General features: G+C 40.7%; 31 protein-coding genes and 2 pseudogenes. 24 read left to right on the forward strand and 9 right to left on the reverse strand.

Translation table 11 applies throughout. The annotated features are described in order from the left end of the window. From FXW07_RS00360 to FXW07_RS00395, 9 genes are all read left to right on the forward strand, one after another. The coding region (locus FXW07_RS00360) for a transposase (RefSeq protein WP_229393234.1) at positions 1-783 on the forward strand (783 nt) is incomplete at its 5' end. Positions 784-829: 46 nt separating this feature from the next. Further along, positions 830-955 (forward strand): hypothetical protein, encoded by a 126-nt coding sequence (locus tag FXW07_RS19145; protein ID WP_255678506.1) that lies wholly within the window; start codon positions 830-832, stop codon positions 953-955. Positions 956-1,239: 284 nt separating this feature from the next. Next, positions 1,240-1,650: a hypothetical protein gene (locus FXW07_RS00365; protein ID WP_229393236.1), complete on the forward strand. Its 411-nt coding sequence runs from the start codon at positions 1,240-1,242 to the stop codon at positions 1,648-1,650. 657 nt (positions 1,651-2,307) lie between these two features. Then, complete coding sequence (locus tag FXW07_RS00370) at positions 2,308-4,173, forward strand: DNA topoisomerase VI subunit B (protein ID WP_229393238.1); 1,866 nt, start codon at positions 2,308-2,310, stop codon at positions 4,171-4,173. Between the two features lie 2 nt (positions 4,174-4,175). Beyond that, entirely contained in the window at positions 4,176-5,285 is a 1,110-nt protein-coding gene (locus FXW07_RS00375) for a DNA topoisomerase IV subunit A (protein WP_048120869.1), read from the forward strand. A gap of 834 nt (positions 5,286-6,119) precedes the next feature. Beyond that, entirely contained in the window at positions 6,120-8,021 is a 1,902-nt protein-coding gene (gene gyrB / locus FXW07_RS00380; protein ID WP_229393240.1) for a DNA topoisomerase (ATP-hydrolyzing) subunit B, read from the forward strand. 11 nt (positions 8,022-8,032) lie between these two features. After that, complete coding sequence (gyrA, locus tag FXW07_RS00385) at positions 8,033-10,888, forward strand: DNA gyrase subunit A (RefSeq protein ID WP_255678507.1); 2,856 nt, start codon at positions 8,033-8,035, stop codon at positions 10,886-10,888. A gap of 672 nt (positions 10,889-11,560) precedes the next feature. Then, a complete protein-coding gene (locus FXW07_RS00390) occupies positions 11,561-11,875 on the forward strand; it encodes a protease inhibitor I42 family protein (protein ID WP_229393241.1) in 315 nt (104 codons plus the stop codon). A 482-nt stretch (positions 11,876-12,357) separates the two neighbouring features. Next, positions 12,358-15,321: an ATP-binding protein gene (locus FXW07_RS00395; RefSeq protein ID WP_229393242.1), complete on the forward strand. Its 2,964-nt coding sequence runs from the start codon at positions 12,358-12,360 to the stop codon at positions 15,319-15,321. A gap of 67 nt (positions 15,322-15,388) precedes the next feature. Here FXW07_RS00395 and FXW07_RS00400 read toward each other — a convergent pair whose 3' ends face one another. From FXW07_RS00400 to FXW07_RS00420, 6 genes are all read right to left on the reverse strand, one after another. Then, a complete protein-coding gene (locus FXW07_RS00400) occupies positions 15,389-15,619 on the reverse strand; it encodes a hypothetical protein (protein WP_346655611.1) in 231 nt (76 codons plus the stop codon). Positions 15,620-15,854: 235 nt separating this feature from the next. Then, positions 15,855-17,072, reverse strand: a complete 1,218-nt coding sequence (locus FXW07_RS00405) for a homocitrate synthase family protein (RefSeq protein ID WP_229393243.1) — start codon at positions 17,070-17,072, stop codon at positions 15,855-15,857. A 666-nt stretch (positions 17,073-17,738) separates the two neighbouring features. Further along, positions 17,739-17,864: a hypothetical protein gene (locus tag FXW07_RS19150; RefSeq protein WP_255678508.1), complete on the reverse strand. Its 126-nt coding sequence runs from the start codon at positions 17,862-17,864 to the stop codon at positions 17,739-17,741. 74 nt (positions 17,865-17,938) lie between these two features. Next, positions 17,939-18,766 carry an NAD(+)/NADH kinase gene (locus tag FXW07_RS00410; protein WP_229393244.1) on the reverse strand — a complete coding sequence of 276 codons (828 nt, stop codon included), beginning with the start codon at positions 18,764-18,766 and terminating at the stop codon, positions 17,939-17,941. A gap of 1 nt (position 18,767) precedes the next feature. Beyond that, positions 18,768-19,574 carry a bifunctional fructose-bisphosphatase/inositol-phosphate phosphatase gene (locus FXW07_RS00415; protein ID WP_048156053.1) on the reverse strand — a complete coding sequence of 269 codons (807 nt, stop codon included), beginning with the start codon at positions 19,572-19,574 and terminating at the stop codon, positions 18,768-18,770. 230 nt (positions 19,575-19,804) lie between these two features. Then, complete coding sequence (locus FXW07_RS00420) at positions 19,805-20,821, reverse strand: type II glyceraldehyde-3-phosphate dehydrogenase (protein WP_229393245.1); 1,017 nt, start codon at positions 20,819-20,821, stop codon at positions 19,805-19,807. A gap of 826 nt (positions 20,822-21,647) precedes the next feature. Here FXW07_RS00420 and FXW07_RS00425 point away from each other — a divergent pair. From FXW07_RS00425 to FXW07_RS00475, 11 genes and pseudogenes are all read left to right on the forward strand, one after another. Beyond that, positions 21,648-22,185 (forward strand): annotated as a pseudogene (locus FXW07_RS00425) (transposase). 432 nt (positions 22,186-22,617) lie between these two features. Next, a complete protein-coding gene (atpD, locus tag FXW07_RS00430; protein ID WP_346655612.1) occupies positions 22,618-24,027 on the forward strand; it encodes a F0F1 ATP synthase subunit beta in 1,410 nt (469 codons plus the stop codon). Continuing rightward, positions 24,024-24,533 carry a F0F1 ATP synthase subunit epsilon gene (locus tag FXW07_RS00435; protein WP_229393247.1) on the forward strand — a complete coding sequence of 170 codons (510 nt, stop codon included), beginning with the start codon at positions 24,024-24,026 and terminating at the stop codon, positions 24,531-24,533. Before atpD ends, FXW07_RS00435 begins: the two co-directional genes overlap by 4 nt. Beyond that, entirely contained in the window at positions 24,526-24,864 is a 339-nt protein-coding gene (locus FXW07_RS00440) for an AtpZ/AtpI family protein (RefSeq protein WP_229393249.1), read from the forward strand. The genes FXW07_RS00435 and FXW07_RS00440 overlap by 8 nt, the downstream gene beginning before the upstream one ends. Further along, the gene (locus FXW07_RS00445; protein ID WP_229393250.1) at positions 24,857-25,171 is read left to right on the forward strand and encodes an ATP synthase subunit I; all 315 of its coding nucleotides are present in this window, start codon (positions 24,857-24,859) and stop codon (positions 25,169-25,171) included. The genes FXW07_RS00440 and FXW07_RS00445 overlap by 8 nt, the downstream gene beginning before the upstream one ends. Next, on the forward strand, positions 25,161-25,850 hold the full coding sequence (locus FXW07_RS00450; RefSeq protein WP_229393252.1) for a F0F1 ATP synthase subunit A: 690 nt from the start codon (positions 25,161-25,163) through the stop codon (positions 25,848-25,850). The genes FXW07_RS00445 and FXW07_RS00450 overlap by 11 nt, the downstream gene beginning before the upstream one ends. Positions 25,851-25,886: 36 nt before the next feature. Then, a complete protein-coding gene (locus tag FXW07_RS00455; protein ID WP_197078757.1) occupies positions 25,887-26,162 on the forward strand; it encodes a F0F1 ATP synthase subunit C in 276 nt (91 codons plus the stop codon). A 19-nt stretch (positions 26,163-26,181) separates the two neighbouring features. After that, complete coding sequence (locus FXW07_RS00460) at positions 26,182-27,258, forward strand: F0F1 ATP synthase subunit B (RefSeq protein ID WP_229393254.1); 1,077 nt, start codon at positions 26,182-26,184, stop codon at positions 27,256-27,258. Positions 27,259-27,365: 107 nt separating this feature from the next. After that, positions 27,366-28,994 (forward strand): alternate F1F0 ATPase, F1 subunit alpha, encoded by a 1,629-nt coding sequence (locus tag FXW07_RS00465; RefSeq protein ID WP_229393256.1) that lies wholly within the window; start codon positions 27,366-27,368, stop codon positions 28,992-28,994. Continuing rightward, positions 28,991-29,896, forward strand: a complete 906-nt coding sequence (locus FXW07_RS00470; protein ID WP_229393258.1) for a F0F1 ATP synthase subunit gamma — start codon at positions 28,991-28,993, stop codon at positions 29,894-29,896. Before FXW07_RS00465 ends, FXW07_RS00470 begins: the two co-directional genes overlap by 4 nt. A 270-nt stretch (positions 29,897-30,166) precedes the next feature. Next, entirely contained in the window at positions 30,167-31,246 is a 1,080-nt protein-coding gene (locus FXW07_RS00475; protein ID WP_229393259.1) for a hypothetical protein, read from the forward strand. 887 nt (positions 31,247-32,133) lie between these two features. Here the strand turns inward: FXW07_RS00475 and FXW07_RS00480 are convergent. Continuing rightward, entirely contained in the window at positions 32,134-32,472 is a 339-nt protein-coding gene (locus FXW07_RS00480) for a hypothetical protein (RefSeq protein ID WP_229393260.1), read from the reverse strand. 234 nt (positions 32,473-32,706) lie between these two features. Between FXW07_RS00480 and FXW07_RS00485 the strand changes: the two are divergent. Together FXW07_RS00485 and FXW07_RS00490 are read left to right on the forward strand one after the other, a co-directional pair. Next, positions 32,707-33,067: pseudogene (locus FXW07_RS00485) on the forward strand (IS1 family transposase); the annotation flags it as partial. Positions 33,068-33,614: 547 nt separating this feature from the next. Beyond that, positions 33,615-34,733, forward strand: a complete 1,119-nt coding sequence (locus tag FXW07_RS00490) for a hypothetical protein (protein ID WP_229393261.1) — start codon at positions 33,615-33,617, stop codon at positions 34,731-34,733. 377 nt (positions 34,734-35,110) lie between these two features. Here the strand turns inward: FXW07_RS00490 and FXW07_RS00495 are convergent, their stop codons facing one another. Together FXW07_RS00495 and glgP are read right to left on the reverse strand one after the other, a co-directional pair. Beyond that, positions 35,111-36,511 carry a tripartite tricarboxylate transporter permease gene (locus tag FXW07_RS00495; RefSeq protein WP_229393262.1) on the reverse strand — a complete coding sequence of 467 codons (1,401 nt, stop codon included), beginning with the start codon at positions 36,509-36,511 and terminating at the stop codon, positions 35,111-35,113. A 543-nt stretch (positions 36,512-37,054) separates the two neighbouring features. Continuing rightward, positions 37,055-38,731 (reverse strand): alpha-glucan family phosphorylase, encoded by a 1,677-nt coding sequence (gene glgP / locus FXW07_RS00500; protein WP_229393263.1) that lies wholly within the window; start codon positions 38,729-38,731, stop codon positions 37,055-37,057. 520 nt (positions 38,732-39,251) lie between these two features. Here glgP and FXW07_RS00505 point away from each other — a divergent pair. Both FXW07_RS00505 and FXW07_RS00510 read left to right on the forward strand, forming a co-directional pair. Continuing rightward, positions 39,252-40,241, forward strand: coding sequence for a GAF domain-containing protein (locus FXW07_RS00505; protein ID WP_048156015.1), 990 nt, complete (start codon positions 39,252-39,254; stop codon positions 40,239-40,241). A 520-nt stretch (positions 40,242-40,761) separates the two neighbouring features. Continuing rightward, the coding region (locus FXW07_RS00510; protein ID WP_229393264.1) for a PAS domain-containing protein at positions 40,762-41,389 on the forward strand (628 nt) is incomplete at its 3' end.

The raw sequence follows: 41,389 nt of genomic DNA on the forward strand, positions 1-41,389 counted from the left end.
CTTCAAGAAAAAGAAGTTGTATTAGCCTTTGATTATACAGATGAAGATTTTTATGGTGACCCTCAAGGTTTCTGGATACATGGATGGACTGGAGAACATGGAATATCTGGGAAATTCAAATTCTTGACATGTTCAATTGTCAGTTCAGATATTCCACAAAAAATTCCCCTTATTTCAGTTCCGGTTAGGATGGGGCACAATATGGCATATACTGTGACATGGTGCCTTACAGTCATTGAACCAATTGTAAAATCGATTTCTCTAATTTTGTTTGATAGGGGATTCTACAGCAAAGAACTCATGCTGACACTTTCCAATTCAAAGTATCCATATCTGATTTTTGTCCCAAAAAACCCCAAAATTAGAAAAGAACTTGCTCAAATGGAAGAAGCTGAAAAGAAAACAATGCAATACAAATTCAAGCTCAACATAAATAAAACGGTTCTGAAAGGTGAAACCACTCTGGCATTGCTGAAACAAATATTCGATAAACAAAGCGACAAATCATATGATTGGGCATTCGCCACTAATCAGTCTACAATTGATCTTGACCATATTATTGCATCATATAAAAGAAGATGGAGAATTGAGACTGGTTTTAGAATTCAGGATGAGGCACGTATCAAATCCAAATCAACAGATGTAAATGTTCGATTTTTCTACTTCGCTTATGAACAGGTATTGCAACTGCTATGGATTATCCTGTATAAAGAAGAGGAGAGTTTCAAGGTATTCATGATAGACATGTATGAAGAATGCTTGAAAAGGTACAAAAATGTGTAAATAAGCGGCCACCTCCATTGAACCAGTGACGTGGAGGTGTAGGTCAATGGATCAACAGGGAGCCATTGATAGTGACCCCGCAACAAAATATGGGAACAATTCTACTTTTATCATTAATATTAGCTTGTCGTATGCAAAAGCCAGATATTATTCGGAGATACTGATGTCTTAAGTATATCAAATCCATAAACGTACATCATCAATGATGCAATACCAGGACGAACTTTATAGAAGTTTGCCTTTTTATATTTAGAATTGTTTTCTCTCGCTCTTCAAATCTAAGATAATAAGATTCACGATTTAAACTACAAAACCAACAGCCTTAAACTCGTAACTTTCAAAACTTAAATTTCAACTATGATATCTATTGTACTTTATTTTGTATCATAAATATGTAATTCTTAATTAATTTGAGGTAAGATGATTACAAAAATTTAATTTAAAATGTGATATTTTGTGAAAGTACAAAAATTCAAATCTGAAGAGATTTTTGGTTTAGTGTTAGGCGCTGTACTTAGTTTTATTATGTTCAGGTTGTCTTTTAAGACGAGCGATGTATTACATTTTTCTAATCAAATAGTTATTTGGGTTAATATAGGTCTTACCATTTTCTTCATAATACTGGGGCATTATATAGTCTCAAGAAAAGTAATTGACGAAAAAAAGAGAATTGAAGACATAATAGGGCTTAAAAGTAATTTACTGGGTTTTTTCCTATGGCTTATTGTAATAATAATTGCAACCTTGTTGAACATAGAAATTAATAAGACTGCGATTATATCAGGAGGTTACATTACAATACTTTTGATCACTCTTTACATGGAAAAGAGGGAGGTTAAAACACAGAACCTTATGCAGATAAATTAATGAGAGCTATGTAGCCAATGGAATAATGGTGCATAATTGCAGATCTGCCCTCATTCTTGTTCCTAGATCTGCCCTCATTCTTGTTCTTATAACAATTAGGACTTACGCGGTTGAAACGAGAAATCGATAGCGTTAAACCTTTAACGGTCTAAAAAGAATCTCTGACTACACTGTCTATTGTGGTTGATTTTATATTTCAAGTGCGTAAATCTTAAACAATGAAATATGATAAGTCAATGCTCTTTGAGAATCGGGATTTTACAAAACAGATGAATCAAAACTTTGAATTTCTTGATACTAAAACAATTAGCATTAGATAACAGTAAACGCTAAAATCGTAAAACACTGGAAAAGTAAAATACTAAAATCGCAAACAATAGTACTGTGATTCCGAAGTAGATTCATAAAACGTGACCTTTGAATAGCTCCGACGATCACATATTTTTTTCAGGAAATAAGGAATTGATTTTGGAATCGAATCACTAGAAAAGTAAAATGCAAAAATAGTAAAGCACTAGAACAGTAAAGCGCTAAAACCCTAAAATCTTAACAATCGCATTACTTTTAAGGCAAAAATTCCTACTTTAGATATATGTGTAAAAGAATATTTAAAGTAGTATAAAGTTACATTGATTTTTCAACCTGAGGTAAATTTTCATGGAATTCACCATTGCAGAAGAACTTGCCAAAAATCAAAAGTCAATAAGCGTTGCAGAATTTTTTGAAAAAAACCGACAGATCCTGGGTTTTGATTCGGCTCCTCGAAGCCTCATAACAACCGTAAAAGAAGCTGTTGACAATGCCCTTGATGCCTGTGAAGAAGCAGGAATTCTGCCCGATATTCTTGTCCAGATTGAAAGAACCGGACAGGACTACGTAACTGTTATTATAGAAGATAACGGGCCAGGAATTGTAAAAGAGCAAATTCCCAAAGTTTTTGCAAAGCTTCTCTATGGTTCCAGGTTCCATGCTCTCAAGCAAAGCAGGGGACAGCAGGGAATAGGAATTTCCGCAGCCGTGCTCTATTCCCAGATGACTGCGGGCAGGCAGACGAAAATCCTCTCCAAAACCGGCTCCGGTAACCCTGCACATTATTACGAACTTATGATCAATACCAGCACGAATGAGCCTGATATCCTGAAAGACGAGATAAAAGACTGGTTCCGTCCGCACGGGACTCAGATCGAGCTGGAAATGAAGGCTGCCTACGTAAAAGGAAGAAGACAGTCAATTTCCGAGTACCTCAAAGCTACTGCAATCGTGAATCCCCATGCAAGAATTACCCTTATAGAACCTGACGGCAATGAAGAAGTTTTTGAAAGAGCCACGGATAAGATGCCCGAGCCAGCCGAAGAAATCCTGCCTCATCCTGAAGGTATAGAGCTTGGCACTCTAATGAAGATGCTCCATTATACTGAGCGCCAGAAACTTGCTCCATTTCTTCGCTACTCTTTTTGCAAAATTGGGCTGTTGACTGCCGAGGAAATCTGCAAAGCTTCAGGGCTTGACCCTGAGATCGACCCTCATGCCCTTGGCCGCCACGAGGCAAGAAAGCTAATCGAGGCTTTTGAGAAGGTAAAGATCATGGCTCCTCCCACAGACTGCCTTTCCCCAATAGGAGAAGAGCTGATTTACAGGGGGCTTGAAAAAGAAACGAATGTGGATTTTATTGCCACAAGCACCCGAAAACCCGCAGTATATTCAGGAAATCCTTTTGTGGTGGAAGTGGGGCTCGCTTACGGAGGAAACCTTCCGAAAGAAGAAAAGATCAGCATAATGCGTTTTGCTAACCGTGTGCCTTTGCTTTACCAGCAGGGAGGCTGTGTGACAACACATGCCGTAGAAGACATTAAATGGAAACAGTATGGCTTAAACCAGCCCGGAGGAGGAGTTCCTGTAGGGCCGGCTATCCTCCTTATCCATATTGCTTCTATTAACGTGCCTTTCACTTCAGAATCAAAAGATGCTATTGCTGACATTCCTGTGATTAAGGACGAGATTGACCTCGCGATCAAAGATGTTGCAAGAAAGCTCAAGCACTACATGAGTAAGCAGAGCAACCTCAAGAAGCGCCGGGAAAAAGAGATTATTATTACAAAGGTCCTCCCTAAAATGGCTGTAAAAGTTGCGAATATCCTGGAAAAAGATGTCCCTGACATTAATCCAGTTGTTGCAAAGATTATGGGAAACCTGCTGGTACACAGAAAAGTGAAGAAAAATGAGGATGGGACTGCAGACGTTATAATAAAGGTCAAGAATTTCGGAACCTCTACATACTCTTTCAGGGTTCATGAAATGCTTCCCTGGACAATACTCGGAGCAAAGCCCGAACCAAAGGTTGTGACTCTGGGCAATGATTACGATTATGTATGGGATATCTCCGCAGCAACTGGTTCTTCAAAGGTTCTAAGCTACAGGATAGAATCTGCAATCGACAAAGAACTCGGGAAATTTCCGGACCTTGTTGTGGAAGGGCTTGAAGAAGAGCTTGTAACCGGGGCAAAAGCCTTTAAGGGGGCGTAAAAATGGCCAGAGAAATAAGTAATAAAAAAGCTCAGCGAGACATCCTGGCAAAAGAAAAGCTGTTTGGGCTTGCAGAGAAGATTTACAACCAGTTTGAAGATGAGGTTGTCCCAAGCATCAGCCTTCCAAGCCGGACAAAGTCAAATCTGGAATATTCCGACGAGAGCGATGTCTGGGTCTACGGAGACCGGGAAAGCGAGAGAAGTGCAAAAACCGTAAAAGGGGCATTCCAGCTCCTGAAAACTACTTACGCCACCGAGTTCCTTATAAACGAGCACCTTGCCCAGAACCGCGGTTCAACGCTTCGAGAACTTTACTATATCTCGGAAGGCTGGGAAGCTGCGAAATTCAAAGAACAGGCTGAGAGCGACCGTCTGATCGAAGACCTTGAACTTCTCACAAGCCTTCAGAGAGAGTATTTCCATATGCGCCCTGAAGAAGACGGAGCTACCATGTTCGGGCCTATTGAAATTACAGAGCAGACAAATCGCGGAGAACGGAATATTCACTGCCAGAAGGACGTGGGGGAAGGAGGGTACCAGATTCCCTTCAATGTGGAAAATATTGAATTCAAAGCTCATGATGCAAGCATGATTATTGCCATAGAAACCGGTGGTATGTACGCACGTCTAATGGAAAATGGGTTTGATGAAGCCTACAATGCGATCCTTGTCCACCTCAAAGGCCAGCCTGCCCGTTCAACCCGAAGGATTATCAAGCGCATGAACGAGGAATTAGGGATCCCCGTAGCCGTTTTTACGGACGGCGACCCATGGTCTTACAGGATCTATGCCTCTGTTGCCTACGGGGCTATAAAAAGTGCTCATCTCTCGGAATTTATGGCAACCCCCGCAGCCAAGTTTCTTGGCCTCCAGCCCTCGGATATAGTTGAATACGAACTCTCGACCGACAAGCTTACCGATCAGGATATAAATGCACTGCGGAGCGAACTTTCCGACCCGCGTTTCGAATCAGACTACTGGAAAGAACAAATCCAGCTCCAGCTCGATATAGGGAAAAAGGCCGAACAGCAGGCTTTTGCAGGAAAAGGCCTTGATTTCGTAACCGAGGTATACCTGCCCAATAGGCTCAAAGATATGGGTATGCTGTAACGCAAGCCTTTTTAAAAAAGGCTTGACCGAAAACCCCAAGAACCATTTGAGTCTGATAACCTTATCCCCTAACCCTATCGGCGTGATAAACCGGCGCAACGGTTTGTGATAAACCGGCGCAATGGTTTTGATCCAACAGGCGCAATGGTTTTGATCCAACAGGCGCAACGGTTTTGAGTTAATGGTTGAGGCTAATACTTACCGGTTAAGTTTATATAGAAACATTATAAATTAACGTGAAAAGATATTGTTTTTAAAAACTGCAAGCAAACCCGATCGGGGATGGTACCTCAGGATATCCAGGCAGTGCATCATGATAACTAAAAAGTATTCCGAACTGTTATTTAATTTGGAAATTGCTTTTTGAATTTGGAAAGATACCCTGGAGCTGTATATGCAAAAAAATCTGCTGATTAACAGTGTAAATGCCGCGACTCTTGCTCTAAATCCTTTTGAGACGAGAATTTTTGCGAGCTAAACAGCAAATATTAATTTAAACTAAAGACGTATTAAAAAATTAGTATGAAAAGCGCATATTTGGGCATAAAATTATGCTAAAAATTAGCTGTTTTGAGAGGATTAATACTGAAAAATCTTGTCCAATTTTCAGGGAATCTAAAGGCTTAAAATGTATGAGCGCATATTGAATTTGGTTCGTGGTAGAAAAGATATAATTGATATATAAAAAGCAGTAAATAAAAGCTGTAGTCTTATTGGATTGATACGAGTTCTAAGATCTATTTTGACAAAAGTTTCCCCGCGAATTTTTAAAAAAAGATATAATGTTACGTGATTTAGATAACTCTACTAGATTTTTATGGAGAATCAACTAAGATGAGTGATAAACAGGTTTACGATGCTTCGCACATCCAGGTGCTGGAAGGCCTGGAGGCTGTCCGGAAGCGTCCCAGCATGTATATAGGGAGCACGGATAGTCGCGGGCTCCACCACCTAGTCTATGAGGTAGTAGACAATAGTATTGATGAAGCTCTTGCAGGCTTCTGTACCAGGGTAAATGTTACAATCAACCCGGACGGGAGTGTGACAGTCCTGGATAATGGAAGAGGTATACCTATCGACCTCCATCCATTTCACAAAAAATCAGCTCTTGAAGTTGTAATGACTGTTCTGCATGCAGGAGGGAAGTTCGACAAGAACACCTATAAGGTTTCAGGGGGACTGCATGGAGTAGGGGTTTCTGTTGTAAATGCACTTTCGGAATGGCTGGAAGTTGAAGTATCAAGAGAAGGCAAAAAGTATTTCCAGCGCTATTCTCGTGGAAAGCCTGAGGCTGACGTTCAGGAAATCGGAACTTCAGAAACTACAGGCACAAAAACTACTTTTAAACCCGATGAGAAAATTTTTGAAACACTTGATTTCGATTACGAGATCCTTTCAAACCGTTTAAGAGAACTGGCTTTCCTGAACCGTGGCCTTACTATCAGCCTCAAGGATTTAAGAACCCCAGAAGGGCAGGCTGAGATTTTCACCTACGAAGGGGGAATAGTGGAGTTCGTGAAGTATCTGAACAATAAGAAACAATCTCTTCACGACCCGATTTATTTTGAGCGGCAAAGGGACGACATGGTAGTAGAAATTGCAATGCAGTACACAAGCAGCTATACAGAAAACGTGTACTCCTTTGCAAACAACATCAATACCCACGAAGGCGGAACTCACATAATCGGTTTCAAGACCGCACTGACAAGGGTTGCAAATGACTATATTAAAGCTAACAAGCTTTCCAAAGAAGACATAAAGCTCACAGGCGATGATGTAAGGGAAGGACTGACTGCAATCATCAGTGTCAAACTAATGGAACCCCAGTTTGAGGGGCAGACCAAGACAAAGCTTGGAAATAGTGATGTCAAAGGAATTGTGGACTCCCTTGTAACTGACGGGCTTGCGGAATACTTCGAGGAAAATCCCAAGGTTGCAAATGTTATTCTTGAAAAAGCCCTTCTTGCCCAGAAAGCCAGAGAAGCTGCAAAAAAAGCAAGAGAACTGACCCGGAGAAAAAATGCTCTCGAAGTAAGCACTCTTCCCGGAAAACTTGCGGACTGCTCGGAAAAGAATCCTGCAGCCTGTGAGATTTACATTGTGGAAGGTAATTCGGCAGGCGGTTCGGCAAAACAGGGTAGAGACAGGAGTTTTCAGGCTATTTTACCCCTAAGAGGCAAGATCCTGAACGTGGAAAAATCCAGACTTGCAAAGATCCTGAAAAACGAGGAGATCATTTCCCTAATCACTGCCATTGGAACAGGAGTCAGCGAGGACTTCAACCTGGAAAGTGCCCGCTACCATAAGGTCATTATCATGACTGATGCTGATGTGGATGGAGAACACATCAGGACTCTTCTTCTCACACTGTTCTTCCGCTATATGAGGCCTCTTATTGACGAGGGATACGTATACATTGCCCAGCCTCCACTCTACCGCATAAAGAAAGGCAAAGCTGAGTACTACATACACTCTGACAGGGAACTGGAAGCAAAGAAGAAAGAACTCGGGGAAAAAGGACTTGGAATCCAGCGTTATAAAGGGCTTGGAGAAATGAACCCCGAGCAGCTATGGGAAACCACCATGAAACCTGAGAGCCGGACTCTTTTACAGGTGACCCTGGAAGATGCGATTCGGGCCGATGAGATATTCAGAATCCTCATGGGAGATGAGGTTGAGCCACGCCGGAACTTCATAGAAGCGCATGCAAAAGAGGTCGTAAACCTGGACATCTGAGGTGGCTAAAAATGGCAAAATATGAAGACGAGAATAAATCTGAAGATGAATTGAAAAAATCTTATCAGTCTACCCTTATCCCCGAAGATAAAGATGGAGAGCCGGAAAATGAGGAAGGTTCGACCGCCCTTACACAAGAAGATCCAGGCAAAAAACTGGAATTAAACGTATCCGACCCTGCTTCAGATGATCCAGAAGACGAAGGTCTGGAGCCAGAAAGGAGTGGGGTTACTACCATCCTCATCGAAAATGAGATGAAACGCTCTTACATTAACTATGCAATGAGTGTAATCGTCGGAAGGGCACTTCCCGATGCCAGAGACGGCCTAAAGCCAGTTCACCGCAGGGTCCTTTTTGCCATGAAAGAGGCAGGGATTACGCACGACAAACCTTACAAGAAGTCAGCCCGTGTGGTAGGAGACGTGCTCGGTAAATATCACCCTCATGGAGATACTGCGGTCTACGACACTATTGTGCGTATGGTCCAGGATTTCTCTCTTCGTTACCCTTTAATTGATGGGCAGGGAAATTTCGGGTCAATAGATGGGGACGCGGCTGCTGCCATGCGTTACACTGAAGTCCGTATGGACAAAATCGCAGAAGAGATGCTGGTAGACATCGACAAGGAAACAGTCCCCTTCATGCCAAATTACGACGGGTCAATAGAAGAGCCCGAAGTCCTCCCTGCAAAACTTCCGAACCTTCTTGTCAATGGGTCCACAGGTATTGCAGTAGGAATGGCAACAAACATGGCCCCTCATAACATCGGAGAGGTCATTGACGGCATTTTCATGCTTATTGAAAATCCTGACGTCACAATTCCTGAGCTCATGACTGTAATCAAAGGGCCGGATTTTCCTACAAGTGCTCATATTCTTGGGACAGCAGGCATTAAATCGGCTTATATGACCGGAAGGGGTTCTTTAAAGATTAGGGCCGTTGCCGAGATTCAGGAGTTAAAAAAAGACAGACAGCAAATTATCGTAACCGAACTTCCTTATCAGGTAAACAAAGCCAGGATGATTGAAAATATTGCCCAGCTAGTTCGGGAAAAGGTAATCATGGGAATTTCCGATCTTCGCGACGAGTCTGACAGGGAAGGAATCAGGGTAGTTATCGAGCTTTCTCGAGGCACGAATCCAAAGGTTGTTTTAAACCAGCTTTATAAGCATACTCAAATGGAGACTACTTTCGGGGTAATCAATCTGGCTCTTGTTGACGGAAAACCAAAAGAGCTGAACCTGAAGGAGCTTCTTGAGATCTATCTTGAATACAGGGTGGAAATTATCCAGAAGCGTACCCTTTATGACCTCAAGAAGAGCGAGGAGAGAGCTCATATCCTTGACGGGCTCAAGATCGCCCTGGATAATATCGATGAGGTTGTCGCTCTGATTAAGGGCTCGGCAAACGCTGATGAAGCAAAGCAGGGTTTAATGGAGAATTTTGCCCTTGACGAGGTCCAGTCAAAAGCTATCCTTGATATGCGCCTGCAGCGCCTGACAGGACTTGAAACCCAGAAGGTGCTTGAGGAGCTTGAAGGGCTTGTAAAGCTGATAGGTGAACTCAGAAAAATCCTTGAGAGCGATGAGCTCAAGTACGAAATTATCAGGAATGAACTTCTGGAGCTCAAGGATAAGTATGGGGATGCTCGCAGGACAAAGATCGTGCAGGCTGCTTCTGAAGTTAGAGAAGAGGATCTGATTCATGAAGAGGAAGTTGTTGTCACGATTACCAATGGAGGCTACATAAAGCGCATCCCACTCAAGACTTACACTATGCAGCGCCGCGGAGGCAGGGGTATAATCGGTATGGAAATGAAAGAAGAAGACTTCGTGGAAAATCTCTTCATTTCCTCAACCCATAACTATATCCTTTTCTTCACAAACCTTGGCAGGCTCTACTGGGAAAAAGTATATGAGATTCCTGAAGGCTCCAGGCAGTCCAGAGGCAAAGCCATAGTAAACCTCCTGGAGCTTAAGGAAGGCGAAACAATCAATGCAATGATCCCGGTCAAGGAATTTGACAAAAACCACTACCTGCTTATGGCAACAAGGGCAGGTACTATTAAAAAGACTCCTCTCTCGGAATTCAAGAACCCGAGGAAAGCAGGCATAATTGCAGTCACCCTTGACGAAGATGACGAGCTTGTAAGAGTCCTCCTTACCAATGGCAAAAAAGAAGTCCTGATGGTTTCAAAGAAAGGCAAAGCTATCCGCTTCTATGAAGAAGATGTCCGCCCTATGGGCCGAACTGCAAGAGGTGTCCGGGGTATGACTCTTGAAGGCCTGGACGATGAGGTTGTCAGCCTGGACCTTGTTGACGAAACAACAACCCTCCTGACGGTGACCGAAAACGGCTTTGGCAAGAGAACCGAGTACTCCCAGTACCCTGCGCACCGCCGCGGTGGAAAAGGCGTGATAACAATCATTACTAACGAGAGGAATGGTCCTGTTTCAAGAGTCCGGTCCGTAGCCGATGACGATGAACTTATCTTCACCAGTGCCGATGGCATCATTATCCGCATTCCTGCTAAAGATATCTCGATCCAGGGCAGAAACACCCAGGGTGTAAGAATTATGAATCTAAAACCCGGCGACACAGTCGCAGGTATAGCCAGGATCCAGAACGGTAAAGCCGAAAAGAACCTTAAACTCACAGCCTTTAATGATAAAGAAGCCGCAGAAGCAACTGGAGCAGGAGAGGAAGCCGAAGCTCCGGAAGGCGAAGTTGAAGGTCTCGATGAGTTTGAAGAATTGGAAGACCTTGAAGCTGCCGACGAAGCTGAAGAAACCGGGGTAACCGAAGAGGATGAAGTAGAAGAGGATGAAGCAGAAGAGGATGAAGCAGAAGAAATTGAAAAAGAGTGAATAACGAATACGGGTGAAGAAAAATAATTCTTCACTCAAACTGCTGCCGGAGTCAAGATTTTTTAGGGATTTCTTTCCGGCAGCGGGCTTTTTTCCGGAGGGGAGCCGGGCAATGGACTTATTTTTCGGGGCGGGTTTTTTGAATCGATTTTTTTGAGGGATTGAGTACCGGAAGGTGTGTTTACATTATCTTCAGAACCTTATGCTGCGAATCTAAAAGTTTACTTATATAGATCTCGCTGGCGTTTTATAAGTGTTCATAACTAAACTTCTAAGCTGCAATTTAGTGATTAAAAAGAGTAAATGTTTTCTGATTGCCGGTTAATGTTACGATTTTTTGTTGTTCAGGGACTATTTAAGTTTTGTTGATTCTTAAAAACAGGTTCTGTAAGAGCTGAGTCAATAGAAAGTCCATAGAACGAACAGAGATAAATGGAGAAAAATCCTGTAAGATACATATTAATTATCATTTATACTGGATTTATGTATATTTGTTGTGATGAAATAAAAAATTTTTCTTATATATTAATATATAATGTTAAAAAGTTGTATATACTTAAACTACATTTTAGCTTATAACTCAACCATTTTAGATAAATTGTGTAAAGTATTTTCACACACAATATTACCTGAAAAATGGTGAGGGAGTTGATATAAAGGAGGAATTAAAGAATGCAAGAATTAGAAGTATTACCCCCAATAAATGCGACAGTTGGAGAAATATTCGAAATTTCAATACCCTCGAATCCTTCTTCGACCGGCTATAACTGCTTACTGTCAGAGATGCCAAGTTGTGTTTACTTTGTAGAGTCAACGTACGTACCTGATGAGCCCACTATACCGGGAAAAGGTGGAACCAGCAATTTCAAGTTTGTTGCAGTCGAAAGCGGGAGCGGCCCAATTATTTTCCATAGTGTAAAGTTCTCTCAGCCGCTGGATATATTGGAACCTACTCCTATGCAACAAAGGTTTGTTATAGTAGAGTAATGAAATGGCATTATTTTGCCATCAACTTTCCATTTTTTTGTTATAGCTGTTCATCTGTTTTACTCTAAGTTTCAGTCAAAGTTACTACTCCTCAACCTGTTTTTTTGCGGATTTTTTATCAAGGGCCAATTATTTCTGACAAAAATCAATGAGATTCCACAGGAGTAAAAACGTTTATGAAAATTTCCGGCGGCGGGCTTTTTTCCGGAGGGGAGCCGAGCAGTGGACTTATTTTCGGGGCTGGTTTTTTTAATCGCTTTTTTTGAGTGAACCACGCCGGTAAGTACAATTTTGAAGAATTTCTGAATTCAGGGCCGGTTAGAATAATTTAGAGGAATCTTAAAACGGGGTACCATACGACTGCGAAGCAGGCGGCGAAGACCGAAAAGAAGTGTGATTATTGACTAACACATTAAATTAAAAACAAAAGATTGATCAGGTCATACGTTAAAAGGATTCACAAGCAGTAAAGGAGCAAATAAATGTCCGAAGATGCAATTGCGAGATTAAAGCGAACAACTCTGTTTGAAAATCTGTATGAAAAAGAAAATTCATTAGAAGATCACGAAATTTCAGAAAATATAATTTCAGTTGTTTGTGAGATCGCTCCTTTATTAGAAAGAATTCCTGAAAACATGCCTGAATTCACTTTACATAACGCCAACCATAGTGCAAAAGTAGTCGAACTGATGGGCAAAATAATACCTTCAGATACTCTTGATCACTTGAATATTATAGAACTCTCGATACTCATTTACGCCGCATATCTTCACGATATAGGGATGACAGCTTCAAGAGACAAAAGAGAAGAAATTATTGCCAATAGCTCCGAATTTGCTAAACTTCGTATTTTCAATGAAGAACTAAGCCTTAAATTTGATGAAGCAAAAAGAGACGGAGATCATCGCACAGCGACATTTATTGAAGATAAACTATTCACGGAATTTCTCCGTAAAAATCATGTAAAACGTTCTCACGAATTTATTGAAAGAAAGTATGGATTAAAAGAAACGCCCATATCATGGAAAAGGATTCCCTATTATAAATTAGTGCAAGCAGTTTGTGATAGTCACGGTTTGCCTGTGAAAAATCTTTACGACACAAAATGTTGGCGCCGTAATACTCTGGTTGGGGATCAGAGTGTTAATGTGCAATATTTATCTGTCATACTCCGATTGGCTGATATTTTGGATCTTGATTCAGAACGTACACCTAGATGTTTGCTTGATTTTATTAACCCAAAGGATGAAACAAGCATCAAGGAATGGAAAAAACATCTTTCAATTATTGGATGTAAAATATCTCCAAAAGAAATCAATATAGAAGCAGAATGTGAACATCCTATCTATGAACGTGCACTTCGAGAATTTGTCGACATGATCGAAACTGAATTCAAAGAAAGTATCCTTTTAACATCATACTATAAAGATGACTTGGCAAAAATATATAGGCTAGATCTTCCAACAACAGTTACAAAAGAGAATATTCAATCTAATGGAAAATATATATACTCGGATTTTCATTTTAAACTTGATTTTCATAGAGTCATTGATCTTTTGATGGGGGATAGATTATATGGAGACCCTATTTTAACTCTCCGTGAACTTTTGCAGAATTCCGTTGATGCAGTACGTTACCGCGAATCATTGGAAAAGAAAGAGGGAAATTTCTTTTTACCATCCATAAAAATGACGTTGAAAGACGATGAGCTTATTATTGAAGATAATGGAATCGGAATGAATGAGTATATTTTCGAGAATTACTTTTTGCAAATTGGGAAAAGTTACTACAATAGTTCAGAATGCCGTACAAGCGAAGTAGAAATTGATCCAGTCAGTGAGTTTGGAATAGGTATTCTCTCTATTTTTATGGTAGCTTCCAGTTTTAGAGTAGAAAGTTGGAGAAAGCCACTTGATCCATTACATCCACATGATCCAATAAATGTTGAAATTCCCACTGCTTATGATTACTTTGTTCAAAGACCTTCCTCTCGTGTTGAGATTGGAACTAAAATAACTTTATCTCTAAAATCTAATCATCCTTTTTCTTCGATATCTTTAGTTGAGAAAATATCAGAGATTGCTCCTTTTATAGAGTATCCAATAGTCATTGAGACAAGCGAGAAAACAGTGACATATGAGCCTTATTTACCAGGTGAGAAAATATATGACGCAAATAATTTAAATGAAAATTTTGAAGTTACGTTTGATGAAGAAAAAGAAGGCATTCAAGGAAAATTGCTAATTTATAAATCTAGATTTCCTCGTTTAACTTATAATGTTTTTGCCCAAAGGGGATTTTCAATCCCTTGTGATAAACTTTTACCTAAAAGGTTCTTTCTTTATATTCAAGCATCAATAAACCTTTCAGACCAGTACAAGGTATCATTGTCTCCAAATAGGTCAGATGTAGTAGAAGATGAAAAATATAAAAAATTAATTGATAGAATTCAATCTAAAATTATGGAAGGGTTTGAGATATATTTGAAGACACTTAGATATTCAAGTCCACTTAATGTATATATTAAATGTGTTAATGAATTGTTGGAAAATGATATTTTAATATTAGACAAAAGATCTCCATCTCCAGGATTTATTTATCAAGAAGAAAGAATTGAAGAAACTATAACAGATCTTTTTCTTAGTTACGCTCCTATACTAACTATTTCAGATGATGGACATAGAGTGTACAAAACGATGAAAGAATTGGATAACATAACATTAGCAATTATTGGTACTAATGACTTGTCAGATAAAATATCTGACGCTAAAATATTGGAAGAAACTAAGCGACTTATTGGCGCAAAAACAGTTCTTCTAATGCAAGAAGAAGAAGGTATGCGACAGCGAAGTAATTTTTTAGAGAAAATTTTAGGAAACCCTTCAGATTTTTTTATTACGTCAATACCCGGAGTAGTAATTGAAACGTTTCAGAATAGAGAACTCGGTGAAAATCTGCCTTATATACCATATAGAAGATTCATACAGAGAATACATAATTATTCAACAGAAAAAATACCACTTTTTGTGCATTTACCAGGTCTTTATGAAGCAGATGATACAGAAATAATATATAACATTTATCACCCACTACTCGCAAAACTGTTAATTGATGGAAAGCCAAAAGATGAAGCTTCTTCAAAGGCAATATTCATATTAACCAGACATATTGAAGAATGTTTATCCCACTTATACGGTACTTTATACCCATCGTTTTTTAGACATAACTATAGACTACAGAAGAGTGTAAATATTAATTATATGTTAATTGGAGTTATTAAGTATTACCCTGAAATATTTCAGGAATTTTATGAAGCAGTTGAAAAATATTGGGAAGAAGCAAAAGATTTAGGAGTTATTTCTCGTGAAGAAGATTTTATTGGCTTTTCATTAGATGATCTGCCTTGGTTCTGGAACTGCGAATTAAGCGACTTTAACTTTGAATAAGATTTTTTCGAAAGAAGTGAAACTCCAATAAAATATTCAAAATGTTTATATTTTAGAAATTTTTCACTCAAACTAGTTCTCCTCCAATCTCCATATCGAAAACGAACCTGTAAACCGTTTTGAAATAAGCCCAGTATTTGACATACTGATCTCTCTCATCGCTCAGCGTAACAGTTACCGAACCGTTTTCTTCCGAAACGCTGTAAACAGGATAATCGATTTCCTGAGGAACGGCTGTGCTATAGAGTTTTCCGGTTCTTTCAATATACGCGGAGGCGTCGGGAACGGCACTGGTCACGCTAATTTTTCGATATAATTTTTTTTGGTCCCGGACCAGTAGCTCACTTTCATAATCCTGTAATGGGTGGAATTATAAGGATGTATGAAGGGAAACTTTCAAGTACGGTTCCTGGGGAAGAAAGGAGGAATCCTCCCGACTTACCCGAAAAATAAATGAAAATCAATAAATAAATGAAAATCAAAAAATAAATGATGAAAAAAGCAAATGAATCTATGTGAAAGATTCAGAGTTTTCAAATAGAAAACTTTTCCTCTCCCTTTTCTGTTGTTTCTTTTTCCTGCCTGACCTGAGTAATCAGCCTTTCGAGTTGGTCCCGTGAGATGCTTTTATGCTTTTCTTCGGTGCAGACCTTGACTTTCTCGATCAGAGCGCAAAGTTCCTCCCGCTCAAGGCATAAGCCTATGCTGTTAATAATGCCTTTTAGGGCTTTTGTGCCGGTGTGCTTTCCTACGACAAGGTTGCGCTTCCCGCCGACCATTTCCGGGAGGAAGAGTTCGTAGGTGCGCGGCTCTTCAAGGATCGCGGCAACGTGGATTCCGGACTCGTGGGTAAAGGCATTTTGCCCGACAACGGCTTTATTTATCGAGGGTGTAATGCCTGAATATTCCGAGACCATTTTAGAAAGGTTGGTCAGCTTTGTGGTGTCATAGCGGTCAATACCGTACTGAACTCTGAGGGCGACCATCACTTCTTCAAGGGAAGCGTTTCCTGCTCTTTCGCCGATTGCATTAACTGTGGTATGGAGTTGTTTTGCACCAGCTTCGGCGGCTGCAAGGGTATTTGCGGTTGCCATTCCGAGGTCGTCATGACAGTGGATACAGATCGAGGTATTAACTTCCTTGAAAATTTCGCTAACAAGATAGTGTGTCGTTGTAGGGTTAAGGATACCAATCGTATCTGCAAGGCTTACGTATTGCACTTTATACTCTTTTTCTACTTCCTTAAAAGCCTGTTTTAAGCGGTCGATAGGGGTACGGCTAGCGTCTTCGGCTGCAAAACGTACTTTTAACCCGTGATCGGTAGCGTATTCAATGGTTTCCTTGGCACAGCCAAGCATTTCCTCAAGGCTTCGATGATACTTGTATTTGAGGTGCATGTCCGACATTGCAATAAAAATACTTACAATATCGACATCACATTCAAGTGCAGCATCCACGTCCCCTTTTACTGCTCTTGAGAGACAGCATATCCTTGAATTAAAGCCCTGATTTGCAATTTCCTTAACGGTTTCCTTTTCGTTTGCGGAAACTACCGGAAATCCGGCTTCTATAACCTCTACACCAATAGAATCAAGCTCAGTGGCCATTGCCAGCTTCTGTTCCTTTGTGAACACAACTCCTGGAGTCTGTTCCCCATCGCGCAGGGTCACGTCACAGATTTCGATATCAAGGGGGCGATATTCGATAAAATCCATAAGTTTGTTTCTAGAATACTGCTCGCTCTCTGGCATTACTACTACTTCCTGTGATTTTTAATTATTATGAGGAATATTTTTAATTACTGTGAGGAATATTTTTAATTATTTTTAATGACATATAGATGATTTATCTGAGAAATAACTCAAAGGCTGAATAAAGAGGTACTGGGACTCAAACGTCCCTAAAAGTCAGAAAATCCTGTATCTCGTAAAAATTAAGCATAGCTTTACCTGCATATGTATAAATGTTTTCCTTGGAGGAATAGAATTTCCGGCAACGGCTTCTCGAAAAACAGGACAAAAACGAGCTCAAGTTTGGCAAATTATAGTCATACCTGTAATTGTTGCAACAAAAAACTTCATTGTACCTCATTGGGCAGTTGCATTATTTAGCCTCGGGACTATAGCTTATATCAGTAGATTTTTAGTTAAAAGTCGCATGGAAAAATTGAGAGATTTACAGGCCAGAGAAAAGTACTCAACCTGATAGGAAAACTTAAACTATAAGTAAAGGTTTTCCTCTGGGAATATGTAAAGACTTTTCTGGCTCTTCGTTGTTTTGTGTGGATATCCTTATAATATTCTCATAAAAACCAATGCGGTCTTGAATTGGAAATCATCTTACTATAAGGAATGATGAAGAGCTATTTTACTAAATCAAGGCTCTCTCAATTTAACAAGTAAAGGTTTTCTCAGGTCTTAAGTAAAGACCTGCTCTTTGAGTAATAAGTAAAAAGGCTCGTTCTCAATCAAAGGCTTGCTCTCAATCAAAGGCTTGCTCTCAATCAAAAGCTCGCTCTCAAGTAAAGGCTCGCTCGCAATCAAAAGCTGCTCTCAAGTAACTTGTTCTCAAGTAAAGGCTTGTTCTCAAGTAAAGGGTCTTAAGTAAAGGCTTGCTCTCAGGTAAGTTTTCTCTGGACCCTTTCATAAAAACAGGTATCTGAAATCCTTACAAAGCGTGCAGGAAATCTGGACTTCTTAAGTTTGACGACATCATCGGGCTTGATCCTGTAGGACTTCTGCCCGTCAATTGCAATAACAGCCTCTTTTTTTGGAGCCGACAACCTTATAGTGATTTCGCTGTCTGACGGGATAACCCAGGGCCTTGAGGAGAGTTTAAAAGGAGCTACAGGGACAACCACAATAGCGTTTACCCTCGGACTTATAATAGGGCCGCCTGCGCTCATCGCATAGGCAGTAGAGCCTGTAGGGGTTGCAAAAACCACACCATCCGCGCGCATAGAGTCAAGAAGGCAATCTCCGACATAAACCTCAAACTGAATGATCTTCGCAGGCTTTGCAGACATTATTGCAATCTCATTCGTTGCAGTCTCAAGCATTTCCCCATTAAGAAAAACATCGACTCGCATTCTGTCGCTGTAAGAAAAACCGTAAAGCACTTCCTCTATAGTTTCAAGAGCATGTTCTGGCTCAACATCTACAAGAAAACCAAGCGTGCCCATATTGATTCCGAGTATAGGAAGAGGGTCTTTCATTTTGGCAATATTCCGGAGGACTGTACCGTCCCCTCCTACGCTGATAATGAGTTCCACTCCTTCTTCCCTCATTCTTTCAATCGGAGTACCTTCTATTCCGAGTACCTCAGCCGTAGGAGTGGCGACAAAAATTTGAACCTTTGAGCTGAAATGGGCAAGAATCTCCCTTACCTTTTCAATTACTTCAGGCCTGTCGCAGCGAGCAGATATCCCTATTTTCTTTATCGCCAACTTATCCTCCGAAGAGTAATTCTAAAAGCTTCTCATGCACGTGTCCGTTGGACGCAATCATTTCCACTCTTGAAGTGACATTATCAGGAAGTCTTAAAGAGTTTCCGTATCCGTCTGTAACAAGCCCGCCCGCTTCGGCCAGAATCAACTGCCCTGCGGCCACGTCAGTCACACGCAAAGCATTTCGGACGTCAACAAAAGCATCAAGCCTGCCTGAGGCTACATAACACAACTCGAGAGCTACACTCCCGAATAACCTCACCCTTCTAACGCTACTGTATATCTTTCGGGTCCTTTCTATATTTTGCCGGTAGCCATAAACACTGACGCACAATTTCATCAGATCCGAGTTAACGGAAGCTTTTATTTTTTTTCCGTTAAGGTAAGCCCCTTTTCCAGCTTCTGCGTAGTATTCCTCGCGTAATGCAAGGTTACTCACATACCCGAACCTGAGGTCTGAAAGGTCATGAGATGAAACGGCTAGAGAAACACTATAAAATGGAATTCCTACTGCGGAATTGTATGTCCCATCAAGCGGGTCTAGAACAACAGAAAACTCAGGCGAATCCCCTAAAATAAGTTCGCCAAGCTCTTCACTGATAATTCTCATGGATCTGCCGTCTTCTTTAAGGACTTCAACGATAGCGTCCTCTGCTGCAAGGTCTATTTTAGTAGTCGGAGTACCATCGGCTCCCATACAAACAAAACTGCCTGCAGCATCAGTACCTGCAAGATCACAGATAGAATCTGATGCGGCTTTAAAAGCCTCTCGAGATAATTTCAAAAATCCTGAATTTGTTGAATTCATGTCTTAGCCATTTTTTCCAATTAAAAGTTCCAAATCTTATTTTCTTCATCCAAAAGATAAGGATTTCGAATTTTCGGTCTTTGAGGTAGTAAGAGATACAATGCAAAATATATAATTTATGTATGGAATTTCTGGGTCCCAGAAATCCAGTTCCAGATATTCAGGTTGAATATCCGAAAATAGTCAAAGCCGGAGTCTATATAAACTTAGATTCCGGCACCTTATTTTTATTACTCTTTATTCAGGCCAATAGCCTTATTTGTCTTTTCAATTGACTTTGCACCGTCGCTTTCAAGTTCCATCATAGCCCTTATAGCGTCCACATTTTCCGGAACTACAATAGATTCTTGATGGACAGCTTGGAAGAAATAAATCTCCTTATCTCCTACAGTTATTGATTCAGGCCAGATGCAGTTCTCCCACATATCGTTTCTGGGGCGCTTCATATCCCTGGCAAATTCCATAATTTCTGCTGTAGACGACATACCCAGTCCCACGAAGCGGATTCTTGGCTGGGAACCAAAGATGTTTTTAACATCATCTACAGTGCAGTCCTTTTCGACTTCCATATTCACGGTGTGCACGTGCATCAGGGTTGTTGGGATCTTCAGGGCTGCACTTGTAATATTAATCTGTGGAAGCACACTTTTTACATCAGGCCCGTGGTGGGACGGAAGCTTGATTGGGTCGGGTACGATTGCATTAATTGGCCCTTTCTTTACATCATTAGGATCGGTTGCCCTCCTTGCAAGAATTACCCTGGCTTTTTTTACCCCCAGTTCTTTGTCTATCGGGTAAATAGCCCTGCAAAGAGCTGTAGTATTGCATGAGACTACCCTGACCAGGTCGCGGCCCACAGCCTGCTCATAATTGCAAATCGCGTTAAATGAGAAACCTGCAAGTGAATGATCTTCGCCGCCCTGCCAGATTGCCTTTACCCCGGCCTTTTCATACATAGGCTTATTTCCTTCACCGATTCCTCCGGGCGTACAGTCTACAACCAGGTCAGCCTTTTCGACCATTTCTTCAATTGTGCCGGCTGCAGGCATCCCGGCTTTCTCAAAAGCTCCGAGATTTGCAGCTGGGGCATATATGTCATATCCTAGCTGGTGGGCCACTGCAGCCTCATAGTTCGGCTTTGTTTTGGAAATTCCGACAACTTCCATATCGTCCTGAGCTCTTACGGCGTCTGCAACTCTCTTTCCTATGGTCCCGTAGCCATTTACTGCTATTTTTGCTTTAACCATTTCATCCAATCCTGTTTAATCCTATTTTTTTCTAATGCTCTAAATGTAATTTAACTCATTTATTTTTATATTATTAATGTGTAAAAGTTAATACCAGCCAAATATAAAATCAACAGTTGGTCAGAAATTTCGGTCTCCAAAAAAAAATTTTTCCCATAGTTCCGTAACCATTTACTGAGATTTTTGCTTTACCATTTTGTTTAATTCCATTTAATCCTATTCTACCCGAATTGATATATAGCCTAAATCACCGAAAATTTAAATTTAGCCGGATATCGTAATTCTGGACAGGGGATTACATAAGTCTGGAGTGCAGGCATAAATTTAAAGTGTATCCCGAGATTATAACTTTTTCTATAATCTTGGGTAGTTTGTCGAAAACTCTCCTACACATAATCCAAGATATTGCTTTAGCAGGCTTTCTTCAAATGTCTTGACTTAAGCCTGTATCTGGTATCCTGGAACACAGAGTTATAGGTAAAGTCAGATAAATGCTTTTCCCGAGATATCTTATCAATTAAAGAAACCATAAGACAGATTCCTAAATTCGAGAGCTTACAGACCCTTTTCCGATATGCTATACCTGAAAACCGAGTAGGAAAGGAAAACGATGATAAAGGCAGAAAAACGGATATAAATGTAGAAAATGGCAAATAAATGCAAAATAACGGAGTTAAAGGCAGAAAAATGGGGGAAATACAGAAAAAAGGAGATAAAGATAAAATGGCTCTTTTTTAATTAATATATGAAAGTTATTATACTGATTTTGTTATATAAACAAGTATCATATTATTTAGTACAGATAACTGCAGGAGTTTGATATCCCATTTCTAAAAAAGTGTTTGAAATACTTTTAAATGTCAAAGAACCTTGGCAAATAACCAATACTTAATTTGATTTAACATCTGAAAAACTTAATATTTGGCTTGATTTTAAACGTGTTTCCAAATTTCCCTGCCCTAAGTGTGAAACCAGACTGCTCAGCTTATGATACTAAGGAAAAAGTGTTACGGCACAGTAACTACTTTCAATATTCTGCATATTTACACTGTAGAATTCCAGGAATAAGTTGTAGTAATTGTGGAGTTCTCCAAATAAAAGTTCCATGGGCTCGCGAAAAATGATATTTTTGGGCAACTCATAACAGATTAAAGGCAATAATTGAGGTTGCTAAAACCGTTAAAAGTCATAGGAATGGAATTCTAAACTACTTTGATTCCAGGGTCACTAACGGAGTTGTGGAAGGTATTAATAGTATTGTACAGTTGGTAAAAAGACATGCAAGAGGGTATAGAAACACTAAGTATTTTGTTACTATGATTTATCCAAAATCAGGAAAGTTAAATTTCAAACTACCCCTATGAAATGATGAAGAGCCAAAAACATCAATCTAATAAAGAGTGACCATCTTAGATTTCGCGAGAAATATAAAAAAGATATTAGAGTCAAATTAATATATTGAAATGATATATTTCTTTATGGAAAAGGGGAAACAAAGTAATAAAGAATTCGCTGGTAAAATGGGGTTTATAAGGCACTGTAAAGACACTATGAAGACACTGTAAAGACGCTATGAAGACACTGTAAAGACACTATGAAGACACTGTAATGATTTCATTACAAAAACAATAATTGAAAATCGATTCAATTCCATGTTTTCTTTAGCGTTTCCTGATCACTGTGGACTTTGTGAATGAGGCAGTCGGAGTTTTCACTACATTCTTAGTTCTTATGACCCAGGTCTCAGGAAAAGGGAACTCCAAAACTGAATCTGATGCAAGCTTGGGGGAGCTGTTATATTGGCAGATAGAAGGCTCTTGAATCTCGGTACTGTCATCTCGGTGCGCGGCAGCATTGTAGATGTATTGTTCGAGAAGCACCTGCCACCTGTGTATACAATGCTACGTGCAGGAAAGGAAAGCCAGATTGCCATAGAGGTTTTGACCCAGCTTGACGCTCATCGTGTCCGCGGAATTGCTCTGACTCCTACCGAAGGACTTGCTCGAGGCATGGCAGCGGAAGATACGGGTGGGCCTTTGAAGGCGCCTGTTGGTAGGCAAATTCTTTCGCGAATGTTCGATGTGTTTGGAAATACCATAGACCGCAGGCAACCTCTGTCTGATATCCAGTGGCGCTCAATCCATCAAGCCCCACCACCGCTGATGCGTCGATCCACTACGTCTGAAATCTTCGAGACTGGAATCAAAGCTATAGATGTGCTGGTACCGCTTGAACGCGGAGGTAAAGCAGGTCTGTTCGGAGGAGCGGGCGTTGGCAAGACAGTGCTGCTAACCGAAATGATTCACAACGTAGTCAAACAACACCAGGGAGTGAGCATATTTTGCGGAATCGGCGAGCGTTGTCGAGAAGGGGAAGAACTTTATCGTGATATGAAAGACGCGGGTGTGCTTCCGAATACGGTTATGGTATTCGGCCAGATGAACGAGCCACCAGGCGCCCGTTTTCGGGTAGGGCATACGGCGCTGACAATGGCAGAGTACTTCAGGGACGACGAACACCGGGATGTGCTGCTGCTTATAGATAATATTTTCAGGTTTATTCAGGCCGGTTCCGAAGTATCCGGTTTGATGGGGCAGATGCCTTCACGCCTGGGATATCAGCCGACATTGGGAACTGAATTATCCGAGTTAGAAGAGCGCATATCTACCACCGATGCCGGAGCTATAATGTCGATTCAGGCGGTTTATGTTCCTGCTGACGATTTCACTGACCCTTCGGCTGTGCATACATTTTCACATCTCTCGGCATCAATTGTCCTTTCTCGCAAGAGGGCAAGCGAGGGGCTTTATCCGGCTATTGACCCTTTGCAGTCAAACTCCAAAATGGCCACACCTGGCATTATTGGTGAAAGGCATTATCGCCTGGCCCAGGAAATCAGGCAGACGCTTGCGCAATACTCAGAACTCAAGGATATTATCTCAATGCTTGGCCTGGAGCAGCTATCGTCTGAGGACCGCAATGTGGTAGCCCGCGCTCGCCGCCTGGAACGTTTCCTGACTCAGCCGTTTTTCACCACTGAACAGTTCACAGGTATTAAAGGCAAATCCGTCAGTCTTTCAGATGCGCTCGACGGCTGCGAACGTATCTTGCGTGATGAATTCAAAGAATACCCTGAAGGCGACCTTTACATGATCGGAACAATTGACGAAGCAATATCCAGAAAATCAAGCCGGGAAAAATCATGAATTCAGAACTCATGAATTCAGAACTCATGAATTCAGAACTCATGAACGCAGGACTCTTGAATTCAAGACTCATGAATTCAGAACTCATGAACGCAGGACTCTTGAATTCAAGACTCATGAATCTTACGATTCTTCTGCCTTTCCAGGTCTTTGCCGAAAAAAAAGGCGTATCACGCATAGTCGCAGAAGGCCGCAAGGGCTCATTTGGGCTCTTGCCACACCGACTCGATTGTGTTGCGGCTCTGGAGCCTGGAATTCTGACATACGAAACCGAATCCGAGGGCGAGGTTTATGTGGCAGTCGATGAAGGCGTACTCATTAAGACCGGTCAGGATGTACTTGTCTCTGTACGTGATGCCATTTTCGGGACAGACTTAAGCCAATTACAAGAGGCTGTAGAGAAAGAGTTTTTGACCTTAGATGAAAACGAGCAAAAAATTCGTTCGGTAATGGTAAAATTGGAAACCGGGCTTATACGCCGCTTAGCGGAGTTTCGGAATGTCTGACAAACTATCAGAGAAACCTTTGGAGGACGAATCACCTCTGGCCCGTCAGGTTGGGACAAAAGCTGAACGCAAACTCAGGGCACAACGTCATGTGGACAGGACTATCTGGCTTGGTTTAGGCATGATGGGACTCATAGGCTGGTCGGTAGCAATTCCAACTTTAATTGGGGCTGCAATCGGGCTCTGGTTAGATAAACACTATCCAGAAAGCTTTTCCTGGACACTCACAATGCTGATCATCGGCCTTTTTATCGGCTGCTTGAATGCATGGCACTGGGTAGCCAAAGAGCGCCAGAAAATGCAGGAGGAACAGGAGGATTACAATGAATGAAATATTGCATCTTTTCTTGTCTCTGATAGCTGGTTTTCTGCTTGGAGCTGTTTTCTTCGGCGGGCTCTGGTGGACGGTTCGGAAAGGACTTTCATCCAGAAAGCCTGCGTTCTGGTTCCTCGGCAGCCTGTTGATACGGACCAGCATTGTCATAGCTGGACTCTACTTTGTCTCGGATAGCCATTGGGAGAGATTACTAACATGCCTGTTTGGGTTTTTTGTTATGCGCCATATAATAGTCAGGCTTACCAGACTGCCAGATGAAGATTCAAACCAATTGACAAAGGAGGCCAGTAATGCGACTTAGCCCTGATGAGCTGATTTTCTGGCAGTACGGCTTTATCAAACTCAATGCCACGATTGTATACACCTGGGGACTTATGCTGGTAATGGTAATTGGTTCAAAAATCATTACCAGTAAACTCTCTACTGGTCTGGAACGTTCACGCTGGCAAAATATTCTGGAAATTATTGTCACAGGCATCCTGGAACAAATTGAGGACGTTGGCCTGGATCATCCGAGGAAATATCTAGGCTTTTTGGGCACGGTCTTCCTGTTAATCGCTGTAGCCAATCTCTGCATCATAATCCCAGGCTATGAACCGCCAACAGGATCTCTCTCTACTACGGCTGCTCTTGCGTTATGTGTGTTTGTAGCCGTGCCACTTTTCGGCATCGAAGAACAGGGAGTTGGTAACTACCTTAAGACGTACACAGAGCCGACAATAATCATGCTGCCATTTAATATTATAAGTGAAATCTCACGCACGTTAGCTCTTGCAATCCGTCTGTTCGGCAACATTATGAGCGGCTCGATGATCGTTGCCATTTTGCTTACCATCACACCGTTCATCTTTCCGGATCTCATGATAGCACTTGGTCTGCTCGTTGGCATGGTGCAGGCCTATATATTCAGTATCCTGGCTACGGTTTACATTACTGCCGCCACGAGGACCAGCAAATCCAGAAGTGAAACTGGACAATAAGAACTGAATAGCAACTCTAACAACGGAAGGAGCACTATGGCTTTGGACACCTATACAACCATAATCGCGGTGGCATCAATCGCCACTTCTGGCATCACAATAGGCATTGGGGTTATCGGACCCGCAATTGGTGAAGGGCGAGCTGTTGCGACTGCCCTGAGCTCACTGGCACAGCAACCCGACGCTTCGGCGACCATTACCAGGACGCTGTTCGTTGGCCTTGCTATGATTGAGTCTCTGTCTATCTATTGTTTCGTTGTCTCAATGATTCTCATTTTTGCCAACCCGTTCTGGAACCGTGCACTTGCCTGAAATAGAGAGGAAATAGCCTATGCTGATCGATTGGTTCACCGTCATTGCGCAGGTAGTCAACTTCCTCATCCTGGTGTGGTTGTTGAAGCGTTTTCTTTACAAACCGATACTCAACGCAGTCGACGCACGCGAGAAGAAGGTCGCAGATGAACTTAAGAATGCGGATGCAAAAGAAGCAGAAGCTCAAAAAGAGAAAGAAGAATTCAAGCGTAAGAACGAGGAATTCGACCAGCAGCGCAATGCTCTCTTGAACAAGGCAAAGGAAGAAGCACAGGCTGAACGTCAGCGGCTTTTTGAAAATGTGAGGGAAGAAGCCTCCGATTTGAGAGTAAAACAACAGGAGGCATTAAGGAACGAAGGACAGAACTTAAGTCAGGAAATCGGCCGCCGGACACAACAGGAAGTATTTAACATAGCTCAAAAAGTACTGGCCGATCTGGCTGAAACCAGTCTGGAAGAACGCACAGTTAACGTGTTTGTCCAAAGGCTGCGCAGCCTGAAAGATAATGAAAAGAAGCAGTTAGCTTCAGCGCTCAGTACATCACCAGGTCAGGTGCTCATTCGTACTGCATTTGATCTTCCACAAGCACAGCGTGATTCTATTAAAAAGACGATTAAAGAAACTCTTGGCATAGAAATTCAACCCAGGTTTGAGACTGAACCAGACCTTGTCAGTGGTATCGAATTAAACACAGACGGACAAAAAGTTGCGTGGAGCATTGCGGATTATCTTACATCGATGCAAAAAAGTATAGACGAACTGCTGAAAGAGCAGCCTGAGAGTAAAGCCAAACCCGAGCCTCAAACCAAAAATAACAAACCCATATCGGAAAGCGGACCCGAGGCTGAACAGGAGCCTGGAGCTGAGACTAACAAACCCAGATCGAAAACTGAATCCGAAGTTGAAAACAGATCTGAAACTGATTCTAATGCCCGGATCGAAAAAGATTCAGAGACTGAACAAGAATCTGATGTAAAACAAGATCCAGAGTTTAAACAAGATTCAGAGACTGAACAAGAACCTGATATAAAACAAGATTCAGAGTTTAAACAAGAGTCTGAGGCTGAACAAGAACCTGATGCAAAAAAAGTCTGAGGCTAAGCAAGAGTCAGAGTTTACACATCAATCTGGAAGTAAGTCCAAATCTGTGGCTAAGCAGGAGATTAATCCCAAACCAGAGCCCACATGAAGAGCAAGTTAACATGGAACCTAAAAGTCTTAAAGATGTTTTCGACAAAGTTTTCACCGAAATACACCAGGCCAGGGAATCAGTGACTCCTACGCTCATCCCGAAGGAGGTGGGCAGAATTTTGACAGTTTCGACAGGTATCGCAAATATATCTGGCCTTCCTACTGTGGGTTTTGATGAACTTATAAAGTTTCCAGGGGATTTGTTTGGGATCGCGTTTAATGTTGATGAAAAAGAAATCGGTACCGTTCTACTGGGCGAATACTCACATCTGCATGCCGGAGATCAGGTTGAACGCACTGGACGGGTTATGGATGTTGCTGTAGGCGAAGAATTGCTTGGGCGAGTTATTGACCCGCTAGGCCGTCCACTTGATAATAAAGGACCAATAGTTTCCAGTAAACGCTTGCCTATTGAACGGCACAGTCCTGCAATTATGGATCGAGCTCCTGTTACCGTACCTCTCCAGACCGGTGTTAAAGTTATTGATGCGTTAATCCCGATAGGGCGCGGTCAGAGAGAATTGATTTTAGGGGACCGCCAGACTGGCAAAACTGCAATTGCAATCGATACTATTCTCAACCAGCGCAATTTTAACGTCCTGTGCGTTTATTGTGCCATTGGTCAGCGTGCATCAGCAGTTGCCAGAGCAGTGGCAAACTTACGGGAAAGGGGCGCAATGGATTACACGATTGTTGTTGTAACTGAAGGCAATGACCCGTCAGGGCTAATCTATATTGCTCCTTATGCTGCGACCAGCATTGCAGAGTATTTTATGGAAGCAGGTCGAGACGTGCTGATTGTTTACGATGACTTAACCAATCATGCACGCGCCTATCGAGAACTTTCCCTTTTACTTCGTCGGCCTCCGGGAAGGGAAGCATATCCTGGCGACATCTTTTATATTCATTCACGACTGCTGGAGCGGTCTACGCACCTGCTCAAAGAACTTGGTGGCGGATCACTAACTGCTCTTCCCATTATCGAAACCGAAGCGCAGAATATTTCCGCCTATATTCCAACTAATCTGATTTCAATTACGGATGGGCAGATTTACCTCTCACCTTCGCTTTTTGAATTGGGTGTGCTGCCTGCAGTTGATGTCGGCAAATCCGTTTCTCGAGTAGGCGGTAAAGCACAGCTTGCTGCCTATAGAGCAGTGGCTGGAGACCTCAAGCTTGCCTATTCACAATTTGAAGAACTCGAAGCGTTTACCCGTTTCGGTGCAAGGCTAGATGAAAATACACGGAAGCTCATTGAGCATGGGAGGCGGATCCGTGCCCTCCTGAAGCAGCCTCAAAACTCTCCAGTACCCGTACCCGATCAGATTGTTATTCTTCTTGCATTGAACTCAAAGCTCTTTGACAATATACCACTTGACAAAATGGTAGAGGCTGAAAGCTCCCTGCGTAAGGCAGTACCAGATATTCCTGCAGACGTGCGCGATCGGTTCAAAGGCGACAAAGAATTGAGCGACGAGGACCGCGAGACCATCCTTGATATTGCCCGTAAAGCACTGGAACCTTACCAGCCAAACCCTGAATCCAAACCGAAGCCGGAAGCTAAAACTGAGGAAAAATTAAGTAAGTCCGAAGCCCAGACTAAAAGTAAGTCCGAGCCGGAGGCTAAGGATAAATCATGACCGAAAACACTCAGAGTCTGCGCACAAAGATTGATAGAGCAAAAGATCTGCAGTCTGTCGTCCGCACGATGAAAGCCCTGGCAGCCTCGAATATAGGGCAATATGAAAAATCAGTGATTGCGTTATCTGACTATTATCACACAGTAGAACTGGGTTTGGGCTTATGTTTCAGGAAAATTGCACTTATGCCAGCTCCGCAAGAAGGAAAAGGACAAAAGAATACACGCCTTATAGGGGCTGTCGTTTTCGGTTCAGATCAGGGGCTTGTGGGTCAGTTTAATGATATAATTACCGGTCATGCGGTCGGGGAACTGAAAACTTTGCCAGGTAAAGCTCAGGTCTGGGCTGTAGGAGAGCGTGTTTATTCGCGCCTGACAGACGAGGGCCTGGCGCCGATCGGACTTTTTAATGTGCCAAACTCGGTTAAGGCAATTACCCCTCTTATAGCCCAAATTCTTGTGGAAAATGAGAAACTACGCAGCCAGGATGAAGATGCCGAACTCTATCTATATTACAACCGCCACAAAACCAGAGTTACCTACGAGCCGGTTAGCCAGCGGTTGCTTCCATTTGATGAAACCTGGAGAGATGACCTGACCAAACTTTCCTGGCCAACCAAAAACTTGCTGCCTGAGGTAATGGGCGATATCACAGAGACCTTACGGGCACTCATCCGCGAGTACCTTTTCGTTTCGCTTTTTAGGGCATGTGCCGAGTCCCTTGCAAGTGAAAATTCTAGTCGACTGGCAGCAATGCAACGTGCCGATAAAAACATTGAGGAGCTGCTTAATAATCTCAGTGGAGAATACTACCGTGTGCGCCAGAGCGGCATTGATGAAGAGTTGTTTGAAGTTGTTTCAGGGTTTGAAGCTCTGTCCAGGTCCCATGGATCTCATCGGTGAAAATGCAAAATACCGGCAGTGGTTCAGATAAAATTATAAATTCGAAAAATGAGTTTTGTGAGGGGCAAAATGAGGAAACTGCTTATAAAATAAGTGAAGGCCATCATATTAATGGAAGCGATTTATGAAATTTTGGGAAAGTATTTTTAAATAAAATAGTTTTTAGGTCTGAAAAATCTCAAGTTTTCCTGAGTATCTCTAAGTTTGTCTGGGAAATCTCACATTTAACTATTTAGATAATTATATATCTTTTTACAAAAATTATATATTATGAGCTGGTATGCGATAGGTGCAGTAGACAGAGCTATCTCAAGAACAAGAGAAGCTCTTCTTGAACCTTTTGATTTCTGGAAATGGGTAAAACTCGCAATCATCATTTTTCTGTTAGGCGGGGTTTCGAGTTATGGAAATACGAGCAACTACAATATAGGTTCAGAAGACTTAAAAAATAATTTTCCGTATATTGAGCCTGGTCAGATGCCTGATCTTCCTTTTGACCACAGTATTGCTTTCGGATATATTTATCAGGTGCCACAAATGGCAACTGTAGCCGCATTAATAATTTTCCTTATTCTCCTGGTCTTGATTTTTTCGTACATTTCCAGTATTATGGAGTTTGTTTTTGTGGAATCTCTTGTACGAAATGAAGTAAAATTCTGGGCTTATTCAAGAAAGTTTCTGGGAAAAGGATTCCGCCTCCTGCTTGTGCGCTTAGCTATTTGGCTGGTATTTCTCGCGCTCTTCGGAATATCCCTTCTTCCTCTTATACCCCTTATTCGTGAAGTACCCTCAGACTTTTCTTTGCCTGCCAGTCTCGGAGGAATTCTCTGGGTTGTTGGTGTAATTATTTTGCTAATTCTGCTCGCACTTGCAATAGATTCCCTTTTAAGCCTTGCAATCCCACTTGCCATTTACCGGAATAAAGGAATTCTTTCGGCTTTCAAGCTTGTTCTCGGAAATTTCAGGAAAAGCTGGCGCGAAGTTATGGTTTACTGGTTTGTCAGGTTACTGCTCGATATAGGAATCACAATTCTTGCAATTTTCCTTTTTGTACTGGTGGTACTGGTTTTAGGGCTTGCTTTCCTTATTTTTGACGTGGCTCTGTACCTCCTCTTTTCGTCCCTGTTATCGGACTTTCTTCTCTGGCTACTCCTGATTCCCTTTATCGTTATAGAACTGATTTTGGTTATGGGAACGCTGTTTTTCCTCGGTGTACCCCTTTCTGTTTTCCTTAAATACCATCTGTTAAGTTTTCTTGAAGCCTGGTATGAAAACGCAGAAATTCCTTTCTTTGATGCTCCTGCTCTGGAACCTGAATTTAAGGTTGATGAACCTGAACCAAGTTTTTGAGCTAAAAAGAAATAAAGAAATAAATTATAAAATAAAGAAATAAATTATAAAATAAAGAAATAAATTATAAAATAAAGAAATAAATTATAAAATAAAGAAATAAATTATAAAATAAAGAAATAAATTATAAAATAAAGAAATAAATTATAAAATAAAGAAATAAATTATAAAATAAAGAAATAAATTATAAAATAAAGAAAGAAATAATAAAATAAATAAAGAAATAATAAAGAAATAAATAATAAATAAAGAAAAAAATAATAGAATAAAGAAAGAAATTAAGTTCAGGATATTGAGCTAAGTTTCTGAACGAAAAGGAAAAGTTCAGGGCTCTGAGCTTGTTTTGCCCCGGATGGGAAGAGCTCAGGGTTCTGAATCATTGTTCCAGCCGACTTTATAGTTAAGGATCAATATTTTTTCCCAATCTCAAGTGGAAGGTTAACCACCGAAAGCGAGGAAAACATAGAATAAAGGAAATAGGGGTACAATTCTTCCGTTAAAGATGGGCCATCTAAGTACTTGAACTTACTTTATAACCACGGAAGACACGAAAGATTCGATTGATGTTTTAAAACACCTGAATGTCAGCAGTTCCTTTAAACCCATATTGAGTCCAGAATTCCTGTTTATCTTGCAGGTGTACTTTTGCATTCACCTCTTCTTTCATCTTTGTACCTCTTAATCCTCCGTGACTTCTAATTAAATTTAATAGCAATAAATTGACAACTAAAAATTTAATAATTATATATTTAATGTTACAAAAGTTAATAACTGAAAAACTAACCTTTCCTGCAAAATGCTCTTTGTCAGGTATGCAAAGCTGATGGAGTTTCTTTTTTCACATGAAATCCTGGAGATAATGATAAATTGACGGGTTCAGTTTTCGCTCAGCAAAACTGTGCCCAATATCGGTGTGCTTTGACGTAACTTCCCCATAGCACGAAATCGTTCCATTCTTCAAGGTCTATTTCTGCTTTCCTTAAATAGATCATATTCTGAAAAGTTGAAAAGTCCATGTCGTATTTCTGCTTCATTTCAGCTATTTTCTTGTCGTAGTAACCGGTTTTTTGTTCAGCTTTGTTGTGCACAAAACCCTGTAAAATTTTTTGTTCGTCTTTGTTTAAACCGATTTTAGCCATACTATCTATAGGCTCAAGGATTTTTCCAGGCATTTTTACATAACGACCATAATGACAATACTCAATGGTTTCCCCCAATATTACCACCTATTATTATTCTGTCCCTTTCATTTAAATGTATTTGTGTGCTTACTCGCTTTTTAAGTAACGCTCCCTGGAGTTAAACAAAAATATACTTAGAAACTAGGAATATTCCTTATAATTATACATATTAATGTTTTATACATTGTTTTTTTGTTGAATTTATGTATTTAAATATTTATAAAGTTTGTGGAAAAATCAGTAGATATTATAGAAATCCTGACACCCAGAAATTCAAGCATGTGGATAGCTTTTGTACTAAGTTATAGACTAATACTTGACTTGTAATAAGACCCAGAAAACAGTATGTTGGGGATAAGTTAGGTGAGTTAGTTAAAAAACATCCGATAAAATCCCTTGTTGTCACAGGTGGGTTGAACTTTTATAGAGAAGCTCTTTTGAAACATTTTGGAGTTTTGGGGTAGTCAAAATAAGAACAAATGGAGTACCTAAAAAAGTCAAGAAGACCACTATCTTTGGAAAAGCCCTTGAACAGAGCGAAATCTCAACAACTCTACTCGAAAGACAAAAACTGACTTTTAGGCAGGACAACAACAGAGTTTCAAGAAAAACAATAGAGTTTTCAAAGGCGAAAGGCTGGCATCCAGGTGTTTTAAAAACATCAATTGAATAAAGGTGGACCATCTATTTTTATGGGGGGCAGAATAAAATGGAAAGTTTTATAGATTCTTTGAACAACTAAATTATTCAATCTATATTTTTTGAAAAATACTATAAAGGACGAAAATATAATGAAAACAAAAAAATCATGCCTGGTTGTTTTAGCTTCAGCCATCTTTCTATTGCTATTTATTATGTTTTCATCTACTGCATTAGTAGCAACTCAAAGTTCTTCTTCCACGATATGTGCATAAATATCTAAGTTCCGTTGCAAAAAATCCAGCTTTGTTACAAGATCAGTGAAAATTTTCACAACTAGGAAAGTTAATCAATCTCACCACGGAGAAGATGATACACAAAAGTGTGAATTATAGTATCAAACTGAGGATATTATTATTTTTGCAACAGAGCCTGACCATTGGATCATGTTACTTCATAGCTGGCATGTGTATGTTTTTGTACTTCGTTATAATGCCATCATTCAGCTTATACAAATTATTCAGGACAGATTGAAAACAGGAGTTAAAATGAAACTACCACTAAAAATAACAGGTATCTTCTTAATCTTCGCTCTGCTGACATCGTGTGTAGCAGCAACTGAATCCAAAGATCTCCCGACAAAAGAAGAAATAACTGATTTTATTGCTAGTATACCAGTATCGGATAACTATATTAACACAGTATTTGATGCCGTGAAAGATGAACAGCCTACATGGAACTGTGATACATGGGAAGATAAAAATGGCAATCAGATGCTCAGCTTGTATTATGTAGATCCAGACTCATCAAAAGGATTCGATAGCATATACTTCAATGAGTTAGGGGAAGAGATCTCCATGCGTGGAGTTGAAGTCGATCTGGTAAATAAGTACATAGGAAAGGCTGTTTCTGATGAAAGCAAAGAGGATGTAAAAGAAACTGAGGACGAAGAGGTAAACGATTCGACAACAGAACCTGAAAACATACAAACAGGTGCGGTAAACAATTATGATACAACTATTGTAAACACTTATGATAATTCACAAACTAACACGCAAACAACTACTGTAAACAATTATTATAGTAAAGAACCCGAAAATACACAGGAAGAACCTGAAAACACACAAGAAGAATCTGAAAATACACCAGAAGAAACTGAAGAAACATCAGCCGACCACTCAGAAAAATCTTCTGCAAGTGTTGACCTTCACGGCGAAAAAACATCAGTCCTTAAGGGAGAAGATATCCTGCTCAAGCTTTCAGCCGTGAATTTTATCACAAAACCTACCATGCATGTCCAGGCGATTATTATCCCTCCGTCCGGGATGAGTGTTTCTTCCTCCGAGTTTGTTGAGTCCGGCGCGGGACAGTACACAACTACATATGATATTGAACCCGGCAAGGGAAGGGATATTGAAGTGAGAATTGCAGCCAACCAGGTTGGCGATTTTACTGTCACAGGCAAAGTAGTTTATTATTTTGGAAGTAACAAAGAGGATGGAGAATATTACACGCTCGATCTTCCTATTCATGTAGAAGATTCAACCCCTGAAACACCCGTTTCCGAGGATAAGTCCGTTACCATTCCTATTCCTGATACACCTGGATTTGGAGCGGCAAGCCTTGTAATGATATTGATAATGGTATTTCTTTTAAGAAAGGAGTAAATAAAAACAGTTTAAAGAAATGTATAAGAGTTATTACTCAATTTAGAAAAACTCCTGCATTTCTTTTTTAGAAAAAAGGGAGTTTTTGTGTTTTCAGTTTTTATACAGTTTTCAATATATTATCTCAGGATGGAAATCAACCTATCTCCAGAATTATCAACAATTCTGGCTCAACTTTCAAAGAAACGCTATTTTTGCTTTGATTTTCTCCCAAACGCACATGATATTCTTTGAATAACAGGCACATGATGTAAAATTTTCAAATCGTATTTATCTGACCCCATAGACTTATGGAAAAGCATATATGAAGCTAAAAAAAGCATATATGAGACTGAAAGAAGGAAGTTGGAACTTATACAATTAAAAAAGCTACTTTTTTACAAGAAGTACAGGATCACAGGCAGTAAGATGACTCCCATTGCATGGGATTTTCTGACATTCATAAAGGAGGAGAGCATCCCTATTGGGGTTGAGATCAAAAAAATAAAAAAACCGAAAAGTCCTGTGAACAGATAAACCATTACTCCAAGTCCGATAAGGACACCTGCACAGAGTTTACTGTAGTTAACTTTCTTTAGAAAGAGATGGGCATTGTTTCCTATCCAGATCGTAGAAAAGTAGGAAAAAAGAGCAGTTAATACCATAGCGGCAAAAAAGAGCAGCAGTACAGGTAAATTAAGTGTATTTGTCCCCAAAATAGTTTCTATGGCAACCATTGCTCCACTTCGGGTTCTTCCGATTACTACAAAAGCGACCAGCCCGAAAATAGCATTCGAAGTGTTTACTCCGGAATTTGAAATTATGAATTCCTTAGAGCTCTCAAGCGTTGAAGGGTTACTGGCATAAGGGTCAGAATAAAGGGAGGTTTTTAACCTTCCTAAATCAGGTTCTGAAATTTTTTTCTTAAGCGGAATCCTGTCAAAATCAACTTTTGCAACAAGGCCTGTAAGTAGTGCTGCAATTGCTGAAGAGAGGCCTGGCAGCCATGCAACAAGTGAGCCTGCTGCGCTGCCTGTAAGGATTCCCCTGAGAATTCGTTTTCGAGAAAGCTTGAGTGCCGACACGGACTCCTCGGGAATTTTCGAGCTTGTGAGTAGGCTTATTATTAGTTGGGAAGACCCAAAAAGCCCACTAAGCAGAGGTAGGAGTATCGACGGCTCTCCCAAATTAACAACTGGAACCATAAGAGATTCCCTATCAAAAGCAAAGAGTCCAAGTACGCCTGTGATCAAAAACAAAACCAGAGCAAAAAGTTTGTATTTATATTTTGCAAATGGGCTTTTCTCCTTTGAATCTTCAACGCTTTCACCTTTTTCACTTGCAAGCATTAGAAAGACGATTAAAATAAGAATCAATGCCATATGTGCTTCAACATAAGGATAAATGGCCTTAAAGAAAAGCGAAAACGGAAGTACGAAAATCAGGGACGCAACTACCGAGCCTGCGCTTCCCAGTGCTGAAAGTCGGACTGCTTCGGCTCCTGCTCCGTCAAGCAGAAGCCTGTGCCCTGGCAGGACCATTAACGCAGTATCTCCATCCGGTGCCCCTAAAAACACTGAAGGGATTACGTCATGAAAAGTCTGGGAGACAGCATTTGAGAGAATAATTACAGCAATGTAAAAAGGTGAAAGCCCTTTTTCAGCCAGGAAAGGGGCAAGGGCTATAAGGGCAAGCGCAAAATTATTGTTATGCACTCCAGGCAGGAGCCCTGAGATTATGCCAAGCAGGTAACCTCCTAAAACTGATAAAAAAAGTAAAATTAATGAGATATCTTCCACCCGGCCAACCCTCTGAAACTTAACTAAATTTTTGTAATTTGGATCCAACTTTTGTAAAGATGCATTAGAGATTATACTGCCAACTGTTTAAAAATATATCTAATGACATGTGATTAACTACACTCTATTTCTTTCTGACAAAAGTATTCATAACATTGCCTACGCAATATTTCATCTTCTTAAATTTTAAAATGTAATTGTTACATTCAATTTGAAGATGATGCCAAAAAATGTTGATTTAAGTATGAAAATTTCAAAAAATTAGTTATGAGGAAAGGCGGTAACCAAAGAAATAATGCCTGGTCAGTTCTCATCCACCAAAAAGGGTTTACTAAAATTTTACAGTAGTCTACAAAAAGTAGTCTACAAATATTTGAATCATCTGTATTCCCAAAATTTACCTATAGTCACGCCTGTAATTATTGCAACAAAAAACTTCATTGTGCCTCATTGCAGTTGCGTTATTTAGCTTCGTGACTATATATTCCCAAAATAAGGGAGCCGAAATCATGCTCACAAATTCCTCTGAAAAATCAGAGTACATTACAGATAAGCATGTGTGACGTAACGCCTCATCATTCTGTGGCTATTAAAATAATAAGCTATCATGCCTATGGAATTGTTGATTAGCTTAACCCATTCATCTTTGCGGTCGTAGTACATGGGAACTATAATATAATACAGCTTATTGTAAAGGTCGCTGAGTTCTGCTGCTTTTGCTTCTTCTTCGGAAAGTTTGTCTTCGGGCTGAGGGCCAATTGCCCATCCTGTTACACCTTCAATCCAGCCTTCAATCCACCATCCATCGAGCACGCTGAAGTTTACAACTCCGTTATGGGCAGCTTTCATACCGCTCGTGCCGGAGGCTTCATAAGGGCGGGTTGGTGTGTTCAGCCAGAGATCAACCCCGGAGACCATTTTCGCGGCAAGATCCATATCATAGTTTTCCAGAAAAACAATCTTGATTTCTTTCCTTAAAATTTCAATGTTTTTAAAAATATCTCTGATAAGCTGTTTTCCGGCTCCGTCGTTCGGGTGGGATTTGCCTGCAAAAATAAGTTGAATTTTACCCCGCCTGTTTATTTTTTTGAGCATTTCAAGGTCGGATAGAACCAGGGTTGCCCGCTTGTATGCAGTCATGCGCCGTGCAAAGCCGATTGTCAGGCTCTCATAGTCCATACCCACACCTGTCCTTTTGTTTACTTCATCTATAAGGGCTTTTTTTGCGTTCCAGTGGGCTTCCCATATCTCAGTGTCCGGAATTCCGTCTATCCGTACCAGAAGTTCAGGTTCATTTGCCCAGCCAGGCAGGTAGCGGTCATACAATTTCCTGAAATAAGGAGAAGTCCAGGTATATGAATGGACACCGTTTGTGATCGCCTGAATTTTGTAGCCCGGAAAGAGTTCGCTCGAGATCAGGCTATGTCGTTTTGTGACTCCATTGATATAGTTCGATAGGTTAAGGGCAAAAAGGCTTGTGTTAAAGCGTTCGGCTCCTCCGAATCTCCTGAGGACATCCACACAGTTTTTGTCCCGGATCAGGTCTTCTACAAGCCCGTAATCAAATTTATCATGTCCTGCTTCCACAGGGGTATGTGTTGTAAAAATACAGAGCTCCTTTACTTTCATAGGGTCAATGCCATTACACCTAAGGAGTTCCAGGCCAAGCAGGCTTGAATGGCCTTCGTTCATGTGGTACTTCCGGATTTTGAAGCCCAGTTCATCAAGCATTCTTACTCCCCCGATCCCAAGTACTATTTCCTGCTTGAGCCTGTAGCGCTGGTCTCCCCCATAGAGAAAATCCGTAATTTTGCGGTCTTCCGGGTCATTCCCCTCGACATCAGTATCAAGGAAGATAATGGGTACACAGCCTCCTGTAAGGCTTTTACAATTATACAGCCAGGCCCTGATTTTAACTTCCCTGTTTTGGATTTTTACGCTTACCTCTGCTGTGAGATGTGTCATAAAATGAGCAGGATTCCATTCTTCGGTGTGCTCGATCTGGTTTCCGGAAGAGTCAAGAATTTGTCTGAAATAGCCTTTATTGCTTACCAGTGTTACTGCTACCAGCGGAATATTCAGGTCCGCTGCCGAGCGAATAGTATCCCCTGCAAGTACGCCCAACCCTCCAGCATAAGTAGGGATTTCACTGTTGAGCCCTATTTCCATAGAAAAGTAAGAAATCTTCTGTCCTCTCAATACTCCCTGAAGGTCATCCATATTCTCAACTCGCCTCTTTTTATCTTTCGTAGAGATATATCTAAAAATATATCATCGGTTATATATCAAATTGACCTTGGAAATCATGTAGAAATAGAATTGTACCTGAGGCAGAGAGAATAAGAACCGTTATAAATGTGGATAATAAACAGGTCTATAGTCACGCCTGTAATTGTTGCAACAAAAAAACTTCATTGTACCTCATTGGGCAGTTACATTATTTAGCCTCGTGACCATAGAAATAGAATAGTTAGTAACTAAGTTGTAGTAACTAAATTGGTTGTCAATCTTAATATGATATATATTTTTCTTAAAGGTTTTCTCATATATGTGTATCCTTTTCTATAAAATCATTATGTGGATTCCAATTTTCAAGTCTCTACCTTCTGATGCATTCTAAAACTCAAATAACAAGCTTTTTAATTTATTGCGTACTTCTATATTTGCAAAGCACAAAATGTAAATATCCGAAATTTATTCAAAGCTTCCTGTAAGAGATTTTTAAACTACGGAGAACGGGATGTCCAAAGTGGTTTCGAACTCGGCTAAGAATGGGAATGGCAGGCAGAAAGCCTGTAAATACCTGAATGAAGTAGCTTTATGTAACGCTCTTGAGATGGCGAAAGAGCTGGTCTCGGTAATAAATAAAGTTCCTGTTACGGTTTTTCTCTGGAGGCCGGAGAAGTACTGGCCTGCTGAATTTGTCTCAGAAAACATAAAGAAATTCGAGTATACTGCTGAAGAATTTACATCCGGAAAACTTCTTTATGGCAATATCATACACCCTGATGACCTGGGAATGGTTGAAAGAGAACTCTCAAGGAGAATAGAAGAAGGTTACGTGGACTATTCTCAGGAGTATCGTATCCTGACGAAATCAGGTGAGATACGTTGGGTTGATGAAAGGACTTTCATTGAAGCGGATAAAAATGGAACTGTAAAGTACCTTATGGGAATAGTTATGGATGTTACTGAGCGGAAAAGAAAAGAAAAATTGCTCTACATCCAGAGGGATCTGGGCATTGCACTAAGCACTTCCAGTTCCATGAACGAGACTCTTGAGAAAYTGCTGGATTCCTGCCTYCAGATAGATGAGATCAAYGCTGGAGGAATTTATCTTATCGATGAAGAAACAGGAGATATGACRCTTGCCATTCACCGTGGTTTTTCTCCTAATTTTGTCGAGTATGCCTCCCATTACAGTGCCAATTCCCCTAATACGAAACTTGTTATGATAGGGCAGCCTGTATACAAACAACACATAGACCTTCTTCTCACTTCGAGAGATGACGTACTCAGACATGAAAATCTCAGGGCTACCGCAATTATACCCGTAAAATCAGGAAAAAAAGTTATTGCAGCTTTTTATCTTGCTTCGAGCCTTGAACTTGAGTTTCCAGATAGCGTCCGCACCGCCCTCGAAACTATTGCGACGCAATTCGGAGTTTTTATCTCTCGTATCCGCCTGGAAGAAAAACTAAAAGAATGTAGAAAGAAGACAAAGTCTTAAATAAGATATTTTTTGCTCTTTTCAGGGTGTTCTTTTCAGGAAACAGCAGTTAAGAGGACAAAGACGTATAGGCAAATTCCCTGAAACCTAAAAGATGTCTTCGGATAGAGCATTCACGCATTAGTAAGCCTGTCTTTATGTCTTCTTCAGCTTCTATCAATAACTTTTCAGGAGTTTTATTGGCAAAATAGACAAATTACTTCACTTATTGTAAGTGTACTATTCAAACGTGAAATAAGAAAATAGGTCTATAAATAGAATAGTTATTAACTATACTGGCTATTAATCCAGATGTTATATATATATTTTTCTCTTAAGTTATATCATATCTATGTGCTTTTTTTTGTAAGATCTTTTTATATATTCTCACATTTAAGTCTCTGCATCCTGATACATTTGAAATCTCTATCACAAGCTTTTTAATTTATTGTGTACTTCTATGCTTGCAAAGCAAAAAACGTAAATATCCGAAATGTGTTCAGAGCTTCCTGTAAGAGATTTTTTATCTACGGAGAATGAGATGTTCAAAGTGATTTCAAACTCGGCTAAAAATGGGAATGGTAGGCAGAAAGCCTGTAAATACCTGAATGAATTAGCTTTATGTAATGCTCTTGAGATGGCAAAGGAGCTGATCTCGGTAATAAATAAAGTTCCCGTCACGGTTTTCCTCTGGAGGCCGGAGAAGTACTGGCCTGCCGAGTTTGTCTCAGAAAACATTAAGAAATTCGGGTATACCGTAGAAGAGTTTACATCAGGAAAAGTCATGTATGGCAATATTGTGCATCCTGACGACCTGGAGAGAGTGGAAAGAGAACTCTTAAGAAGGATAGACGAAGATTACGTGGATTTCTCTCAGGAATACCGCATCCTGACAAAATCAGGCGAAGTGCGCTGGGTTGAAGAAAGGACTTTCATTGAAGCCGATGACAATGGAATTGTAAAGTACCTTAAGGGGATAATCCTGGATATCACTGAGCGGAAAAGGAAAGAAAAACTGCTCTACATCCAGAGGGATCTGGGCATTGCACTAAGCACTTCCAGTTCCATGAACGAGACTCTTGAGAAACTGCTGGATTCCTGCCTTCAGATAGATGAGATCAACGCTGGAGGAATTTATCTTATCGATGAAGAAACAGGAGATATGACAC

It is taken from the genome of Methanosarcina sp. DH1 (genome assembly GCF_020804205.1).
GTDB classification, from domain to species: Archaea; Halobacteriota; Methanosarcinia; order Methanosarcinales; family Methanosarcinaceae; genus Methanosarcina; species Methanosarcina vacuolata.

What these genes read in the sequence shown, in the direction of transcription:
- FXW07_RS19145 (WP_255678506.1), top strand. Translation starts at nt 830, where the DNA reads ATGGATCAACAGGGAGCCATTGATAGTGACCCCGCAACAAAATATGGG.
- FXW07_RS00370 (WP_229393238.1), top strand. Translation starts at nt 2,308, where the DNA reads ATGGAATTCACCATTGCAGAAGAACTTGCCAAAAATCAAAAGTCAATA.
- FXW07_RS00375 (WP_048120869.1), top strand. Translation starts at nt 4,176, where the DNA reads ATGGCCAGAGAAATAAGTAATAAAAAAGCTCAGCGAGACATCCTGGCA.
- gyrB (WP_229393240.1), top strand. Translation starts at nt 6,120, where the DNA reads ATGAGTGATAAACAGGTTTACGATGCTTCGCACATCCAGGTGCTGGAA.
- gyrA (WP_255678507.1), top strand. Translation starts at nt 8,033, where the DNA reads ATGGCAAAATATGAAGACGAGAATAAATCTGAAGATGAATTGAAAAAA.
- FXW07_RS00390 (WP_229393241.1), top strand. Translation starts at nt 11,561, where the DNA reads ATGCAAGAATTAGAAGTATTACCCCCAATAAATGCGACAGTTGGAGAA.
- FXW07_RS00395 (WP_229393242.1), top strand. Translation starts at nt 12,358, where the DNA reads ATGTCCGAAGATGCAATTGCGAGATTAAAGCGAACAACTCTGTTTGAA.
- FXW07_RS00405 (WP_229393243.1), bottom strand. Translation starts at nt 17,072, where the DNA reads ATGCCAGAGAGCGAGCAGTATTCTAGAAACAAACTTATGGATTTTATC.
- FXW07_RS00415 (WP_048156053.1), bottom strand. Translation starts at nt 19,574, where the DNA reads ATGAATTCAACAAATTCAGGATTTTTGAAATTATCTCGAGAGGCTTTT.
- FXW07_RS00420 (WP_229393245.1), bottom strand. Translation starts at nt 20,821, where the DNA reads ATGGTTAAAGCAAAAATAGCAGTAAATGGCTACGGGACCATAGGAAAG.
- FXW07_RS00435 (WP_229393247.1), top strand. Translation starts at nt 24,024, where the DNA reads ATGAATTCAGAACTCATGAATTCAGAACTCATGAATTCAGAACTCATG.
- FXW07_RS00440 (WP_229393249.1), top strand. Translation starts at nt 24,526, where the DNA reads ATGTCTGACAAACTATCAGAGAAACCTTTGGAGGACGAATCACCTCTG.
- FXW07_RS00445 (WP_229393250.1), top strand. Translation starts at nt 24,857, where the DNA reads ATGAATGAAATATTGCATCTTTTCTTGTCTCTGATAGCTGGTTTTCTG.
- FXW07_RS00450 (WP_229393252.1), top strand. Translation starts at nt 25,161, where the DNA reads ATGCGACTTAGCCCTGATGAGCTGATTTTCTGGCAGTACGGCTTTATC.
- FXW07_RS00455 (WP_197078757.1), top strand. Translation starts at nt 25,887, where the DNA reads ATGGCTTTGGACACCTATACAACCATAATCGCGGTGGCATCAATCGCC.
- FXW07_RS00460 (WP_229393254.1), top strand. Translation starts at nt 26,182, where the DNA reads ATGCTGATCGATTGGTTCACCGTCATTGCGCAGGTAGTCAACTTCCTC.
- FXW07_RS00465 (WP_229393256.1), top strand. Translation starts at nt 27,366, where the DNA reads ATGGAACCTAAAAGTCTTAAAGATGTTTTCGACAAAGTTTTCACCGAA.
- FXW07_RS00470 (WP_229393258.1), top strand. Translation starts at nt 28,991, where the DNA reads ATGACCGAAAACACTCAGAGTCTGCGCACAAAGATTGATAGAGCAAAA.
- FXW07_RS00475 (WP_229393259.1), top strand. Translation starts at nt 30,167, where the DNA reads ATGAGCTGGTATGCGATAGGTGCAGTAGACAGAGCTATCTCAAGAACA.
- FXW07_RS00490 (WP_229393261.1), top strand. Translation starts at nt 33,615, where the DNA reads ATGAAACTACCACTAAAAATAACAGGTATCTTCTTAATCTTCGCTCTG.
- glgP (WP_229393263.1), bottom strand. Translation starts at nt 38,731, where the DNA reads ATGGATGACCTTCAGGGAGTATTGAGAGGACAGAAGATTTCTTACTTT.